The sequence below is a fragment of the Pseudomonas guariconensis genome (genome assembly GCF_900102675.1).
Taxonomy (GTDB): domain Bacteria; phylum Pseudomonadota; class Gammaproteobacteria; order Pseudomonadales; family Pseudomonadaceae; genus Aquipseudomonas; species Aquipseudomonas guariconensis.
Map to the genome: position 1 here is coordinate 56,965 of NZ_FMYX01000017.1, position 41,838 is coordinate 98,802.

Annotated in this window: 47 protein-coding genes, 4 tRNA genes and 2 pseudogenes (1 of these 53 only partly in view); 21 read left to right on the plus strand and 32 right to left on the minus strand. The window is 60.9% G+C overall.

The genetic code is table 11. The features are described 5' to 3' along the window. The 4 genes from clpP to BLS27_RS23870 all read right to left on the minus strand — a co-directional run. A protein-coding gene (gene clpP, locus BLS27_RS22310) for an ATP-dependent Clp endopeptidase proteolytic subunit ClpP (protein ID WP_043213484.1) crosses the window boundary here: on the minus strand, positions 1-392 show its 5' portion. It extends 250 nt beyond the left edge of the window; only the first 392 of its 642 coding nucleotides appear in the window; the start codon lies at positions 390-392; its stop codon lies off the left edge, out of view. 92 nt (positions 393-484) lie between these two features. After that, complete coding sequence (gene tig, locus BLS27_RS22315) at positions 485-1,798, minus strand: trigger factor (protein ID WP_070573986.1); 1,314 nt, start codon at positions 1,796-1,798, stop codon at positions 485-487. 249 nt (positions 1,799-2,047) lie between these two features. Further along, positions 2,048-2,347: a DUF6388 family protein gene (locus BLS27_RS22320; RefSeq protein ID WP_043213478.1), complete on the minus strand. Its 300-nt coding sequence runs from the start codon at positions 2,345-2,347 to the stop codon at positions 2,048-2,050. Between the two features lie 190 nt (positions 2,348-2,537). Next, positions 2,538-2,641: transfer RNA gene (locus BLS27_RS23870), tRNA-Leu, on the minus strand. Positions 2,642-2,833: 192 nt separating this feature from the next. Between BLS27_RS23870 and BLS27_RS22325 the strand changes: the two genes are divergently transcribed. Beyond that, positions 2,834-3,166 carry a hypothetical protein gene (locus BLS27_RS22325; protein WP_090346870.1) on the plus strand — a complete coding sequence of 111 codons (333 nt, stop codon included), beginning with the start codon at positions 2,834-2,836 and terminating at the stop codon, positions 3,164-3,166. A gap of 5 nt (positions 3,167-3,171) precedes the next feature. Here BLS27_RS22325 and BLS27_RS22330 read toward each other — a convergent pair whose 3' ends face one another. The 22 genes and pseudogenes from BLS27_RS22330 to BLS27_RS22430 all read right to left on the minus strand — a co-directional run bounded on the left by BLS27_RS22330 (position 3,172) and on the right by BLS27_RS22430 (position 17,727). Continuing rightward, the gene (locus tag BLS27_RS22330) at positions 3,172-3,684 is read right to left on the minus strand and encodes a DUF2514 domain-containing protein (RefSeq protein WP_090346871.1); all 513 of its coding nucleotides are present in this window, start codon (positions 3,682-3,684) and stop codon (positions 3,172-3,174) included. Beyond that, complete coding sequence (locus tag BLS27_RS22335) at positions 3,681-4,124, minus strand: structural protein P5 (RefSeq protein ID WP_090346872.1); 444 nt, start codon at positions 4,122-4,124, stop codon at positions 3,681-3,683. Before BLS27_RS22335 ends, BLS27_RS22330 begins: the two co-directional genes overlap by 4 nt. 69 nt (positions 4,125-4,193) lie before the next feature. Beyond that, the gene (locus tag BLS27_RS22340) at positions 4,194-4,598 is read right to left on the minus strand and encodes a tail fiber assembly protein (protein ID WP_090346873.1); all 405 of its coding nucleotides are present in this window, start codon (positions 4,596-4,598) and stop codon (positions 4,194-4,196) included. Continuing rightward, positions 4,598-5,539 (minus strand): hypothetical protein, encoded by a 942-nt coding sequence (locus tag BLS27_RS22345; RefSeq protein WP_090346874.1) that lies wholly within the window; start codon positions 5,537-5,539, stop codon positions 4,598-4,600. The genes BLS27_RS22340 and BLS27_RS22345 overlap by 1 nt, the downstream gene beginning before the upstream one ends. Before the next feature lie 9 nt (positions 5,540-5,548). Continuing rightward, positions 5,549-8,764 carry a TipJ family phage tail tip protein gene (locus BLS27_RS22350; RefSeq protein ID WP_090346875.1) on the minus strand — a complete coding sequence of 1,072 codons (3,216 nt, stop codon included), beginning with the start codon at positions 8,762-8,764 and terminating at the stop codon, positions 5,549-5,551. Then, a complete protein-coding gene (locus BLS27_RS22355; protein ID WP_090346876.1) occupies positions 8,764-9,318 on the minus strand; it encodes a tail assembly protein in 555 nt (184 codons plus the stop codon). Before BLS27_RS22355 ends, BLS27_RS22350 begins: the two co-directional genes overlap by 1 nt. Beyond that, positions 9,315-10,034 carry a Mov34/MPN/PAD-1 family protein gene (locus BLS27_RS22360; RefSeq protein ID WP_090346877.1) on the minus strand — a complete coding sequence of 240 codons (720 nt, stop codon included), beginning with the start codon at positions 10,032-10,034 and terminating at the stop codon, positions 9,315-9,317. Before BLS27_RS22360 ends, BLS27_RS22355 begins: the two co-directional genes overlap by 4 nt. Further along, complete coding sequence (locus BLS27_RS22365) at positions 10,034-10,741, minus strand: phage minor tail protein L (protein WP_090346878.1); 708 nt, start codon at positions 10,739-10,741, stop codon at positions 10,034-10,036. Before BLS27_RS22365 ends, BLS27_RS22360 begins: the two co-directional genes overlap by 1 nt. Next, positions 10,738-11,085, minus strand: a complete 348-nt coding sequence (locus BLS27_RS22370; protein ID WP_090346879.1) for a phage tail protein — start codon at positions 11,083-11,085, stop codon at positions 10,738-10,740. The genes BLS27_RS22365 and BLS27_RS22370 overlap by 4 nt, the downstream gene beginning before the upstream one ends. 8 nt (positions 11,086-11,093) lie before the next feature. Beyond that, positions 11,094-12,521 (minus strand): phage tail tape measure protein, encoded by a 1,428-nt coding sequence (locus BLS27_RS22375; protein ID WP_167358131.1) that lies wholly within the window; start codon positions 12,519-12,521, stop codon positions 11,094-11,096. A 44-nt stretch (positions 12,522-12,565) separates the two neighbouring features. Beyond that, positions 12,566-13,267: pseudogene (locus BLS27_RS22380) on the minus strand (terminase large subunit domain-containing protein); the annotation flags it as partial. After that, positions 13,254-13,685 (minus strand): DUF2280 domain-containing protein, encoded by a 432-nt coding sequence (locus tag BLS27_RS22385; RefSeq protein WP_090346881.1) that lies wholly within the window; start codon positions 13,683-13,685, stop codon positions 13,254-13,256. The pseudogene BLS27_RS22380 and the gene BLS27_RS22385, both read right to left, overlap by 14 nt. Continuing rightward, positions 13,604-14,011 (minus strand): recombination protein NinB, encoded by a 408-nt coding sequence (locus BLS27_RS22390; protein ID WP_244155262.1) that lies wholly within the window; start codon positions 14,009-14,011, stop codon positions 13,604-13,606. Before BLS27_RS22390 ends, BLS27_RS22385 begins: the two co-directional genes overlap by 82 nt. After that, the gene (locus BLS27_RS22395; RefSeq protein ID WP_090346882.1) at positions 14,008-14,226 is read right to left on the minus strand and encodes a hypothetical protein; all 219 of its coding nucleotides are present in this window, start codon (positions 14,224-14,226) and stop codon (positions 14,008-14,010) included. Before BLS27_RS22395 ends, BLS27_RS22390 begins: the two co-directional genes overlap by 4 nt. Next, positions 14,226-14,387: a DUF1382 family protein gene (locus BLS27_RS23875; RefSeq protein WP_244155264.1), complete on the minus strand. Its 162-nt coding sequence runs from the start codon at positions 14,385-14,387 to the stop codon at positions 14,226-14,228. Before BLS27_RS23875 ends, BLS27_RS22395 begins: the two co-directional genes overlap by 1 nt. A 5-nt stretch (positions 14,388-14,392) precedes the next feature. Next, positions 14,393-15,154: a replication protein P gene (locus BLS27_RS22400; RefSeq protein WP_090346883.1), complete on the minus strand. Its 762-nt coding sequence runs from the start codon at positions 15,152-15,154 to the stop codon at positions 14,393-14,395. After that, entirely contained in the window at positions 15,151-15,936 is a 786-nt protein-coding gene (locus tag BLS27_RS22405; RefSeq protein WP_090346906.1) for a hypothetical protein, read from the minus strand. Before BLS27_RS22405 ends, BLS27_RS22400 begins: the two co-directional genes overlap by 4 nt. Continuing rightward, positions 15,936-16,175 (minus strand): hypothetical protein, encoded by a 240-nt coding sequence (locus tag BLS27_RS22410; RefSeq protein WP_090346884.1) that lies wholly within the window; start codon positions 16,173-16,175, stop codon positions 15,936-15,938. Before BLS27_RS22410 ends, BLS27_RS22405 begins: the two co-directional genes overlap by 1 nt. Next, positions 16,172-16,906 carry a Rha family transcriptional regulator gene (locus tag BLS27_RS22415; RefSeq protein WP_341845472.1) on the minus strand — a complete coding sequence of 245 codons (735 nt, stop codon included), beginning with the start codon at positions 16,904-16,906 and terminating at the stop codon, positions 16,172-16,174. The genes BLS27_RS22410 and BLS27_RS22415 overlap by 4 nt, the downstream gene beginning before the upstream one ends. 164 nt (positions 16,907-17,070) lie before the next feature. After that, complete coding sequence (locus BLS27_RS22420) at positions 17,071-17,250, minus strand: hypothetical protein (RefSeq protein ID WP_090346886.1); 180 nt, start codon at positions 17,248-17,250, stop codon at positions 17,071-17,073. A gap of 18 nt (positions 17,251-17,268) precedes the next feature. Continuing rightward, positions 17,269-17,457, minus strand: coding sequence for a hypothetical protein (locus BLS27_RS22425; RefSeq protein WP_090346887.1), 189 nt, complete (start codon positions 17,455-17,457; stop codon positions 17,269-17,271). Between the two features lie 33 nt (positions 17,458-17,490). Next, the gene (locus BLS27_RS22430) at positions 17,491-17,727 is read right to left on the minus strand and encodes a helix-turn-helix domain-containing protein (RefSeq protein ID WP_090346888.1); all 237 of its coding nucleotides are present in this window, start codon (positions 17,725-17,727) and stop codon (positions 17,491-17,493) included. Positions 17,728-17,840: 113 nt separating this feature from the next. Here BLS27_RS22430 and BLS27_RS22435 point away from each other — a divergent pair, with 113 nt between their 5' ends. The 4 genes from BLS27_RS22435 (at position 17,841) to BLS27_RS22450 (ending at position 20,267) form a co-directional block, all read left to right on the plus strand. Further along, positions 17,841-18,665 (plus strand): S24 family peptidase, encoded by an 825-nt coding sequence (locus BLS27_RS22435; protein ID WP_090346907.1) that lies wholly within the window; start codon positions 17,841-17,843, stop codon positions 18,663-18,665. 2 nt (positions 18,666-18,667) lie between these two features. Then, on the plus strand, positions 18,668-18,895 hold the full coding sequence (locus BLS27_RS22440) for a hypothetical protein (RefSeq protein WP_090346889.1): 228 nt from the start codon (positions 18,668-18,670) through the stop codon (positions 18,893-18,895). 96 nt (positions 18,896-18,991) lie between these two features. After that, on the plus strand, positions 18,992-19,507 hold the full coding sequence (locus tag BLS27_RS22445; protein ID WP_090346890.1) for a DUF6978 family protein: 516 nt from the start codon (positions 18,992-18,994) through the stop codon (positions 19,505-19,507). Further along, a complete protein-coding gene (locus BLS27_RS22450) occupies positions 19,500-20,267 on the plus strand; it encodes a DUF1828 domain-containing protein (RefSeq protein WP_090346891.1) in 768 nt (255 codons plus the stop codon). Before BLS27_RS22445 ends, BLS27_RS22450 begins: the two co-directional genes overlap by 8 nt. Before the next feature lie 29 nt (positions 20,268-20,296). On the opposite strand, the gene BLS27_RS22455 is transcribed toward BLS27_RS22450, so the two are convergent. Next, complete coding sequence (locus BLS27_RS22455) at positions 20,297-21,235, minus strand: sensor domain-containing diguanylate cyclase (protein WP_090346892.1); 939 nt, start codon at positions 21,233-21,235, stop codon at positions 20,297-20,299. Positions 21,236-21,630: 395 nt separating this feature from the next. Here BLS27_RS22455 and BLS27_RS22460 point away from each other — a divergent pair, with 395 nt between their 5' ends. Continuing rightward, positions 21,631-22,302, plus strand: a complete 672-nt coding sequence (locus BLS27_RS22460; RefSeq protein ID WP_090346893.1) for a hypothetical protein — start codon at positions 21,631-21,633, stop codon at positions 22,300-22,302. A gap of 35 nt (positions 22,303-22,337) precedes the next feature. On the opposite strand, the gene BLS27_RS22465 is transcribed toward BLS27_RS22460, so the two are convergent. Beyond that, positions 22,338-22,667, minus strand: coding sequence for a DUF1654 domain-containing protein (locus tag BLS27_RS22465; protein ID WP_090346894.1), 330 nt, complete (start codon positions 22,665-22,667; stop codon positions 22,338-22,340). 398 nt (positions 22,668-23,065) lie between these two features. On the opposite strand from BLS27_RS22465, the gene BLS27_RS23710 reads away from it, so the two are divergent. The 7 genes and pseudogenes from BLS27_RS23710 to BLS27_RS22500 all read left to right on the plus strand — a co-directional run bounded on the left by BLS27_RS23710 (position 23,066) and on the right by BLS27_RS22500 (position 28,323). Beyond that, complete coding sequence (locus tag BLS27_RS23710; RefSeq protein ID WP_139205770.1) at positions 23,066-23,878, plus strand: hypothetical protein; 813 nt, start codon at positions 23,066-23,068, stop codon at positions 23,876-23,878. Positions 23,879-24,089: 211 nt separating this feature from the next. Next, entirely contained in the window at positions 24,090-24,416 is a 327-nt protein-coding gene (locus BLS27_RS22470) for a hypothetical protein (protein ID WP_090346895.1), read from the plus strand. Further along, on the plus strand, positions 24,413-24,646 hold the full coding sequence (locus BLS27_RS24340; protein WP_090346896.1) for a DUF551 domain-containing protein: 234 nt from the start codon (positions 24,413-24,415) through the stop codon (positions 24,644-24,646). The genes BLS27_RS22470 and BLS27_RS24340 overlap by 4 nt, the downstream gene beginning before the upstream one ends. A gap of 75 nt (positions 24,647-24,721) precedes the next feature. After that, a pseudogene (locus BLS27_RS22480) lies at positions 24,722-25,660 on the plus strand (RNA-directed DNA polymerase); the annotation flags it as partial. Between the two features lie 8 nt (positions 25,661-25,668). Beyond that, entirely contained in the window at positions 25,669-26,688 is a 1,020-nt protein-coding gene (locus tag BLS27_RS22485; protein WP_090346898.1) for a hypothetical protein, read from the plus strand. A gap of 334 nt (positions 26,689-27,022) precedes the next feature. Then, complete coding sequence (locus tag BLS27_RS24345; RefSeq protein ID WP_090346900.1) at positions 27,023-27,340, plus strand: helix-turn-helix domain-containing protein; 318 nt, start codon at positions 27,023-27,025, stop codon at positions 27,338-27,340. Continuing rightward, positions 27,232-28,323 (plus strand): tyrosine-type recombinase/integrase, encoded by a 1,092-nt coding sequence (locus BLS27_RS22500; protein ID WP_090346901.1) that lies wholly within the window; start codon positions 27,232-27,234, stop codon positions 28,321-28,323. Before BLS27_RS24345 ends, BLS27_RS22500 begins: the two co-directional genes overlap by 109 nt. Positions 28,324-28,332: 9 nt before the next feature. On the opposite strand, the gene BLS27_RS22505 is transcribed toward BLS27_RS22500, so the two are convergent. From BLS27_RS22505 to BLS27_RS22515, 3 genes are all read right to left on the minus strand, one after another. Continuing rightward, positions 28,333-28,417: transfer RNA gene (locus tag BLS27_RS22505), tRNA-Leu, on the minus strand. 56 nt (positions 28,418-28,473) lie between these two features. Continuing rightward, a tRNA-His gene (locus BLS27_RS22510) sits at positions 28,474-28,549 on the minus strand. 51 nt (positions 28,550-28,600) lie between these two features. Further along, positions 28,601-28,677: transfer RNA gene (locus tag BLS27_RS22515), tRNA-Arg, on the minus strand. Between the two features lie 288 nt (positions 28,678-28,965). Between BLS27_RS22515 and folD the strand changes: the two genes are divergently transcribed. From folD to BLS27_RS22545, 6 genes are all read left to right on the plus strand, one after another. Then, a complete protein-coding gene (gene folD, locus BLS27_RS22520; RefSeq protein WP_043213476.1) occupies positions 28,966-29,820 on the plus strand; it encodes a bifunctional methylenetetrahydrofolate dehydrogenase/methenyltetrahydrofolate cyclohydrolase FolD in 855 nt (284 codons plus the stop codon). A 136-nt stretch (positions 29,821-29,956) separates the two neighbouring features. After that, positions 29,957-34,747: an NEL-type E3 ubiquitin ligase domain-containing protein gene (locus BLS27_RS22525; RefSeq protein WP_090346902.1), complete on the plus strand. Its 4,791-nt coding sequence runs from the start codon at positions 29,957-29,959 to the stop codon at positions 34,745-34,747. Between the two features lie 239 nt (positions 34,748-34,986). Beyond that, positions 34,987-36,300: a C4-dicarboxylate transporter DctA gene (locus BLS27_RS22530; RefSeq protein ID WP_043213472.1), complete on the plus strand. Its 1,314-nt coding sequence runs from the start codon at positions 34,987-34,989 to the stop codon at positions 36,298-36,300. Positions 36,301-36,362: 62 nt separating this feature from the next. Further along, positions 36,363-37,067 carry a FadR/GntR family transcriptional regulator gene (locus BLS27_RS22535; RefSeq protein WP_070573979.1) on the plus strand — a complete coding sequence of 235 codons (705 nt, stop codon included), beginning with the start codon at positions 36,363-36,365 and terminating at the stop codon, positions 37,065-37,067. Positions 37,068-37,081: 14 nt separating this feature from the next. Further along, the gene (locus tag BLS27_RS22540; RefSeq protein ID WP_090346903.1) at positions 37,082-37,771 is read left to right on the plus strand and encodes a GntR family transcriptional regulator; all 690 of its coding nucleotides are present in this window, start codon (positions 37,082-37,084) and stop codon (positions 37,769-37,771) included. A gap of 208 nt (positions 37,772-37,979) precedes the next feature. Then, on the plus strand, positions 37,980-39,044 hold the full coding sequence (locus tag BLS27_RS22545; RefSeq protein ID WP_090346904.1) for a hypothetical protein: 1,065 nt from the start codon (positions 37,980-37,982) through the stop codon (positions 39,042-39,044). Positions 39,045-39,057: 13 nt separating this feature from the next. Here the strand turns inward: BLS27_RS22545 and BLS27_RS22550 are convergent, their stop codons facing one another. Continuing rightward, on the minus strand, positions 39,058-39,486 hold the full coding sequence (locus BLS27_RS22550) for a PACE efflux transporter (protein WP_043213463.1): 429 nt from the start codon (positions 39,484-39,486) through the stop codon (positions 39,058-39,060). Positions 39,487-39,587: 101 nt separating this feature from the next. Between BLS27_RS22550 and BLS27_RS22555 the strand changes: the two genes are divergently transcribed. Both BLS27_RS22555 and BLS27_RS22560 read left to right on the plus strand, forming a co-directional pair. Then, complete coding sequence (locus tag BLS27_RS22555) at positions 39,588-40,466, plus strand: LysR family transcriptional regulator (protein WP_043213461.1); 879 nt, start codon at positions 39,588-39,590, stop codon at positions 40,464-40,466. A 148-nt stretch (positions 40,467-40,614) separates the two neighbouring features. Continuing rightward, positions 40,615-41,838, plus strand: a 1,224-nt coding sequence (locus BLS27_RS22560) for a methyl-accepting chemotaxis protein (protein WP_139205771.1), incomplete at its 3' end; no start/stop codon positions are given.

The following is a 41,838-nucleotide window of genomic DNA, read 5'->3' on the forward strand; positions in this document are numbered from 1 at the left end:
AGGCAGTGACGCTTGCCTGCAGCGCCGGCCGCCAGCAGGAATGCGCCCATGCTGCAGGCCTGACCGATGCAGATGGTCGAGACGTCCGGCTTGATGAACTGCATGGTGTCGTAGATCGACATGCCGGCGGTGACCGAACCACCCGGCGAGTTGATGTACAGATGGATATCCTTGTCCGGGTTTTCCGCTTCAAGGAACAGCAGTTGTGCCACCACCAGGTTGGCCATGTAGTCCTCTACGGGACCAACCAGGAAAATCACACGCTCCTTCAATAGGCGCGAGTAGATGTCGTAGGCGCGCTCGCCACGGGCGGACTGCTCGATAACCATCGGGACCAGACCGCCCGCGGCCTGGATGTCGGAGCTCTGTTGAATATAAGAATTGCGGGACATGTCCTGCACTCACTCCCAAATAGTCATGGCTTGAATACGCACAAGCCAGCTCGAAGGCTGGCTTGTGGGGGTTTCCTACGAGAGAAGACCTATCACTCAGCGGCGGCAGGAGCCTGTGCTGGCTTGACAGCTTCTTCGTACGAGACCGACTTGTCGGTCACAGTCGCTTTCTGCAGGACAGTATCTACAACTTGTTCTTCCAGCACAACCGAACGGACTTCGTTCAGTTGCTGGTCGTTCTTGTAGTACCAGGAGATGACCTGCTCCGGCTCTTGGTAGGCCGAGGCCATTTCCTCGATCATTTCGCGGACCTTGGCGTCGTCCGGCTTCAGCTCGAACTGCTTGACCACCTCAGCAACGATCAGACCCAAGACCACACGGCGCTTGGCTTGCTCTTCGAACAGCTCGGCCGGCAGTTGCTCTGGCTTGATGTTGCCGCCGAACTGCTGAACAGCCTGCACGCGCAGACGGTTGACTTCGTTCTCCAGCAGAGCCTTCGGCACTTCGATCGGGTTGGCGGCCAGCAGACCGTCCATGACCTGGTTCTTGACCTTGGCCTTGATTGCCTGACGCAGCTCACGCTCCATGTTCTTGCGAACTTCGGCGCGGAAGCCTTCCAGGGTCGATTCCTTGATGCCGAACTGGGCGAAGAAGGCTTCGTTCAGCTCAGGCAGCTGAGGTGCCGAAACGCTGTTGACGGTGATGGTGAACTCGGCAGCCTTGCCGGCCAGGTCCAGGTTCTGGTAGTCCTCAGGGAAGGTCACGTTGACAACGCGTTCTTCGCCCGCTTTTGCGCCAACCAGACCGTCTTCGAAGCCTGGGATCATGCGGCCGGAGCCCAGCACCAGCTGGGTGCCCTTGGCCGAACCACCCGCGAAAGCTTCGCCGTCGATCTTGCCAACGAAATCGATATTGACCTGATCGTCGTTCTGGGCGGCACGTTCAACGGCCTCGAAACGTACGTTCTGCTTGCGCAGCACTTCCAGCATGTTGTCCAGGTCCGCGTCAGCGACTTCGGCGCTCAGGCGCTCGACCTTGATCGACTCCAGGCCGCTAACGGTGAACTCTGGGAAGACTTCGAAGATGGCGACGAATTCCAGGTCCTTGCCTTTCTCGAAGGACTTGGGCTCGACAGCAGGAGCACCAGCCGGGTTCAGCTTCTGCTCGACGATGGCTTCGTAGAAGGAAGCCTGGACCAGGTCACCGAACGCTTCCTGACGGGCATCGGCCTCGAAACGCTGACGAATGACGCTCATCGGCACCTTGCCTGGGCGGAAGCCGGCGACCTTGGCGCGCTTGGCAGTCTGCTGCAGACGCTTGTTGACTTCGTTCTCGACGCGCTCGGCCGGAACGGCGATGGTCATGCGGCGCTCGAGAGCGGAAGTGTTTTCAACAGAAACTTGCATGGATATTCCTCGTTGCACAGACGTTAGCCGGCGATAGCCCGACTCCAGAATCAAGGGCAAGCATTCTAGTGACTCGCGCATCAGAAGTCACCCCACCCCAGATGACGGAGAACCACACCGGTCAATTTCATTGAAGGCCCCGCACGGCGCGCCGCCGAAGCCCCCGCGTATCGCTTGCACGCAACGGCGGTTGCACGTCGCTTGCGCTGTAAAAACTTGTCAAACAATGCAGCTATATAAAGGCAGAGCTCAGTCGGAGTCGATCTCGTTGAACTGGCAATACTCTTCCCAGCTCATCCCTAGCGCCTCGGCCACCTCACGGTGCACCTCCAAGCGCATGACTTGCAGCTCCTCGGGGCTTTGAGCGATCAATTGCAATGCCAGCTCCCAAGGCTCGACACCCTGCTCTTGCGCAGCATCCTCGAACGCCCACTGGATCTGCTGGGCCTGTTCATGCGCACCAAGCTCGCGGATCTCCTCGAGCAATTGCGGATTGGCCTCAGCGAAACGCTGCAGTGCCAATGCCTGGCGAGCTTCTTTTGCAATCATGCGACAGCTCCTATATCGGGCCCGCTTGCCCTATTTCAACCGGCTGAAATCTAACAATTTTTGCCCGAGCAGCACCAGTACCACACGCCGGGCACTGATGCTTGAAGAAACTGCAGACAATAAAAAAGCCGCTCCAGGCGGCTTCTTTATGGGTTTAGCGCGACTCAACGAAAGGCGGCAAAACCAAGGATGGTGCGGACGAAGAGACTCGAACTCTTACAGCTTGCGCCGCTGGAACCTAAATCATGCCGGTTTGGTATTAGACCATAGAAATCAATAGGTTGCGACGCCCGCACTCGTTGCCACCATCCAAAATGTCCCACTCTGTGTCACATCACTCCGCGTGTGCAGCACAATCCCGTCACACAGCGTCACGGCGTTCTGCCAGAACAAAAACCACCTTCTACAGAAACACCTCGTCGACTGGGCCTTGCCGAAAAATAAATTTTTCATACTGTATGCACATCCAGTACTGCGAGAAGCCCCATGGACATCGACACAACCGGGTTCGAGCTCGGCATGCCCACTCGAGAGGAAATTCTTGAGCACCAATCCCACATGCTTTGCAATGAAAACGACCAGCTCAGGCGCGAGCTGGCTAAGGCCAAGCGCAATATCGCAAAGCTGGTGGAAATCAACCAGGGGCTGCAGGAGCAGATCGCTGCCGAGTTCCGCCGTGCGAACGGCGCCTACGTCGAGTATGTGCACCTCATGAATATGGCGAGGTGTCGGTACGGCATAGACCTGACCAGGGATGGCTACGACCTTGACCCACGGAAGAATCTAAGTAAGAAGGAGCTGAAGGAGGCCGAGGAGTGAAATGGCTATCGAGATACAGGCCTTCTGACCATAGCGTCATACTCCGCCTCGCACTGCTGGCCAGCTATTCGGGATCGGTCATACGCTTTCGCCAGCTCTCCCGCTCGAGCATCAGCCCGTGTGAGCAGGTCGGAGAGCACCATGGCGGCGCGGGTGGCTGCCTGGCCTCGGGCGATAGCGGAGGTATCCGCGGCGGGGCAACGGACGGTGGCGGCGAAATTGGCTGCGTCGTGCTGCAGCCGCTGGCCAGCAGCATCGGCGCCAGCAGCACCAGCATCAGCCACCTGGTGTTCTTCTCTTGCATGGGCTCTCGCCTCCTCCTGCGCATGGGCGCGTCGTTGTTCTTCCTCCCTCGCGCTGCGCTCGCCCAATACCTCGGCCAGGCGGTCGCCGCTGTCGCGCTGCGCCGATGCTGTGGCAGCCTCAGCGCGTTCGACAGATCGGCCGTGCTGGTAGGTGCCCCAGTAGGACGCCACCACCAGCAGGAGCGCCAGCGCACGCAAGCCCCAGCCGTTCACGCCAGAGCCCTCCGCACGCCCTCGTCGATCACCTGGGACTTGTACGGGTTGCCGCCGTTCTCATGGATGATGATGCTCTCGACGAACACCCGCAGCGTGGCCGGGTCCTTGATGTTGATCGGGTCAGTGGTGCGCACGCCCAGGCGCTTGGCCACGGCCAACGCGTAGGCATCGGTGTCGTTCTCGTTCGACGGTGCCCAGCGGTTGATGGTCTCTAGCACCGTGTCGATGCCCTTCCCGCCCACGCCTGGCATGCCATCCTTGCCGCGGTAGGCAATGAGCAGTTTGCCCAGGGCGCGGATGCCGTTCTCGGGAGAGTCGAAGCGAGCGAAGCGCGGCTTGCTGGCTCCAAGCTCCAGACCCAGCTGGCCCACCCAGTCGTTGCGCGGGTTGAAATCGATGTTCCCGGGATTGTTGTTGCGGACGCCGCGTGCGGTCATAGTTTTCTCCAGGCAAAAAAATACCGCCATCAGGCGGTTGTCTTCGTGGGCAAGCTGTCGTTCAGTCGATCAGGCCGGTGGCACGGGCCAATCGACCGTCTCGGGATACCCCTCTTGCGTCTCGACGCGATTCAATGCGAGCCGGTATCGCTTCCAGGCCATGAGTGCAGCCTCCTCTGCTGCTGTCGCCTCGCCCAGGTCGGCAGCATCTTGCAGCGGCGCAATCCGCAACGTTGCAAACGACAGCAAGCCGTCACGCTGCGCTTTGACCTGCGCCTCGATCTCCTCTGGCGTTTTTTCTGGCTCCGGTTCTGGCTCAGGCTCAGGAGGTGGAGCCACCTTGAAGCCGCCGTCGATGGTCACCACCAGCCCTTCGCACATGCCGTCGATGGCTTCCAGATACTGTGCCTCGGTGATTTCGACGAACCCTTCGGCAAAGTCACGCCGAACCTCGCCATTCGCTGCATAGGGCATTACTTGATCCTCATGTAATAGGTGGCGCCGATGTTCTTGGGTCGGGTCTCGTTGCCCGTGCCCGCATCACCGGTCTGGAGGTTTGTGTTGTTTGCGGAACCGATGCCTACTCCGCCCGATGCCACGCCCACGGAGGAGGTCGCGGTACGCCCGACGTGGGAGTGCGTGACCATCTGATCGAATTCAAGCGTGCCCGCTGAGCCGGCACGAATGAACCGGCGCTCGGTGTTGATCAGGCTGATCGTCCGCCCGTTGATGGGGCTGCCGGACAGGTTGATCACTGCGGTGGCCAGCACCAGCGGCGCCGAGCCCGACACGCTCTCTGAGGTCAGGATGCCCGTGTTGTAGTCATCGGCCGCTGTCAGCTTCACATACCGATAGCTTTTGTCCTTCGGCGGCTCAACCACCCCGGTAAGGTGGGTGAACAAGGGGATGGGCACGCCAATTGGCTGGTAAGCCCACAGCTCGCCCAGGTCATCCGGGGCAGAACTGATGGACCGCCAGGTGTCGCCGAGATAGCCCTCGAACTGCCCGGTAGTGCTGTTGTAGCGGATCATGCCGTTGACGGCGGTAGAGGGTCGCTGAGCCGGCGTGCCACCCGGAAGGATGGCCGCACCGGTTGTCGTGGCTGCGTCCTTCTGCACGGTTGCGCCAAGCGCCTCGTCCAGGCCATCCACCTCCTCAGTCGGGATCTTGAACAGTTCGGAGGTGGTTGGGTTCAGGCTGCGCAGGACCAGATCGGCCTGGCCATCGTGGAGCACGACGTCCCACTGCTCGGTGGTGACCTCCTTGAGCCACAGCATGCCGGCCTGCACATAGGGTGGGCGCGAGATGCCGCGGTGCAATGAGTTCAGCGCATCGCGAAAATTGTTCAGGTCAATCGCGAGCTGCGACCCGCTCTTTGCGTTGGGGTCCATTGCACCCCAATCGAATTGGCTCATAGGTACTCCTTAGATCCGCCGGCCATAGCCCTTGGCGAGATAGTCAAATGTGCGCGCAACCCCGTTGCCGGCACTGTCGAAGAACCGGACGTCGAAGCCGCTGTCGTCGATGTTGGTGACCAGTTTGCGATCCCCCACGCTCAGGCCCTGCGCATCCACGGCCAGGGCAGGACGCACCATGAAGGCGGGGGCAAAGCTGATCCGCACCCCTCCGGCCGGGCACAGCAAGTCATTGGCACCGGCAACGCGGTCAGGCATGTCAATGACGATGCGCATCTGGCTGACGCTCGGGGTCACCGCCGGCGCATAGCTGCGCAGATGCAGGCGGAAGCGGAACGCCCGCGCCGTGTGCTCGCCAATGGTCAGCGGGGCCCAGGGGGTCCAATCCGTCGGCGCCGCTGGCTGCGGAGTACTGCTTTGCGAAACCTCCAGCGTCAGCCCCCATTGGCCGGGATCGACATCGGATAGCCGGTCGATCGACGCCAGGGTGACCCAGCTCGCCATGGTGCCAAGGATGTCAAAGCCAAAGGCCAGAACTTCGCTGGTGAGGCGCGCGGTGTAGACGTGGCCCATGTCGACGATTTCGTCGGCGTAGTACCAGCCCTCCTCCTTGAGTCCCGACGTGCCATAGGCCATGGTCACGACCTCGGCTAGCGTTGCCCAGTCTGAGAGTGTGTCCTGGCTGTCCAGCTGCAATTGCCCGAGCGACACGCTGACATCCATCCGCTCGCCCGGCCAGGCCGGGCCCTCCTCCACCACCTCGACGGCGTTGTAGCTGTCCAGGTCGGCGATTTCCGAGGTACCCGATACAGCATTCAGGCTATAGACATCACTGGTGTCTACTGCGCGCACCAGGTAGGTACCGCGGCGAGCCGGCAGGGTTGCCGTGTTGACCCCCGCCGAAACGCGATCGATCACCACCTGGGCGCTGGCCCAGGTCGCCCCAGCCAAAGCCGGGCTGTAGCGAACCTCATAATGGTCAAGGTCAAGGTCAGGAACCGGTGGCCACCACAGTGTCAGCTGTCCGGCGTTGACCGTCAGCCGCAGGTCGGCGATATCGGCAGGAGGCCGCAGCAGGCCCTGCAGCGACACGGTCAGGCTGGCCCAGGGCGAGCGCAGGCCGGTGATAGCCATCGAGCGGACGCGGATCTTGTACTCGCCCGGGTTGGTGTCCTGCATTTCCGCCGTCACGCCGGACTGCATGCTCAGCGGACCGTAGTCGCTTTCGCCGGGGCGCCAGACCTGAAACTCATACAGCGTGATCCGGGGATCGCTGGGCGGAGTGACCGAAATTGACGCGCCCGATCTCACCGCCACGCCGGCACGGTACAGGTACTCGTCAACCGCGAGGTTGATCGGCGCCGGCAGCGGTCCGGTTGGGATCAGCGAGGTATCCCGCTCAGGCAGGTTCAGGTTCAGCTCGACGCGGGCGTATTTGTCAGGGTCGTGCTCGACTGCCGTCACCTGGTACTGGGCGCCCTCCTTCTCCGATACGCCGACAACCCGGAACAGCTCAGGCTCAACGGAAAGATTCGACAGCACCCACATCGCCGCTACCACGGGGACGGCGCTCAGTGGCTCGATCAGCGTGACGACGTTTCCAGTGAAGGCCTGCACCTGGCGTCTTTCGATCACGCCGGTTGGCAGCATCACATCAATGAACCAGTCAAACCCAACGATCTCGTCGGGCACTTTGTCGAGCTGCAGTTCCGACAGCCCCGGAACCCGAACACGCCCACTCAAGCGTGCGCCAGCCTGTGAGGGATCTGACACGGCAATGATGTCGCCTGGGCGCAGGTCGGCATGGTCGACGCCCGCGGTGTAGCTGATGGTTTCGGTTTCGGCGCGCTCGCTGTAAAGCAGCCAGCGGCCGAGCCGGTGCGCCTGGCCGCGTGACGTACAACCGAACGCCGTCACATCCAGCTGCCGCCATCCAAACTCCCGGATGGCGGCAGCGTCTTCCACGACCTCGACTTGCTTCTTGTAGCCGTCCTGAGGGTCGTTCCAACTCACCAGCGCAGCCGAATGGCGCTCCCGCAGGCCGGTACCGACCCGCTCGAACTCACCGTTGATGACGTTGGCCGGTGACACCAGCTTGACCGGATCGTTTGGCATGTCCGCCACGGCCACCGCCGAATTGCTGCCCCAGTACGTCATGCCACGAAATGCACTGGCCAACTGATTCAGGGCGTTGATCGCCTCAACCTGCTCGGCCAGCACGGTGTTGACGGTGAAGCGCGGCTCCATCTTGCCGTAGCCGTTGGGCACCAATTCGTCGCAGTATTGGGCGATCTGGTAGAGCGACCACTTGTCGACGCTTTCCAGGCCAGCCCCGTAACGGGGATGGGTTGCAAGGTCCAGGTAGATCCAGGCGGGGTTGTCCGTCCAGGCCAGCTTGTAGGTGCCATCCCAAAGCCCGGTGTACGCCCGCGTGACCGGGTTGTAGTTCGTAGGCACACGAATGATGCGGCCTTTCACGTCATAGGCACGAGACGGGATTTCGGAACCGAACTGGCGCGCGTCGACCGTAAGGCCGATCAAGGCGCTGTCCGGGTACATCATCCGAGCCTCGATGATTTCGGTGTAACTGGCCCAATAGGTATCGTTCTGGACCGTGGCGGTGCCGTCTGGCGTCTGCCGGGTCACGCGGACTGTCCAGGGCCCTACGCCATCCAGGTAGATGCGCTGCTGCTTCTCGTAGGGCGAATTGGTCTTGCCACTGAAAATGATCATCGCCGAACTGACCCAGGGGCCATTGCTCGGTCTTACCTCGACCAGCAGTTGCGCGTATGAACCGTTGATATCGCCGGTCTTGGGATCCTGACTGGATAACGCAGGCGCGCGGACCTTGATACGGATCGAGTTCGCTTGAAGGTTCGTGATGGCCCGCACCAGAGGCATGCCCGCCTTGATCTGGGTCGATACATCGACCTCGCTCTCGACGACAGAAAAGCCAGGAATCGGCGCCTGTATGGCCTCGCCGGTTCGGGTGGTCACCGTCACCCCGGAGAAGTTGAAACTGCCGTCTGCGGCCTGCAGCGGGGTATCGTCGAGAAACACCGACTTGAGCCCATTCACCAAGCCAACGATCGGCCCCTCTCCCAACAGGTCGATAATCCGTGCCGTTGCAGCGGATCGCAGCGTGTTCGGCGCCTCGACTGGCGTCCTCGACGAGCCGCCACCACCGCCCTTGCCGCCACCTTTGGCGCCGTGGATGTTGTCCATTACACCTCCTCGGCGGTCAGCCCAGCGCTGACCACAATAGAGCCGGTCCTGACCCGGCCATAGATCACCGGTACCGGCAGGCCCTGGGTGCTGGTGTTGGTGGGCCCGTCGAACAGGAACGACGGGCGTTCATCTGCTGACTCGCGTCCGGCGTAGTCGTTGCTCTTCGGGGTTTGACTGAACAAGCTTGTGACCCCGCCCGTGGTCTTGTTGAAACCCTTCTTGACCATGCCGTAGTTGCCGGTCATCACGCCCCAGACGACCATAGAGATGCCGGAAACGATGTTCATCACGCCGCCGGCGCCCTCGATTGCCGGCAGGATATGGACCTCATCAGCGGCGCCCAGGGCAACCACCAGACCTTCCTCGGCCAAGGACTCGCCCTGCTCGAGCGGGCCGCGCAGTACATGCCAGTGGCCGGCCTCCAGCGCTTCGCGGAAGCCCGGCAGTTGCACCAGCAGCGCACGCACTGCTTCGGCCGGATCGCGCACGTCCAAACGAAAAGGGCCCCCGAATTGGGAGCCCAGTGCGCCGTGCAGATGGATGGTCTTCATCGTGACTCATGCCTCAACCAAAGGATGATGTGCGGCAGCCAGCGGCCGATCGGCTCGCGCCGGGACAGCTGGGCGGCGTCTACGGGGTCACTCCCGCTTGGGTGGTGCAGCGCGAGACCGTGCTCGAGTAGCACCCCGCCGTGGTTCGGTACCGGTGAGCGCAGTTGAGCAATCCACATGTCGCCCGGCAGAGCCTCGGCTTGCTCGATGCGGCGGAAGCCCGCGGGCGCGATGCCATCTCGGTACAAGTCGCCGCCGTTCAGCCACCACTCCCAGTCCCGCGGGAACTCGATCAGGTCGATGCCCAGCTCCAGGCGATAGTAGTCGCGGATCAGTGCGTAGCAGTCGGTGACGCCGTGGCGAAACCCACGCCCCACCAACGGGGTGCGCTCGACCTGATCGCCGAACCAGACAGGCTCGGTGGCCCGCTCGCCATCCGTGGCCACGATGCCCCACGGCACACCGCTGGCCGCCTGCCCACGCATGTCTGCGGCGCTCGGGCAGGCCGGATAGTCGGGGTGGCTATGCACCACCGCCAGCAGGCCACGCGCCACGGCAGCCGCCATCGTGCGCTTGTCGACCTGGAACGTCTTGGTGGGCTCGGCGGCGATGTTCTTCACCCGCCGGCACTCGCCCGGGGTGATCAGCCAGACCGCTTCCTGTGGGTAGCTGGCAATGGCCTCGCGCTGTAGCTGTTCCGTGTACTTCTCGAACATCACCGATACCTCGCCACACCTGGGAACCCGTAAAACGGGAGATTGCCGTAGATGCCAAAACGCAGCTTGCAGTCGGAGAGCCGCTTACCGCACCGGTCAGCCCCGCGATCCGCGCTTGCGCCGCTCTCCGTCCACTCGCCAGTACCGGCATAAGGACAGGTCACCCCTTCGTAGCGATACTGGGTGCCATCCCACCACCGGTACCGGTGCGTGCAGGTGTCGCGCAGGACCTGGCGGGCCGGGATCATCCGGCCCTCCTGGTCCATCTGCACCGACAGCTCGAACTGAATCTGCGTGCGGTTCTGCCGGGCCTTGCGCTCGATCACGTAGTAGTCGATCGGGAACAAGGCGTCGGGGTCAGGATCACTGCCATCATCCAGGTGCTTGCGGTAGGTGCGCTTGCGCCGCACCGGGGCGCCCACCAGGTCGTTGGCTGACATCACCAGCGACAGGAAAGCCAGGTCCTGGGCTGCCAGCAAAAGAGTCGGGCGCGGCAGAGTGCCCTGCCCGTTCCACTCGAAGCCCTCGGCCTGGATTGGGAACGGCAGGTACTGCACGCCACCGAAGCGGATCGGCTGACCGTCCACCGCCGCCGTGGCGAAGTGCATGACCTCACCGCCGTACTGGGTCGCGTCGATCTCGAACATCTGCACGATCGCATCCTGCTCCAGGCGCTGCATGTCCGTCGCGATGATCTCGGGCGTCATGGGTTCAGGTCCTCGATGAAGGTGGCAGTCAGGGTGTAGAGCCGGTAGGCGATGTGATTGACGACTGGGGGCTCGGCGCAGATAACCCGCAGATCACCTTCGCCTGGGATCGTGCACTGAAATGCCTCAACCCCGCGGCGCGCGCTCAAGAAGTTACGGAGCGTGTCTTTCTGGCCAGCCTTCAGCGCGGTCCAGGTCAAATTCCAAGTGCGCCGAAACGGCTGCAGCCCGGCGACTCGACGAAGCTCGTAACCGTCACCGAACCCCGTCACATCACGCGCAAACGTGCCCGACGCCGTCAGACCGTAATCTGGCGGTCGGCCAATGTTGGGTAGCGTTTCCATTGAGTTTCCTACGCGAGCATGCCACCTGGGCGCTGCTGTTCTTGGATTATCTGCATGATCAGGTCGCGAACACCCTCGCCGGCCAACTGGCCCTGACGGCGCGCCTCGGCCTCGCTCATGCCTGGCTGCCCCTGCACGGAGACCTGGATCGGGATGTTGAGGTCGCCGCGGCCGCGCTGGTCGGAGTCGCGATTGGATGCTGCCAGGTACCGCTTCAGGTCGCTGTTCGTCCGGCTATCCACGACCCGTTCACCCTTATCGAGCAGCCATGTGCCTTCGCGCGGGATGTAGTCCATACCGTCGTGCGCCATACCGGCGACCGAGTTGATCATGGTCATGAAGCTGCCCGCCTGCCCCATGCTGGACGCCGCAGCAGCAGGAGCAGCGAGAGGCCCTACCAGTGGAATGGCAGCCGTCGAGGTGAAGGCGTTCAAGCCCGCCATGATCACCTGCGACGTACCCCATTGGATCAGCATGCGCAGAGCGGTCTCCGCAAACGTCGCCGTGAGGTCTGAAAACGAGAGCTTGCCGGTCTTCACGAAGTCAACGAGCGCGTCGTTCATGCCCGAGAAGGCTGTGGTGAAGGCCTGACGAGACTGACCGGCGAAGTCGTTGGCGTTCTCGTAGTAGGTCAAGAACGCCCCCTGCGCCCCCAGGGTCCAGTCGCGCTGGGCATCATCAACATCCTGGTAGTACCGATCCTGCATGGCCAGCCTGTCGCTCAATGCCTGGCGGAGGGCAGCAGTCTCTTTGTCGTACAGACTCTGACTGATGCGCCCTTCGTTGTGCTGCTGCTCGAGGTTGTCCAGCTGCTGCTGGTACTGCTGCTCGATGTTGAGACGTTCTTGCATGCGCTGGCGCGAAACGTCGCCCATGCCCATGCCGGCTAGATTGCTTTCCAACACCGCCGAGGCCCGCTGCAGTTGACTGTTCAAGTTGGCTTGGAACGCCGACAGCTTCTGCGCTTCCTCGGTGGCCACCTTGCGCAGCTGCATCTCGCGCTCAAGGGCTGCGTTCTTCTTCAACTGAGCAGTGATCAGATCCTGGCTGGCCAGCAGCGACCGTTGATCGGCAGTCAGCACCTGCTTGCCCTTGATATCGGCCAGTTGCTGTTCCCAGCGCACCAGGGCCTGACCAGCCTCGCCCAGCTTCTGCATCTCTCCAACCTGGGCGCCGATAAGGCCATTCTGCTGCTGGAGCACTGAGTACTGCTGGCGGGCCTGATCGAGAGCCTTGGTTCCGGCGTCTTCGCGGTAGGCGGGTCCCTTGCGTTCGGGGTTATCCTTAAACTGCTCACGAGCAGCGTCGCGCAGCTGGTTCAGCTCGGCCTCGGTGTACACACGCCCGCCGTCGCCAAGTGCCGACTTCCTGGCCAGCTCGTCGATCTCTTTGAGCCGCTTGGCCAGCTTTTCCTGGTTGCTCGCCGTCGTGCGCAACTGGCTGGGCTTGTAGGTGCCCAGCGTGTACTGCAGGCGGTCACGTAGGCGTGGTAGATCGACCCGGAGTTCAGGTTGACGAACTGGCCGTTCAGGTACGCCAGGATCAACTGGGCTGGATACGACTCCATCAGCGACGGGATGTAGTCAGGCGGCAGGTTCAGCTCGTTGTCGAACGTGCTGGCCTGCACCAGGCCGTACATGCCTTGCAGGGCTGGCTTCTCGCGCAGCTGCTTCACGAACTGCTGATAAACGAACTTGAACCCCTCGGGGGTTGTCGTCACATCCACGCCGTTCTTCAGCCCAGGCACGTTGTAGCGCATCCGGGCAATGATCTTGCGCCAGGCGTGCTCGGCCTTGAGCGCGGGCAGAACATCGAGCTCATCGACCAGGGCGTGCCCGATCTTGAATCCGACGATGGTCTGCGGCTTCTCCATCGAGCGGCAAATGGTCGTGCTGCGGTACTGGCCACCGCTGTAGAACTCGACCTCCTTGTCGCTCTCCTTCGTCTTGACCTTCAGGCCCCAGTCGAAGGCGACTTCCTCGATGGTAGGGAAGAAGATGTCGCGGATCTGCGGGTAAGTCGGCGCGAAGTAGCCGGAGTCGATCCGGGGCCACTCCCACACGTGCTTGCACAGCGCCGCGCAGCCCACCCAGGTCTTGCCAGAGCCGAACCCGGCCACGAACCCGCGGAACTTGTTCTCCATACGGAGGAAGCTGGCCTGGGGCACGTTAAGTGACGGCATCAGGCTTCCTCGCATCCACCACATCGACCTGCACCCGAGTAGGTGACACGTTGTCGTGGGGATTCTCGTTCTTGGTCTGGCGGTTCACGTAGACATCGCCGACCTCTTTGGCCGCCTGCTCCAGCAGCTGGGCAGTCAGGGCCATGTTCTTCATGTTCTCGGCCTTCTCGGCCATCCGCCCAAGCACACGAAGCCGGAATGCCCGGTTGGCAATGGGGATTTCGGATGTCTCCTCGCGGAACCGCTTACGGGTGTCCTCGAATAGCGTTCGCCATTTGGCCGCCAGGTTCGCTCCAGCACGCTTGGTTGGGTCGTGCTGCTCGACCTGCTGGCGGGTCACATCGATGTCGAATTCTTGCTTGACGGCTTGTGAGACCTGGGTAGGCGTGTCAAGCCATCCGGCCCGAACATCGCGCACGGCCCCATCAGGCGCAGCTTCACCTCGTAGTCCAGGTGGATGAACGACTCGGCCCAGCCGGTGCGGAACTCCTCGCAGCCGGCACGCATGATCGGAACACCGAAATGCAGCTTGCAGTACCGGCGCACGTCCTCGATTTCGCCCATCTCGGTGCTCTTGGCGATCCGGTCGTACATCGCCCACCACAGGGCGTTCTGGTCCAGGGTGCGGTCCTTTCCCGGGCGCATGGTGACCACGACGAACTTCTTGTCGCGGAACAGGCGGGTGAGCATTGTCACGGCCTCGGAGAGCTTGGCTTGGCTGTTGACGCTGATCTTCTCCGTCATGCCGCCACCTCCTGCAGTTGCTTCTCTGCGGCGCGCAACCTGGCGGTGAGCTGGCTGATTTCGTCCAGAAGGCCCAGCGCGACCTCCTCCACCGTCGTTTCGCCGAGGAACTCGTCCAGTGCATCCGTGTGGCGCTCGAGGGCATCACTGCCGGCGCGCCAGGAGGCGACTACCGACCACAGGAGGGGTTGGAGCTTTTGCTTGTCGATGGCCATCAGTGCTTCTCCTCGGCAGCTTCCATCTCGTCGAGCTTCTTCATGACCTGGGCGAGCAACTGCGCGTGCTCTTCCTCGGTCTCGCAGATCACCGGAACAAACAGGACGGCATGCTTCGCGAACGTCTGCGCCAGGATCAGTGCGGCGCGGATCTTCTTCATCGGACTCACACCCCCTCCCCGGCCGGCTGCCCGGCGCGCTTGATGTTCAACTTGGCCAGCAGGTGTGCACGGCACGCGGCGGCGCTGGTTGGGATCTGCTGGACTTCCAGCAAGCGGACTTGGCGCTGGCTTGCGTGCTCGTCGGCCAGCTGGGCGGCGCTCTTCTGGCTGTCATGGCCAATGCCGGTGGCAATTTCGCCCAGGGGCTCGCCAGCGACCAGCATGCGAATGGTGATGTCGTAGGCCCGGGCGAAAACCTTCTCAGCCCGCTCCACCTCCATCGACCCCAGGTTTTGCGATTCGCATTGCAGGGCCGCGTGACGCACTGCTGCGTGCGACCAGGTACGGGAACCTGCCCTGCTGGGGTGGAAGTTCTCCAGCGCCTCAGCCAGGGCCCGAGCAAGCGGCGGGATGCCCATCTCTTCAGGCGTCGGCTGGCACAGCTTGATGAACTTGCCGCTGCTCGGGGCGAAGTCGGTACCCAGCACCCGGCACTTCTGGATGCCGAATCGGATCTGCTCGAGCGTGCTGATGCCCGCGGCGACGAAGGACTTGATCCAGCTGCGTTTGGCAGCCTTCAGGGCCTCGTCATCCGGCCAGGCCTGCTTCCACGCCGGGAAGATAGCCTGCAGCTCCTTGAACAGGGCGTTGACCACTTCGGTGGTGCCTGGGTCCAGCTGCTTGGCCGGGGCCTGAGCCTCGGCTGGCAGGTTGCGGGCCGTGGACATGATCTGCGTGGCGCTCTTCGGAGCGACTGACTTGCTCATAACACCCCCAAGTCATCAGCCCAGCTGGTGTCGTCGAAGTCAGGTCCGTTGCCCTGGCGGCGAGGCGGGAACTGGTGGACGTTGCCCGCTGATGGCAGCTCGTCATCCCAGCGCTTGCCATTGAGCCAGGTTGCCGGGTGCGGGATGAACTGACCGCCATCCTTGGTCCAGTCAGCGGATACGCTCCAAGCCGCCAGTGCGGTGGCCATGCGGTTGAACAGGGCTGCGTCGACTTTGAGCTTGGCCCAGGCCTTCTCGGCATTGGCCTTGCCAACCTTGCGCGGGTACAGCTTCCAGAACTTCGCGAACAGCTCGGCCGGCGACTCGCTCGACGAAGTGAGGGAATCAGGAATCAGGTTAAGGGAATCAAGAGAGAGGGAATCAGCAGGGAAAGAACCATGCTTGTCTGGTGCTTGTCCGGTGCTAGCACCATAGTCGCCCTGAACAGGTGGTTTCTCGCCCTCTGCAGGTATGGTGCTCGCAGCTTCCTTTACGTGAGGGTTCTGGTGTTTTGACCAGTTCACCACCTGAATCGCTTTTACGCCGCAGGCCTCGTAACGACGGATGAAGCCCTTCTCAGCCAAGGAATCGAGCATTCCCTCGATGTCGACGTTGTCAGCCGGGAACAGCGCCATCTTCAGGCGTTTCGGGCGATCTTCAAGCCGCCCCTCACGGTCAGCCTCGGTCCACATGCCGATGAACAACAGACGAGCAGCGAAGCCCAGGTCTGCAAGGTCTTCGTTCGAGAAGAACCCTGGTTTGATGTTTCTTGAGCGGGCCATCATTGGGCCTCCAGCTTGGTGATCAGGTTTCTGGCTGCCTGTGCTGCAGTTTCGAGAGCCTCATGGCGCGGCGGGACACCATCCTCAATGAGCAGGACGAGGTCTTTCGCGGCCTCCAGCAGCTCGGCATACGAGAAATAGTCACCAATGCCAGCCGCAGTGACGCGCCCGCCCAGCAGGGGCATGCCGAGTCGGATAGGAGTGGCTGGGGTCTCTACAACAAGAGTCACGATTTTCATGGGCGCACCTTCCCGACCATCTCGGCCAGTTCAGGGAAGCGGTCCACGTACCAGTGAGGCTGCGTTTCGCGGGGAGATTGAGGGCTGGTCAGGTTCTTGCCGTATCGCAAACCCTTGTCGGTGATGGACCAGAACGTGACTGTCTCCTGCTTAGAGTTTTTGCGCTGCATGATCTTGAGCAGGCCCGCCTGCTGCAGAGCCTTGTTGAAGGCCGCTGGAGACATGCGGATGCCGTGGTCTTTCAGCAGGGCGGTAGCGGACTTGGTGGCCATGGATGAGCCGCCCGCAGCATCCGTGGCCTCATCGATGGCGTAGCCAGGCAGGAACTTGGCATCCAGGCCGTTGTTCTGGGCGATCTTGGCCAACATCAGCATCTTGCTGGAGTTTGCCGGCTTCAGCAGGCGGTCAAAGCACTCCAGGATGGCCAGTTCGCCGATAACCTTGGAATTGTTCGCCGGCAACGGCGCGGCCGCAGCGAAGGATCGCTCAAGCTCTTGCCAGCGATCTACCAGCTTGGATGTGAACTCCGGCGAAAGCTGTGCAACGATGGCGTAGCTGTCACGCTCGCAGACGTTGTAGATCCGGGTTGCCCTAGCCCTGCCCAATTTATCGCGGGACCATTCATCCTCAGATTGAGGATGGACCAGTCCGCTGGCCGCCAGGTCTTCAATGGTGCGTTTCACGTTGTCGTGACGCTTCCCGGTGACGCTAGCGATCTCGCGGGAAGACATCGTGCGCGCCACAGAATCGTGGTTAGCATTTTGTGGCGCGGCCCTGCTCAGGGCCTGTACATGTAGGTCGGAGCTGTGCATAATCAGCCTCACAGAAGTAGTTGAAGAAACCGCCCCGCCAGGCGGTTTTTTTATGCCCGCGATTCGGGCTTATCAGGGCCTGGTCAGGCCCTTCGGTGGAATGGCGTTACCGCCCCCCGTGGGTTACGGGGCTTGGTTCGGCTGGCCAGTTCTCGACGGATGAGCTCTGCTGCAAGCGCCTCAGGGGTCATCCCCCGACGCGCAGCCTCTCGCTCCAGCTGCTCCATCAATCCCTGGTCCAGGCCGACCTGTTCAATAGGCATGGGCCCTCCTCCGGGCCTTCAGGCCACTTCGTGTTCACCGGTAGTCTCCGAAGACAGGGCGGCCAATTGCGCCTCAAGCAGCTCACGGCACAGCACGGCACGCTGAGTGCGGTGGAAGGTGGCCAGCGCCTGGATCAGGTTGAATGTGTCCTCATCGACCCGGACCTTGATCTCACGGTCATGCAGGTGCTTGGGGTTGGCGTACATGCGGGAAAGGCTCCTTGCTGCTGTTGAAGATGGTTAGGCGGCGCCCTTAAGCGCTTTTCGAGCAAACGTGATGAGATCTGGGCGCAAGCCGGCGATGGTGATTTCTCCACCAGATGCGTCTTGCAGTCGTTCGGCGAGATCAGCGGAGGCCTTCCGGTGACCACCTGCGAGCTGCCACAGATGACCAACGGATGTCTTCGCGGCGGCAGCAACTGCCTGGCGCCGCTCATTTGTGGCCCCGCTCAACCAATCACGGAGGTGATCATTCATGAGGGTTCTCCTTACACATATGGCGAAATTTAGCTCATGGCTAATGTTCAAGCAAGGAGAATTTAGCTTTGGGCACATTTAGCAGCCAGCTAAACACTGGCATTCTTCGCGTCATGGATATCTACGAGATTCGCAAGCACAATCTGGTCAAGCTGATCGGCAACCAGAGAAAAGGCTCCTGCGCTGAGCGCTGGGGAATGGCGCCTGCGCACCTGAGCCAAATCCTTTCGAACAAGACGGCAAAGAACCTGGGGGATGATGTCGCGCGGCGAATCGAAGAGGTTGAGGGATTGCCCCGAGGCTGGTTCGACTCGATCCCTGCTGGTGAAGGCGCACAACCGCAAACGGAGGCCGTGGACAGCAAGCTATCGGCTGCCGACCTGGTCAAGCAGATGCTGGCCAAGAGCGGGAAGGGAATTTCTGAGGAAACTCGCCAGCGTTTGCTTGCAGCGGCTGAGGAGCCGGCTGCCTCAAGCGTGATTACAGCTGACTTTTCCCGGCCAGGTCTTGTCGGGGATGAGGTGCGGATCGCCCACTACGATATCCGCGGGGCCATGGGCGGCGGACAGGTGGCTCCCGACTACCCCGAGATGCTTCAAGACATCCGAGTCAGCCCGAAACACTTGCGCGAACTCGGTGTGGAATTCGCGGAGCACTACCACCTCAAGATGGTCACCGGCTGGGGCCAGTCCATGGCGCCCACCATTAAGAATCGTGACCCACTGATCGTCGATGTGAGCATCCGCGAATTCGTCGGCGATGGGATCTACCTGTTCTCCTGGGGCGACCATTTGTACATCAAGCGGCTACAGATTGCGGACGAAGATCACTTCGAGATGATCTCGGACAATCCGAAGCACAAAGACCGGATGATCCGGCGGGAAGAAACCTATATCCAGGCCCGGGTCCTGCTGGTCTGGAACGCACATCTGGTATAGCCATGCCCCTCACCAAGCCCAACCAGCAGCTGCGCCGCGACTTAAAGGACGCAGCGTTCGCCCTGGAAAGCGCCGCGCTGGAGATCTTCCACAAGGCCCAGGGTGGCGAAGAGGCCCAGTTCTTGGAGGCGATGAAGCGTGTCGGGGAGCTGCATGAGCTAGCCGATCGGTTGGTTGGATATGGGGGTGAGGTGAAGGCGGGGCGGATTGAGCGGGGCGCAAAGGCATAGTGCCTGGCGGCAACCTATCGCAGGGAATGTCCTGCAGAGAGCACTTCGGATTCAGTTACGTAGAGGATTGCCCAGCGGGCTAAAGGAGTTTCCGTTGTGATTGCGGCGCTTACAGATCAAAGGATTGAGCAGCTTCTGACCTGCGAAAAAACCATTACAAACCCAGGTGCCCGCTGGAAGGATTTCCCGGGCTGTAAGCAAAAAAACTATGATGTCACCTCAGATGACGGGGCTCAGTTCGAGATCTACCTAAGGCAGAACAAAAAAATCGCACACAGTTTCTCGTGCGGGATTCTGCTGCGCCTTCCCAGCGGCGAAAGCATAACGCTCGCTCGCTACAACGGCAGTTGCCACCCTCACTCAAACCCTCTCGAAGGCGGTGAAAAGGTTGATTTCACGCCTCATATTCATCGCGCAACAGAAAGATACATCCGCGCCGGAAGAAAGCCCGAGCACTACGCGGTCGCCACAGACGCCTATTCCGATCTGGAAGGAGCGTTCGATAACCTTCTGATAGACTGCAATGTATCTGGCCTTGGCCGACCATCCACTCGTCATCCAGACGTAGGTGCTTGGCAGCAAACCACATTAGGCTTCTTCGACGATGAGTGAACTGGCAGAAATCCGAAAGTCCTTATGCTCCGCTTTTTGCGAAGACGTCGCTGTGCGCGAGTGTGGCGATATGATTGCTGTCGCCCTTCCCATGGTTGCAAGGGATGGCGACCAGTTCACCGCTTACCTATCCCGGATTACCGGTGGCTGGAGAATTTCCGACTCAGGCACGACAATGATGCGCTTGAGCTATGAGAACGATATCTCCAAGTTCTACGCTGGATCGCGGGGCAAGCTGTACCAAAGCATTCTTGCTGAGTCAGGCCTCTCCGAGGTAGATGGTGAAATCTACTTGGAGGTTCCTGCTGACAAGCTGATCAGGGGTCTATTCGATATCACTCAGGGCCTGTCTCGCGTAGAAGATATGGCTCTGTGGTCATGGTCTAGGGTCGGCTCTACATTTTATGACGACCTGCGCGAGGCCATTAAGTCTACCCTGCCGGAAGGGTCTTACGAGGAAGGATACATCCCAGAAATTCCTGACGGCCCTGCATACATGGTCGACTACAAGATTCGTACACAGGGGCGCCCAGTGTATCTTTTCGGCGTTAACGGAAAAGACAAGGCTCGGGTAACCACCATCACTCTCCTACACCTCAAGCAGGTTGGTGAACCGTTCACTTCGATAATTGTGTGCAGTGACTTCACCGGGCTCCCTAAACAAGACAGCGTCCGCCTGCTCAAAGCGGCCAATGACTTCGTACCAGACATAACGGACCTAGAAACATTCCGCGAAAAGGTCCGACATCATGTCGGATAAGAGCAATCAGCCCGCCTCGGCGGGCTTTTTCATGCCTCCAGCAGATCCGCCGCTTTCTTCTGACGCTTCTGCTCGTACATCTCGTTGTCCGCAATGGTCAAAGCAGCTGCTATGCGAGTGGTTCTGGTTGTGACGGCAAGGCCATAGGATGCCTTGATACCTTCAGCGTCAAGCGCCGCCGCTAGTCGGCTGCAGAGCGCCTGACCAGCGGCCAAGTCACAACCGACACCGATTATCGCAAACTCATCGCCTCCCAACCTGGCGACCACATCCTCAGACCTGGACGCTGCCTGTAATGCTGACGCAGCGCGCTTTATCAAAGAATCACCGGCTGCGTGCCCCTGGAGGTCATTGACGGCTTTCAGCTCATCCAAATCAACAACTATAACGACAGATGGTTGTCGGTAACGCTGATAGCGCGCTTCTTCCTTGGCAAGCAGTTGCTCCCAACCGCCCCGGTTGTACAGCCCGGTCAGTGCATCGGTAAGGGCCTGGGCTTGGAATCGCTCCGCCCGCCTCTCTTCCTCGTCGACCCTCAGTTCCATCTGCAAAATGGTGCTGAGCATCTCACCAAGCAACTCAATCAGCTCTTGGTGTTCGGATATATCGTCCGGCTTGGCTGAGGGATCAATCCCGCACAAGGTCCCGAACAAACTCCCGTCTGAGGTTCTAAGAGGCACACCGATATAGGATCCGATCGGGATTTTTTGACCGATTCGGGCAGAGGCGTAAACTGGGACCTGGCTAGCGTCAGCTGCTATGTTCGGCCCCAGCCCTTTGACCATTTCGCTACAGAAGGAGTCGTCCCAGTTGAAGACATCGCCTGCGACAACGCCATATCCTCTGTCGTCACTATGCAAAACAGTCCAGTCATTACCATCTGTGCGGGTAACCATGCATAACTGAAAGCCAAGCTTTTTGCGTAGAAAACTGAGCGCTCTGATAGACGCGCTTTCAAAATTATCCATTACAGACCTCAAGGGCGCACAAAGCGGTTTGCAGCGGGAGCAAGAGCATCCTTGCGATGGCGGATTATAGAGGTAAAGCACCAGCCCAGAAGGTTCTTTTCATGCCTTCACGCTTTTTTCACGCCTTACCCTGCACAGTGAAGGCTCATTCGATTCCCTACGTTAGCCCGCGCTCCCCTTGCGGGCTTTTTTATGGCTAGGAATCCACCACCATCCGTCCTACAATCCGACCAAGCTGAAGGATCAGCGCCCGTCGCAGAGAGCCCGCCATTGAGCGGGCTTTTTGTTGGCGGAGTTTGATGGCCCTCCGCCCAAGGTGTCGCTTGCGACCTAAAGCTTAAAGCCGGCTGGCCGAAACAGCCGATAGCATTTAGCCACACTCAAGGAAATGAGTAATGAAGACCCCGCTCCTCCTACTCCTTGCGATCGGTCTCACCGGTTGCGCGAGCACAAAGATCGATGTTCGCAACGAGGCCGAGGCCGCCAAATTCAATCCAACCGACACCGCTCGCATCCGCCTGTTCACTGGCGATAGCATTCGTGGGGGATTCGCTGTCGGACATAGCTGTGAATCTTTCTTCAACAAGGCCAATGAGGACGCGTCCAAAGCGTCAATCGGCTGGAAAGACGCCCATGTCGACACCCCCGGCCTTTATCCTTGGCGCGAGTCTGATTCCCGCAATTTTGTAATTGGCATTCCACCGTCCAAAGCATCCCGCAGGATCAACGACACCACGCAGCAGTACGATGAGCACGTAGTTCCGGCCAATAAGCCCATTATCATCGATCTCTACTACTGGAACAGCGCTGCCTCTTGCAGAGCCAAGCCTGTCACTTTCACCCCGGAGCCTGGGCGCGACTACGAATTCAATGTGGAGATGTACAAAATCAGCACCTTCAGTGCCGGTTGCGTTATCAAAGCCCGCAGACTTGAGGTCATCGACGGAGCCACCATGGAGCTGCCGATGCTCCCCAACTTCTGTGTCTTCGGTCCCACTGGTGGTCGCACGGTGAGCCTGCAAGATCAACTGAAGCAGACGCTCAAAAACGCTGAAGCGAGCAAGTAAAGTAAGCCCGCCATGAGCGGGCTTTTTTGTGTCCCTCAGAAAGGCGGATCCTCGTCGCCAGCCTCAGCTTCCTCGCAACCCTCCTCCCGCTCAATGACCTGGTCGCTTTCGTCCGGTTTCTCCCATTGCAGGATCACCGATCCGTCATCGCAGAAGGTCATGTCCAGGCCGTCTGTTTCGGATAGCAGTTCCATGATCGCGTCCCAATCCTGATCGCTGTCCGTGTCCAGACGGTGGATCAGCACCCTCCTACCAAGCTGCGCCAGCGGCGAATTGATCATCGCCGATACCCGCAGCCCCAGGCGCTCCAGGCTTGTGAGTTCTTCGTGTGCTCCGCTCTGCCGATCCTCAAGTACTGCCGCCATTTTCCTACCTCCAATACTGTATATCCGTACAGGCTAATAGGGATCATAGCTCAGTGCTAAGCGAAGCGTAAAGGTACTACTCCTAGCAAAACGGTTCGGCCCGCACTTTGTCGTCCGGCGAAAATAATTTAGCTATGAGCTATTGACGATATTTTAGCTTGGGGCTAAATTTCACATCACCGGGCGGCGCTACACAGCCCCTCGGGAGGCCCTCAGGCCTCACCGCTCTTTACACAACCAGACGTGACCACCTCGACGCACCCAGGCCATTACCTGGGTCGGGACAAGCTAAGTCGTCGACCATGCAGCCTCTGGATAGCTGCCGTGCTTCCACATGCAAGCACGCGAAACCACGCACCCAAACTGGCAATGCATCGAACACGAAATGTGCGGCGCCGGTGAGAGACGACTCGGTAGCGGTGAGTGGTGGAGAAAAAGCGATTTCACTGGCTGGCCTTGGCGACAGGGCCAGACGGGAAATCAACCAGGCAGCAAAGACCTATCTACAATCTCGAAAAAGGCTTTCTCACCTGAATGGCAGGAACGTCACCATGCGAGCACCTCTCTTGTTTTTGCTAGTAATGACATCTACCGCTTACGCTGGGCAATGTGATTGTCAGAAGATCGTTGGTCAGTGCACTGGGGCTATCGACTTCATCAAGAGCTATGGGTCGAAACCGAGCTTTGGCGCTGAAATCGAGGTTCACAGCTCGGAAAAGGTATGCTCGAAGGTCGAGTACTACGTGGCCGGCACACCTCATCAAACACTACTGGTGAACAAGAACAAAGAAGCTGAAAGCCTCTTCGGAACCAGCCCCATCACTCAAAAGTCTGTGACCTATCGAGGGTGCTACGTCTGCAGTCAAACCGATAAAGATGCAAATGGCAAGACAGCAGGAGGGGCTGGCCCAAAGGATGATTTCTCTGGTACTTGGACTGGATCTGGAAGAAATAGCTTCGGATTTTCACAGGACATGACTGTGACTGTGAGCCCCGCCGGCGGTAATCAGTACCAAATTTCGCAGAGCCATACTGCTGGTGGCACCGTTACCAACGGCAGTGGTAGTGGGACCGCCACCGGAAAGGTGCTTTCGTACTCAGTGGATGGGGGTACCATTAGCTGCTCTCTAACGTTAACTAGTGCGACCTCTGTCGTGAAAAAATGTAGCGGGTGGCTTACATCAAACGAAGCAACCCTCACTAAACACTGAGCTTCCACCCTCCAAATCTCCAAATCAATTCCAACTCTTGGGTCTGGTACTAAGCCAGACCCTCAGGCCCTCAGTTGGCCAGCCTACCCGCCCGCTTAATTGACCCATCATCAAAAACCATCGACCGCATTGGCAGGCGCCAGGCCACCTTTCACGGTGGGTTTGGTCACCTTCGCCTGGCTCCTGGCCAATGCGGCCATAAGGACAACCCATGTACCAGCCACCAGAACCATCTGGCGTAGGCCGCTGCCTGCGCTGCGCAAGCTGCATCGAAGAATCCGAGCAGGTCGGCGGAATTTGCTACGAGTGCCAGCCTGCCACGCAGGGCGAGCAGCCAGCGTTTCCAGTCCAGGCCAGCGACTACGGCGGCCACGGCACCTGCTTTGGCCTGACCATTCGCGATTACTTCGCGGCCCACGCACCTTGTGTGCCTGATGACTTTGGCTGGGCTGCCGGCGAAACCGATCTTGTCCAGCGCATGACGCGCTGGCGTTACGCCTACGCCGACTCAATGCTCGCCGCCCGGGTGAAGCCATGAGCGGCTGGATCAAGTGCAGCGACAGGCTGCCGGAGATAGGGGCCAGGGTTCTTGCTTGGAGCGAACAATACGGTGCCCGCGAGTCGCTTTACCGCGAGCACGGCAAAGGCTCGATTGCGCATGCCCACGGATATCCGCCGTACTTCTCGTGGGAAGAGCCGCAGAGCCGCTGGTCTTCGAACTGGAAGCCAACGCACTGGCAGCCCCTCCCTTCCCCACCCACCGAGTAACACACCACCTGGAGGCGACCATGCGCCGGGAGCACGAGCTTTACGCCGACAGCGCCCAGGCGCGCGAGACAGACAGGCCGCTCCATATGCTTTGTGGTCACCCGACCAAAAGCCCGCGAGGTGTGGGCCTCCTCCTTCCGCGACCGCATCGTGCACCACCTGCTGTACAACCGCATCGGTCCCGGCATCGAGCGAACCTTTATAGCGGACAGCTGCGCCTGTATCCCAGGGCGCGGTACGTTGTACGCCGCCAAGCGTCTTGAGTCGAAGATCCGCAGCCAGACGCAGAACTGGTCGCGCTCCGGCTTCTACCTCAAGTGCGACTTGGCCAACTTCTTCGTGTCGATCGACAAGCGCGTGCTTGGGCGCCAGCTTGTCGAGCGAATCTGGGAACCCTGGTGGCAGCAGCTGGCACTCCAGATCCTCATGCACGATCCGCGAGAGAATCACGATCTGCGCAGTCACCCGAAGCTGTTCAACCGGGTGCCGCAGCACAAGCGCCTGGTCGTGCAACCGGCTTACCTGGGCCTGCCCATCGGCAATCTGTCCTCGCAGTTCTTCGCCAACGTCTACCTCGACGCCATGGACCAGTTCTGTAAGCACGCGCTGAAGGCCAAGCACTACATCCGCTACGTCGACGATTTCGTGCTGCTGCACGAGTCGCCGCAGCAACTGAACGAATGGCTGTGGCGAATAGAGAAGTTCCTTCCCTGCCTGGGCGTCCGGCTCAACCCGTCGAAGACGATCCTACAACCGATCGACCGCGGCGTTGATTTCGTCGGGCATGTGATCAAGCCCTGGCGGCGCACCACTCGCAAGAAGTCGCTGGCCCAAGCCATGAAGCGAACGGCTGCCGCGCCAGCAGAGAACCTGTACGAGACGGCAAATAGCTATTTCGGCCTGCTTGGCCAAGCCAGTCATAGCCAGAAAGACCGCGCCGCACTGGCCAACTTGGTACTGAGGCGTGGGCATGTGGTCAATGGCGCGCTGACTCAAACATATCCCAAACGTTGAGGTATCCCATGCCCACAGAAAACCGATCCAGCAACACAGAGATGGTCAGCGTGCCAAGAAAGCTGCTGGAGACAATCCGCAGCTTCCACTGGACTCAGCAAGATTCGACCGACCTTGCACGAGCTAAAGCGCGGGCGGATTTGATTGAGATCCTGGCCAAGCCAGCCGAGCAGCACCAGGGCGAGCCGGTGGGCACGCTCCTGATCGACGAGTACTTCGATGGGCGCGAGGTTGGCGACGTGGACGTTCAGCTCGACACAAAGGTGTGCGAACAGCTTGCCGATAAGTATCCCGGCCAGTCGCTTCCGCTCTACATCTGCCCAGTGCCAGCAGATCCTGGCGAGGTTGAGCGTCTGCGCGAATGCCTGCGAACGGAGGTAGATGCCGGCGACAGCTGGAAGCGGGAGGCTCAAGAGCTGCGCGCCCAGCTGGAAGCCGAGAAGCAACAGCATGCCCAGGTTCTGGAGCTGGCCACGCGCCGCTGGTACGCGATTGCCAAGAAGGACGCCAAGCTGGCCGAGCGGGATGCGCTGCTTGGCCCTATTGCAGGCTGGACCGCCGAAACCCGCGCAGCTGTGCTCGAGGCATTCCAAGACGAGCTGAATGAGAGCGCTAGTTACCCGTGGTACGACGCTGCAATAGCCGACTTGATGAAGCTTATCGAGGCCCTATCCGCCAGCGCAGAGCCGAGCGCGCCGGTTGAGCGCGATGACGAATACGACTATCGCACCGACTTGGCAGCATACTTCGGCCTCTCCTACGCCAGTTGGCTGACCCTGCCTCGCGTGCTGATGGAGGCTATGCCTAAGTCCTGGCAGGCGGCCATGGCTACCCTGCTGCACCAGTACGATGACGCCTACCCAAACCAGCCTGACTTGGGAACCACTGTGCGCGTAACCGAGAACGGCAAGATCGTGCGCGCCCCTGAGTGGCTGGAGAACTACCGACACCCAGACCACGCCATGCTCAGTAAGCTACGCAGCGAGCCCGTCAAACCCTGCGCCACCCTGGAGCGCAAGCCCTCCTAACACCGGAGTACATCTGTACTCCTTTCGCTGTAACCCCTCTCCCCTCTATTCACTGCCGCGATATGGCGGCCAGGAGTCGTGCGCGCATGGATTCCAAAGACCTTACCCAGGAACTCCTCAAGAAGGTCGTCACGTACGACCCTGAGACCGGCTATTTCCACCTGATCAAGTACCGCGGGCGAAGGTCGTGCTCCTTCTCCCCAGATGGCTACGTCAGGGTATCGGTGTACCGCCAAAAGCGGTTCGCGCATCGCCTGGCGTTTCTCTACATGACCGGCAAGTGGCCGCCAAGGCGGCCAGGGTCGGGCAGAGCTTTGTGGCCTGAGGACGCCCCATGACCCTACGGCTCATATCAGTCACCCAAGCCGCCGAGATGCTGGGCATAGGCCGATCAACAGCCTATCGCCTGGCCAAGGACGGAAAGATCCCATGCGTTCGGGGCTTCGGCCCCCTGCGCGTTCACTATCAAAAGCTCGTCGAGATGATCGAGGCCGGTATCCCTGATACCCTCGCCGCCGCGGGCGTCGTATCCGAGGAGAGGATATGCCGTACAAAAGAGGAAAAGTTTGGTGGATCAGCTACACCGCGTCAGACGGAACGTATGTTAGACGCTCTGCTGGCACCGAGGACTATGCAGCAGCCAAGGCTTTAGAGCAGGAGCAGCGTAGCCAGGCGTGGCGGGAAAAGGAGATGGGATTCGACCGTCAACGGACGTTCGAGGAGGTAATGGTGGAGTATCTGGGCCATGCCGCCCAGGTGCAAAGAAGCTTCGACACTACCCAGCATCGAGTGAAGGCTCTGCGCGAGTTCTTCGCCGGCAGGATCATGAACGACCTTTCCGGTAAAGACATCCGGGAATACTCGGGCCTGCGCACCAAGGCAGGGAAATCGGCTGCCACTATAAATAGAGAGCTGGCCGCACTGTCGGCCGCTATCAACTGGTGCTCAACCGAGCTGGAATGGAAGCTGCCGAACCCGGTAAAGGGCCGAACGCTTCGGGAGGCAGAAAGCCGGGTTCGCTGGATCACGCGGGGAGAGGTCGAATCGCTGTGCCGGGCTGCCAGAACGCAGCGAAACGGTGACATGCTCGAGGACTTCATCCGGCTCGCAGTGAACACCGGTTGCCGGAAGGAGGAAATGATGGGGCTGGAGTGGCGTCGAGTCGACCTGGCAAACCGATTGGTTTACCTGGAAGGCGAGCACACGAAGGCGAAGAAGCGGCGAAGCATCCCGCTCAATGAGGGGGCGCTGGCAGCGTTGAAAGGAAGGCTGGCTTTCCGTGCTGAGCACGCACCAGGGTCGCCATGGGTGTTCACCAGACGAAGTGGTGAGAAGGCGATCGATCTGTCAGAAGGATTTGAGGCGGCCTGCGAGAAGGCCAAGATCAGCGACTTCCGCATCCACGATCTGCGACACACCTGCGCGGCCTGGTTGGTGAGTGCCGGGGTGCCACTGATCGAGGTAAGGGATTTGCTGGGTCATTCGACGGTGCAAATGACTGAGAAGTATGCGCACCTCGCACCGGCCAGGGTGCGAGATGCAGTCAGTGTGCTCGACAAGCCAATGTCACAATCTCGCTACACTGAAAATCCAGCGGGTTCAGGAGGTACACCCCTAAAGCTTGTAACCGCTTGATTTATAAGATGGTGCGGACGAAGAGACTCGAACTCTTACAGCTTGCGCCGCTGGAACCTAAATCCAGTGTGTCTACCAATTTCACCACGTCCGCGTGGAGCACTTAAAGCAAAGGCGCCAGATTATACAATCAAGGCGCCTTCGAGAATATGGGGTGGACGATGGGAATCGAACCCACGACAACTGGAATCACAATCCAGCGCTCTACCAACTGAGCTACGCCCACCATATTGCGGTATTGCGTCAAAACATCACTTGCTGTGCCAAAGCTGCCTAATGGCGCACCCGGCAGGACTCGAACCTGCGACCATCCGCTTAGAAGGCGGATGCTCTATCCAGCTGAGCTACGGGCGCATATTCAATCTGCTTTCTGTTACGATTGCAAATCAACTTTCAGCCGTACCGAACAAGCTAGCAAATCCGCTCATTCTGCCTGACCTTGCTAACCAGTGCTAGGCTCTGCCCGACAAGTGCGACGAATGTTATAGACGAGCCGGAAGGTCGTCAACACTTTTTTCAAAAAAATTTAGTTTATTTAAGGGGTTAGGGGATTTGGCCGACCACCCGCCTTTGCCCTCGGGCCGTGTCGTGCGAGAATGCGCCCTCTTTTATGTTCCCTTCTCGATGGTTAATCACGCGTCTATGACTGCACACCTAATCGATGGCAAGGCGATCGCCGCCAACCTGCGCCAGCAGATCGCTCAACGTGTCGTGGAGCGTCGCCAGCAGGGCCTGCGTACCCCAGGCCTGGCGGTGATCCTGGTCGGTACCGACCCTGCTTCCCAAGTCTATGTTTCGCACAAGCGCAAGGACTGCGAAGAGGTCGGCTTCATTTCCCAGGCTTTCGACCTGCCCAGCGAGACTTCGCAGCAAGCCCTGACCGACCTGATCGACCGCCTCAACGACGATCCGGCCGTCGACGGCATTCTCCTGCAATTGCCACTTCCGGAGCATCTGGATGCCTCGCTGCTGCTCGAACGCATCCGCCCAGATAAAGACGTCGACGGTTTCCACCCCTACAACATCGGCCGCCTGGCCCAGCGCATTCCGCTTCTGCGCCCCTGCACGCCAAAAGGCATCATGACCCTGCTGCAAAGCACCGGTCAGGACCTGTACGGCATGAACGCTGTAATCGTCGGCGCCTCCAATATCGTCGGTCGCCCGATGGCCATGGAGTTGCTGCTGGCCGGCTGCACCGTCACCGTCTGCCACCGCTTCACCCAAGACCTGCCTGGCCACGTAGGCCGTGCTGACCTGGTGGTAGTCGCCGCCGGCAAACCGGGCCTGGTCAAGGGCGAATGGATCAAAGAAGGTGCGATCGTCATCGACGTCGGCATTAACCGCCAGGAAGATGGCAAGCTGGTGGGCGACGTGGTCTTCGAGACCGCCCTGCCCCGCGCCGGCTGGATCACGCCTGTACCGGGCGGCGTAGGCCCGATGACTCGTGCCTGCCTGCTGGAAAACACGCTTTACGCGGCAGAAGAACTGCACAAGTAGTTCGCCCTCTGCACCAACGGCACCTCTCGAGGTGCCGTTTTTCTTTCCGGGCACGACCGGTCCGCGGTACTTATCTAACCCTTGCGCTTCCTCGCATCGCCCTAGGCTCGCCGCTTCTGATATCAGAGGTACCGCCATGAGCCTATCGCACTTCAGCTTCATAGACGCCCGCCTGCCAGGCTGGCTGAAATCAGCTACCCCAGCCCAACGCCAACGACTTGAACAACAGATACGCCAGAGCCATCAGGCCACCCGCGCGCTGGATCGGGCACTGAAACAGGTGCAGCCCATCGACGACTTCTGCCGTCCGTTGCTCGACGATGCCATGTCCCACTGGTACCCCGACCGAGAGCTGCCCGCGCCTGACCAAGGGTGGCTCTGGAACAACGCCGAAAAGCGCGACATGTCGTGGCTCGAAGCGGCCCTGCAGAACTTCGACAGCGACACATCAGTGACGCTGTATCTTTCCAAGAACGCCCCCGGCCCGATGGCCGTGGACAGCACATTGTTCGTGAAAGGCGCCCGGAACCTGGACCTGGGACAACGCTACCGCAATCATCTGGCCGAACATGTCGATACCCCAGTGTTTCGCAGCCTGGTACTTCAGCAGGATCGCACAGCCTTCGAAGCCGATACGACAATGGCCGAGCTGCAAAAGCATCTCGATAGCCGAGGCCGGATGCTGGCAGATGCCGCGCTGGCCGGCGAATCGTTCCTGCTTCACAGCGATGGCAAACCCTGGCCACTGGAGTGCGGGTACCTGGAGCTGTGCGGGACGCCTTTGTATGGCCCCTTACTGATCCGCCAGCAGCCCATCGCGGGTGTAGAACCGTGTCTATTGTATTTGCCTGGCCACCCACGCCAGCCACTGCGTCAATATGGCTCGCTGCGAGCAGCAGGCAAGGCGCTGACTCGACTGCTGCGCAAAGACAACGAGCGGCGCTTCTTCATGCGTTATGTCGCCCATGCCGAGCAACCTGGATTGGCGACCCAACTACGCCAGACCTTGTTTCCGCGATATCCCTACAAAGATCTGCAAACGGTCACGCCGGTACTTGAAGAGGGTCACTCCTTCAACTGGCTCAAGCGCCTGTTCCCCGCTCCGCGCGACCTATGGCAGCCGACATTAGACAAGAACGCCCGCTTGCCGCTTGCGTTCAAGCAATGGCCTGACGAATGTTTCAGCGCCCGCGCACGGACCCGGGTCGAGCTCATGCTACGCAACGCCGCCGACATCGCCGTGCCGGTCGCCCAGCGAGACGCCGCAGCCCAACTGGCCCGCATCGAAGGTTGGCTAGGGGTCGGTTTGTCGGTACTGAACATGGCCGTTTTTTTTGTTCCCGGGCTCGCCGAGGTCATGCTAGTGATTGGCGGCGCGCAACTGGTCGATGAGTTTCTCGAAGGCGTACATGCGGCAAACGAGTCAGATGCCGATGCGGCCATCGGTCATCTGTTCTCGGTCGTGGAGAACCTTCTTCAGGTAGCGGCGCTTGGCGCTGCCGGGCAGTTCATCGAGCCCCAAGGCACCCTGCACGCTTGGTCCCGCATCGGCCATGGCGATCAGCAACGTCTTTGGCATGGCAATCTGGAGCCGTTTGCACGTACTTCCCCTCCACAATTGCCGCCCAACCTTGACCCCTACCTCTTCCAAGGCCGTCATTGGATCACGCTGGACGGCCGGCACTACCCGGTCGAGGCCACTCCAGAGGGCGGTTGGCGACTGTGCGCAGCCAAGGGACATCGCCATCAACCTTCACTGCTGGGCAATGGCGAAGGGACCTGGCTGCTGGACCACGAGCGACCTTTGGCTTGGGACGACGACACACTGTTGCGCCGACTCGGCCCGGCCATCGACAGCCTGGACACCTCGACACTCCGAAAGGCCCTACGCTGCAGTGGCTATGAAACGGCCGACTTACGCCAGACCTTGGTCGAGCACCGCCCGCTGCCTGCGTTGCTGCTGGAGAGTCTGGAAGCCTTCGGCGCCGCTATCGAGCCGAGACCAGCTGTCTTTACCCAGGAGGATGCGCTCCTCGCCCAGGACTTTCCTTCACTGAGCCCAACACTGCGTCGGGAAATCCTGGCCCAGGCCCAGACCCGTGACTTGAGCCAGATGCAGCGCACTGGCCGGATACCGCTCAATGTGTCCGAAACCGCTCGCCTTTACCTGCGGGCCTCACGCATCAACCGCGCGCTGGTGGCCTTTCATCAGGCCAGCGACAGCCTCGAAGATCGCGATGCATTGGTGTTCGGTGCGCTGCAACGGCTTTGCGGATGGTCTGGCCAAGTACATCTCGAGCTGCGCGAAGGTCGTCTGGGTGGTTCACTGCTGGAGACGGCAGGTGCAGCACAAGCTCCACTCAAGATCCTCGTACGCCGCGCCGATGGCTATGAGCCGTTCGACAAGGACGGCCAGAGCCTGGCCAACCGAGACAACCTGTTCCGAGCGATCCTCCAGGCCCTCCCCGACAGCGAACGCGACAATCTGGGCCTGCAGATCCATGAGTCGGAGACTTTGCGCGACCGACTTTTCGATCTGGCGACCGCAGACCGGGAGCAGGCCGCCCGTGACCTTGGCATGCAGCCTGTCCGCCCCTGGTACCGCCTGCCCACACGACTGCCGGGCAGCCCTCGCCTTGGCTATGCCTTGAGTGGTCGTGGCCGGGGCTGGTTGACCGCTGATGAGCAGTTCGATCAATTGTTCCCTTCCAACCTGGACAATGATCGGGAAACACTACGCGCCCGGCTGCGTGAACAGACCGGTCACGACCCCATCGCCTTCAACCGTCTGATGCAGAATCTGCGTGACCAATACCGACAACTGGATAGCACCTTGCAAGGCTGGGTTCATGACACCGACGGCATCGCCGCCGATGAAGCCCAGGAACGCAGGACTGCGCGCCAAGCCACGGCCGAACGCATCCGCCGGGCGTGGCGACGAGAAAACAACGACGCCAATGGGAGCCTCGACGAGGTCATCCTGAGCATCGATGCAGAGTACCTGGGCGCCTTGCCATCCCTGCCGGTACAACTGCCACAGGTTCGCCAGCTGAACGTAACCGGCTTGTGGCGGGGCGGTACCGACAGCCTGGGCGCATTCCTTGCCGCCTTTCCCCAGGTTCGCGAACTGGAGCTCAGCGAAAACGGTTTGTACACGCTGCCAGAGCAATTGGGCGGGCTGACGGACGTCCAGTTGCTGGACCTTTCGGAGAACAACCTCGACCTGTCCATTGACGCCAATCTGTCCATCCTGGGCCGACTGACCAAGCTTCGCGCCCTGAACTTGAGCAGCGCTATTGGAGACCTACCGGTAGCCGCGCTGGAGCAGCTTGCGCAACTGCCCAACCTGATGGGGCTGCAGGCCGAAATGAACGAGCTGTTCCTCGGCGCCGAGCACTTCCAGGCACTGCAACGCTGGCCCGCACTGGTCGAACTGAGCCTTGGCCACAACGACATCACCCTGGATAACGCAAGCCGTGCAGCCTTGGCGCAGTTGAGCCGGTTGCGCATCTTGTTCCTGCAGGAAAATCCCTTGGATCTTGCGCCAGACATCACCGGCTGGACGCATCTGGAACGGTTGGACCTGGAGCAGACCGGCATTGCTGAATGGCCAGCCGGCATCGAAGCGTTGCTCGGGCAGCGACCGCTGACCCTGCGCGCCGTGGACCTGAGCAACAATCAGTTGCACGACGCACCTGATCTTCGCGATAGCGCATTCGCTGTTGCGGTCAGGGCAGGTGAAGCCGAGATGTACCATGCCTTCCAGAACAATCCCTTCAGTGAGCAGGCCCTGCAACGACTCAACGATGCCGGTCTGCCAACCGCTGCGCGGGTCGATCATTTGGATTGGCTTGCCGCAGTGCCGCAAGCCGTCGGCGATCATGTCGCGGCCACATTGCAGGAGCCTGAGTGGCGACCGCTGTATGAGCTCTTTCGACGTGTCGAAGACACCCGGGACTATCAAGCCAGCCCGAACGCCATGCGTCGACGCATGCACGTCATCGTCGAGCGGCTATCTGCACGCGAAGGCGACAATCTCTGGGGCCAGGCCCAAGTCCATGAACGCATCATCGACCTGATCAACGAAGCCGCTCACGGCTGCGTCGACCAGGCCAGTCTGCTGTTCCAGCAAGTCGAGACGCAGGTCCTGGTATGGCAGCAGTCGCTCAACGCCGCCCCAGGGGATGCCAGCGACAAGGTGGCCATTTCCATTTGCCGCTCACTGCTGCGCCAACAGCTGCTGGACGAGCGCATCAGTGATCTCTATGACGCACGGGTTGCCAGGCGCAAGGCGCTCATTGCGGGACGCTCCGCCGACGAGACGCCCCTGCACGCTGCAGACGATATCAGTGACACGCAATTGCGCGAACCCACCTTTCTACTCGACGAACTGGAAATGGCACTGCATGCCAGGATGCGATTGCGCGAGCGCCTGGAACTCCCTCCACAACCCGGCGAGATCAGTTTCGACTACCTTGCACAGCTGAGCCCGGCCACGCTGGACCAACTCGCTCAGATGATCACGACCCAAGCGGATATTCCTCGACTGGTCCAATGGGCCGACGAGCAACCGTTCTGGCGAGACTGGATCAAGCGCTTGCGCCAACAGGCATTCGAACATCTGGCCAACGAATGGGATGGTGCCAGCGCCTATTTCGACACGCTCAGCGAACCAGGCGAAGTCAGCACCTACACAGGTCCCCAGGTACCTCCGAGCTTCATCGATGCACTGGAGCGTGAACGCCCGGACATTGCCTGGCGGCAAAACGGCGCGGTGCAACGTATCGACTTGGTCTCCAGCCGCTATCGCGACGAAGGCGCCCTTTATAACCGCGCAGCCCAACTGCTGCTGCAAACGCGCAGGGATGCCGACACAGCATTGATTCGCCAACTTAACGAGACCCTGGCCAAGACGTATTTGGCCTGACGACACGGTGGAGTGCCGGCGCACTCCACCGCAGCCCTTCAAACCCCCGAGTTAGAGCTATGGGCACCGAAAAGCGCCAACTGGTCAGACCGGTAAGGCCAAAAAAACCTTGCAAAAGGGCTTTTTTCGCGGTTTTATGATCCCGCACTGACCATACCGGTAAGACCACAATAATTAAGTCCTGCGCTCTTTCGCCGTCGCCGGCACCGAAGCAAGGACACCGATCAGAGATCCCTCCCATGCTCAAATGGTGCTCGCGTTCGATCTTCCTCCAAGTCGTGCTAGGCCTCGCCCTTGGCATCGCTTGTGGCCTCAGCTTCCCCGAAGTGTCCCTGCAGCTAAAACCCTTGGGTGACGGCTTCATCAAACTGATCAAGATGCTCATCGGTCTGATCGTCTTCTGCGTGGTGGTCAGCGGCATCTCCGGCGCGGGCGATCTCAAGAAGGTCGGGCGCATTGGCTTGAAGTCAGTGATCTACTTCGAAGTGCTCACCACCATCGCCTTGGTGATCGGGTTGGTGTTCGCCTTCACCAGCGGTATCGGCAGCGGCGCCAACATCCATCTTGAACAGTTGTCCAGCGCCGACGCCGCCAGCCTGGCCGAACGCAGCCAGCACATCCACGGCGCCACGGCCTTCTTCATGGATTTGATCCCGACCTCGGTGATCGGCGCCTTCGCGGACAACAACATCCTTCAAGTCTTGCTGTTCTCGGTACTGTTCGGCAGCGCACTGAATCTGGTGGGCGAATCCGCCTCCGGCATATCGCGGCTGATCAACGAACTCAGCCATGTGGTGTTCCGCATCATGGGCATGATCGTGCGCCTGGCACCGCTGGGCGTGTTCGGCGCCATCGCCTTCACCACCAGCAAGTACGGTCTGGAGTCGCTGCAGCACTTGGGCGGCTTGGTCGCGCTGTTCTACCTCACCTGTGCGGGCTTCGTGCTGATCATCCTCGGCACCGTAATGCGCCTGTCGGGCCTGAAGCTGCTGCCGTTCATCAAATACCTGCGTGAAGAGCTGACCATCGTGCTGGGCACCGCCTCCTCCGACGCCGTGCTGCCGCAGATCATGCGCAAGCTCGAACACTTGGGTATCGGCAGCTCCACTGTGGGTCTGGTGATCCCTACCGGGTATTCCTTCAACCTCGATGGTTTTTCCATCTACCTGACCCTGGCAATCGTGTTCATCGCCAACGCCACGGGCACGCCGCTGGCCATGACCGACCTGCTGACCATTCTGCTGGTATCGCTGGTGACGTCAAAAGGCGCACACGGCATCCCAGGCTCAGCCTTGGTGATCCTCGCAGCCACCCTCACCGCGGTACCGGCCATTCCTGTGGTGGGCTTGGTGCTGGTGCTGGCGGTGGACTGGTTCATGGGCATTGGCCGGGCATTGACCAACCTGATCGGCAACTGCGTCGCTACCGTGGCCATCGCCCGCTGGGAGCGAGACATCGACCTGGAGCGTGCCAACAACGTGCTGGCCGGTAAGCCGGGCTTCGCCCCGACCCCGCGCAAGCAACCCCCTCATGCACACCAGCAGGAATTTTGAAAACCGCAGCGGCCGGCACTGAGCCGGCCGCCAGGAGACATGATGCAACTAGGGAGCGAACCGTGATCAGCTCATCAACCGTCGTCAACTCAGTGGTGGAGAAACTCCGCCAGGCCCTGGCCAGCGGTCAGTGGCGCACTGGCGAAATGTTACCCGGCCAGCGCGAGCTGGCCGAACAGCTGGGCATCAGCCGTCCCAGCCTGCGCGAAGCCGTGACTGTGCTGGAAACCCTTGGCCTGGTGCGCTCGATGCCAGGCAAAGGCGTGCTGGTACTCGATGCCGAGGCCGCCGGGCAAGAGCCGGCCAGCGATACCGTGGCAGCCGCAAGCCTGGCCGATGTGCTGGAGCTGCGCTACACCCTCGAGCCGTTCATCGTCGGTCTGGTCGCCCAGTCAGCCAACAGCCAGGACATCGGCCAACTGCGCCTGACCCTGATGGATATGCGCGAGGCATTGGAAGCCGGCGACAGCGAAGCCGGTGTCAACGCCTACATCGCCTTCCACGAGGCGTTGTTCGGCCTGACTACCAACCCGATCTTCCAGAGCGTGGTGCAGCAGACCGGCAATGCGCTCAAGCAGAGCACAGAAATGCTGCGCAACTCTCCGGAGCACCTGGCCGCACGACTGACTGAAAATGAAGCGGTGGTACGCGCCATCCGTGACAAGAACAGCGCCCAGGCCAGTGCCCAGATGCGCCGGCATATCCTCGAAGAAGGCCAGCGCATGGGCATCGAGCTGAACATTCCCGACGAACACCCGGGTCAATGACCCAAGGAGCGACCATGACTGCCTGCGCCCACGCCGCCCCTCGCCTGCCAGCCCTGCTCGCCAACGGAGAAACCCGTCTTTCGGCCGAGCAGATCTATCCACGTCTGTTCGATGCCATCCTCGAGCAGCGCCTGCCGCCCGGCAGCGCCCTCCCCGAGCAGGCACTGGGCAATGCCTTCGGCGTTAGCCGCACGGTGATCCGCCGGGTGCTCGGGCGCCTGTCCGACCAGCAGGTGGTGGTGCAGCGCCCCAGCCATACCGCCCACCTGGCCACCCCCGATCCCCAGCAGGCGCGCCAGGTCCTCAGCGCCCGGCGTCTGGCCGAAACCACGCTGATCAGCCTGGCCACCCAACGCGCCCGGCCCACGCAGATCCGCCAATTACGTCAACTGGTCGAGCGCGAGCGCCTGCACCATGAACGCGGCGAGCGCTGCACGGCGATCCGCCTGGGCGGCGAATTCCACCTCAAGCTTGCGCAAATGGCCGCCAACGCACCGCTGGCGCGCTTTCTCAACGGCCTGGTGCCCATGACCTCGCTGATCATCGCCCGCTATGAGTCGCCCTGCTGCGAGCACTGCGCCTGGCAGGAGCACGCCGCGATCATCGATGCCGTGGAAAACGGCGATATCGATGCCGCCCTGGCCCTGATGAATGAACACCTGGACCATCTGGAAGCCAAGCTTGACCTGGGCGCCCCAACCTGACACCAGCCCTTCTTCTCCCGGCCGCTCGTACAGCGCGAGTGGCGATCGCTGTGGGAGCGGGCTCACCCGCGGATGCGGTAGAGGCCGCCTCGCGGGTAGACCCGCTCCCATCATTGCAGGGCTGCACGATGGACTGCACAGCGGCCCCTGGTTGCCCCTGCCTATACTTCGGTAACAAACCCGCCTTTGCCCCAGGAAGGCCAGCCGCGTGAACACGCGTACCCTGCTCCTGCTGTCGTGCCTACTGCTGACCTTCGCCGGGTGCGCGGTCAAGCGCCCCCCTGCCCCGCCCCCGCCTGTGACCATGACGCCGGCCCTGTGGCAACGGATCGACCAGGAATTGATCGAAGCCTCGGTGGCCGCTACCGGCTCGGCCAATGACTATGCAAGGCGTTCGATGCGGGTCTGGAAAGACCAAGTGCAACGACGCACCGAAAGCGATTTCATCCCTTGGTTCACCGGCTACTGGACGCAGCAATGGCTGACGCTCAAAGTCGCCTGGTACAAGATGAACAGCGGCAATGGTGCCGAGCCGCCCGAACGGCGCCTGGCGATGTACCTGCAGGAGCAATACCACAAGCGGGTGATAGAACCGGTCGCCGAACAGATCAACCCCGAGGGGATCCGCGACCGCGCCAGCGAGTTGTACCTGCAGCTGTTCGGCCAGCAACTGCCGACCATCATCCAGCGCTACAACGCGCCGCCCGACCAGGTCAGCCAGCGGCTCAACCGCATCAAGATCATCGCCCTGGGACCACCGGCTGCCCGCGATGCCACCCTCTATCAACTGCTCAGGACCCAATCCTTGGCTCAGCAACCTGCCTGGCAGGCGCTGCGCCAGCACTTGCACCAACAAGCGGCCAAAGCGCCTGGGCAAACCGAGGCCGGGTTGTCTTCGGTGGCCAACCGGGCCAGCGAGAAACTCGGCGCCACCCTGGCGCCACGAGGTATCGCCAGTGCCGTCGCCGCGGCCGTGGGCAAGGCTGCCGGGACCTTGATTTCCCTGGCGGCGGCCGGCTACGGCATGGTCACCCACGACCAGGAACACCCGCAGATGGTCGAACAACTGCGGGTGATATTGAATGTGGCGCTGAACGAGGAATGGCACGATTTGATGGAGAATCGCCAGAGTGGTGCGATGTCGGGCGTGTACTACCTGTCCGGCCAAGTCGAGGACAGCCTGCTGGCCAGCGCCCCGAAGCCGCAAGAACAACAACTGCAGCAAGCGCCGGTGCAAGAGCAGGAGCCCCTGCTGATTCGATTGCCGCCCTGACGCAATCGCTCGCTCAAGCAGTCGCCATCGCCGAGGTCGGTAACCCGAATACCCGATCGAAGGCCCAGTTGTAGGCAAAGGTGTAGCACGGAATGAGGATGATGAAGGCCAGGTCCACCAAGAAGGCCTCGAGCAAAGTCATGTCCAGCCACCAAGCGATGAGCGGGATCAGGTACACGATCAGCGTCAACTGGAAACCGACGGCATGGGCGATGCGCCGTGCCACACTGCGGCCGCGTTTGGCCTGGCGGCTTTCCCACCACTCGAACAGGGTATTGAAAATCAGGTTCCAGATCATCGCGATGGTGGTGATCATCACCGCCAACGGCCCGGTGTGGCTGGCCTGGGTACCGGAAAGGTACGCCAGCCCCAGGGTTGACATGCACAGGCCGATCAGTTCATAGAAGGTCACATAGACCAGTTTTCGTTTGAATCCTTGCACGGTTTTCTACCCCTGGTGAATCACGAAGTGGCCAAAGGATGAATCAATCGACTTGACAGTAAAAGTCGGCAGCTTTCAGATTTACTGACAGGAGGCTGCCTATGAATTTTTCCAGCGACAACATCCAGCTGTTTCTCGCCGTGCTCGATCGCGGCTCCTTCTCGGCCGCCGCCCGAGCTTTGCAGCGCGTCCCATCGGCGGTGAGCATGGCCATCGGCAATCTTGAGGCGGAGCTGGGCTACCCCTTGTTCGAGCGGGGTGCCCGCGAAGCACGTCCCACCGCGCAGGCCCGTGCCCTGGAGCCCCATGCGCGGTTGATCGCCGAGCAGTTGGGGTTGTTGCAAGCCCATGCGCTGGAATTGTCCCAAGGGCTGGAAAGCCGCCTGGCCATCGCCGTGGTGCCGAACATCGACCAGCGCCGATTGCTCACCGCCATCGCCACCTTGAGCGAGCGCTATCCCCTGCTGGACATCGAACTGCTTGCCGCTCCCCAAGAAGAAGCGTTGCACCTGCTCGATAGCGGCCGGGTCAGCCTGTGCATGGCCTTCGCCGGATTGCAGGTCGACCCTCGCCGCAGCTTCCAGCACGTTGCGGTGGAGCCTTTGGTCGCCTCCTTGGCCCCGCACCATCCGGCGTTGCGCAGTGGGCGCATCCACAATCTGGAGGACCTGTTCGATGTGCGCCAGATATTGGTGTGCAGCCGCGATCTGCCGTTGTCCGACCCGCGCTCGCTGATCAGTGCAACCCATTGGCGCTGTAACAGCCTCGACCTGGCCATGCAGATCGTCGAAGCCGGCCTTGGCTGGGGGGACTTTCCATTGGCCCGCGCCGCCCCGCTGTTCGCAGCCGGCCGGTTGGTGCGCCTGGATTTTCGCAACACCCAGAACGCCCTGGAACTGCCAGTGCGGGTGTTCTGGCTCAAGCAACAGCCCCTAGGCCAGGCGGCGCGCATTCTGGTGGAGCTTTTGGCGACACGCTGAGTGCGGCCATGTTCTGCGCGATTCGTCGGCTCTACGACGTATGGTTCATCAATTTTTGTAGGAACCGGCCGATACCGAGGTGACAGGTACCGCCCATCGCGCCAAAAGCGTGCGGCGTCCTCCCTTCATTGGTCCAAGGTCTCGAAACATGAACCTGAAATTCCGCCACAAGATCCTGCTCAGCGCCTGCGCCGTGGTCGTCCTGGCATTTGCCCTGTTCACCCTCTACAACGACTACCTGCAACGCAACATCATCCGCCAGAACATCGAGTCGTCTGTTCGCCAGGCCGGCGCGCAGACTGCCAGCAGCGTGCAGAACTGGATGTCCGGACGCATCCTGGTACTTGAGAACCTCGCCCAGGACATCGCCCAGCAGGGCGCCGGCGAAACACTGCCCGGCCTGGTCGACCAGCCTTCCTACACCAATAACTTCCAGTTCACCTACTTCGGTCAGAACAATGGCGTGTTCACCCAGCGTCCGGACGCCAAGATGCCCGACGGCTACGACCCGCGCCAACGGCCTTGGTATAGCGCCGCGGTGGCCGCCAACCAGACCATGCTGACCCCGCCCTACCAGGCGTCCGTCGGTGGTCTGGTGGTCACCATCGCGATGCCGGTCAAGGCCAAGAGCACCGGCGAGCTGCTGGGTGTGGTCGGCGGTGACCTGAGCCTCAACACCCTGGTGGACATCATCAACGCCGTGGACTTCGGCGGCATCGGCCACGCCTTCCTCGCCGATCGCAACGGCCAGGTCATCGTCAGCCCCGACAAGGACCAGTTGATGAAGAACCTCAAGGACATCTACCCCGATGCCGCCTTGAAGGTCGAGCCAGGCATGCAGGACGTCACCCTCAACGGCCAGGATCGGATCATCTCCTTCGCTCCGGTCGAAGGCCTGCCTTCGGCGCAGTGGTACATCGGTCTGTCCATCGACAAAGACAAAGCCTACGCCGCACTGAGCCAGTTCCGTACCTCGGCGATCATCGCCATGCTCATCGCCGTGGCTGCCATCGCCGGCCTGCTGGGCCTGCTCATCCCGGTGCTGATGCGTCCGCTGACCACCATGGGCCGCGCCATGCAGGACATCGCCGAAGGCGAAGGCGACCTGACCCGCCGCCTGGCGGTGCAGCACAAGGACGAGTTCGGCGAGCTGGCCACGTCGTTCAACCGCTTCGTCGAGCGCATCCACGCCTCGATCAGCGAGGTGTCCTCGGCCACCCGCCTGGTGCATGACCTGTCGGAGAAGGTGGTTCACGCCTCCAATGCTTCGATCATCGGCTCCGAGGAGCAGAGCATGCGCACCAACAGCGTCGCCGCGGCGATCAACCAGCTGGGCGCAGCCACCCAGGAAATCGCCCGCAATGCCGCCGAC

Excerpts from the sequence above, each read along its gene's own strand:
- tig (WP_070573986.1), bottom strand. The coding sequence starts at position 1,798 with ATGCAAGTTTCTGTTGAAAACACTTCCGCTCTCGAGCGCCGCATGACC.
- BLS27_RS22320 (WP_043213478.1), bottom strand. The coding sequence starts at position 2,347 with ATGATTGCAAAAGAAGCTCGCCAGGCATTGGCACTGCAGCGTTTCGCT.
- BLS27_RS22325 (WP_090346870.1), top strand. The coding sequence starts at position 2,834 with ATGGACATCGACACAACCGGGTTCGAGCTCGGCATGCCCACTCGAGAG.
- BLS27_RS22335 (WP_090346872.1), bottom strand. The coding sequence starts at position 4,124 with ATGACCGCACGCGGCGTCCGCAACAACAATCCCGGGAACATCGATTTC.
- BLS27_RS22340 (WP_090346873.1), bottom strand. The coding sequence starts at position 4,598 with ATGCCCTATGCAGCGAATGGCGAGGTTCGGCGTGACTTTGCCGAAGGG.
- BLS27_RS22345 (WP_090346874.1), bottom strand. The coding sequence starts at position 5,539 with ATGAGCCAATTCGATTGGGGTGCAATGGACCCCAACGCAAAGAGCGGG.
- BLS27_RS22350 (WP_090346875.1), bottom strand. The coding sequence starts at position 8,764 with ATGGACAACATCCACGGCGCCAAAGGTGGCGGCAAGGGCGGTGGTGGC.
- BLS27_RS22355 (WP_090346876.1), bottom strand. The coding sequence starts at position 9,318 with ATGAAGACCATCCATCTGCACGGCGCACTGGGCTCCCAATTCGGGGGC.
- BLS27_RS22360 (WP_090346877.1), bottom strand. The coding sequence starts at position 10,034 with ATGTTCGAGAAGTACACGGAACAGCTACAGCGCGAGGCCATTGCCAGC.
- BLS27_RS22365 (WP_090346878.1), bottom strand. The coding sequence starts at position 10,741 with ATGACGCCCGAGATCATCGCGACGGACATGCAGCGCCTGGAGCAGGAT.
- BLS27_RS22370 (WP_090346879.1), bottom strand. The coding sequence starts at position 11,085 with ATGGAAACGCTACCCAACATTGGCCGACCGCCAGATTACGGTCTGACG.
- BLS27_RS22390 (WP_244155262.1), bottom strand. The coding sequence starts at position 14,011 with ATGACGGAGAAGATCAGCGTCAACAGCCAAGCCAAGCTCTCCGAGGCC.
- BLS27_RS22395 (WP_090346882.1), bottom strand. The coding sequence starts at position 14,226 with ATGGCCATCGACAAGCAAAAGCTCCAACCCCTCCTGTGGTCGGTAGTC.
- BLS27_RS23875 (WP_244155264.1), bottom strand. The coding sequence starts at position 14,387 with ATGAAGAAGATCCGCGCCGCACTGATCCTGGCGCAGACGTTCGCGAAG.
- BLS27_RS22400 (WP_090346883.1), bottom strand. The coding sequence starts at position 15,154 with ATGAGCAAGTCAGTCGCTCCGAAGAGCGCCACGCAGATCATGTCCACG.
- BLS27_RS22405 (WP_090346906.1), bottom strand. The coding sequence starts at position 15,936 with ATGGCCCGCTCAAGAAACATCAAACCAGGGTTCTTCTCGAACGAAGAC.
- BLS27_RS22410 (WP_090346884.1), bottom strand. The coding sequence starts at position 16,175 with ATGAAAATCGTGACTCTTGTTGTAGAGACCCCAGCCACTCCTATCCGA.
- BLS27_RS22415 (WP_341845472.1), bottom strand. The coding sequence starts at position 16,906 with ATGTCTTCCCGCGAGATCGCTAGCGTCACCGGGAAGCGTCACGACAAC.
- BLS27_RS22420 (WP_090346886.1), bottom strand. The coding sequence starts at position 17,250 with ATGCCTATTGAACAGGTCGGCCTGGACCAGGGATTGATGGAGCAGCTG.
- BLS27_RS22425 (WP_090346887.1), bottom strand. The coding sequence starts at position 17,457 with ATGTACGCCAACCCCAAGCACCTGCATGACCGTGAGATCAAGGTCCGG.
- BLS27_RS22430 (WP_090346888.1), bottom strand. The coding sequence starts at position 17,727 with ATGAATGATCACCTCCGTGATTGGTTGAGCGGGGCCACAAATGAGCGG.
- BLS27_RS22435 (WP_090346907.1), top strand. The coding sequence starts at position 17,841 with ATGGATATCTACGAGATTCGCAAGCACAATCTGGTCAAGCTGATCGGC.
- BLS27_RS22440 (WP_090346889.1), top strand. The coding sequence starts at position 18,668 with ATGCCCCTCACCAAGCCCAACCAGCAGCTGCGCCGCGACTTAAAGGAC.
- BLS27_RS22450 (WP_090346891.1), top strand. The coding sequence starts at position 19,500 with ATGAGTGAACTGGCAGAAATCCGAAAGTCCTTATGCTCCGCTTTTTGC.
- BLS27_RS22455 (WP_090346892.1), bottom strand. The coding sequence starts at position 21,235 with ATGGATAATTTTGAAAGCGCGTCTATCAGAGCGCTCAGTTTTCTACGC.
- BLS27_RS22460 (WP_090346893.1), top strand. The coding sequence starts at position 21,631 with ATGAAGACCCCGCTCCTCCTACTCCTTGCGATCGGTCTCACCGGTTGC.
- BLS27_RS22465 (WP_090346894.1), bottom strand. The coding sequence starts at position 22,667 with ATGGCGGCAGTACTTGAGGATCGGCAGAGCGGAGCACACGAAGAACTC.
- BLS27_RS22470 (WP_090346895.1), top strand. The coding sequence starts at position 24,090 with ATGTACCAGCCACCAGAACCATCTGGCGTAGGCCGCTGCCTGCGCTGC.
- BLS27_RS24340 (WP_090346896.1), top strand. The coding sequence starts at position 24,413 with ATGAGCGGCTGGATCAAGTGCAGCGACAGGCTGCCGGAGATAGGGGCC.
- BLS27_RS22485 (WP_090346898.1), top strand. The coding sequence starts at position 25,669 with ATGCCCACAGAAAACCGATCCAGCAACACAGAGATGGTCAGCGTGCCA.
- BLS27_RS24345 (WP_090346900.1), top strand. The coding sequence starts at position 27,023 with ATGACCCTACGGCTCATATCAGTCACCCAAGCCGCCGAGATGCTGGGC.
- BLS27_RS22500 (WP_090346901.1), top strand. The coding sequence starts at position 27,232 with ATGCCGTACAAAAGAGGAAAAGTTTGGTGGATCAGCTACACCGCGTCA.
- folD (WP_043213476.1), top strand. The coding sequence starts at position 28,966 with ATGACTGCACACCTAATCGATGGCAAGGCGATCGCCGCCAACCTGCGC.
- BLS27_RS22525 (WP_090346902.1), top strand. The coding sequence starts at position 29,957 with ATGAGCCTATCGCACTTCAGCTTCATAGACGCCCGCCTGCCAGGCTGG.
- BLS27_RS22530 (WP_043213472.1), top strand. The coding sequence starts at position 34,987 with ATGCTCAAATGGTGCTCGCGTTCGATCTTCCTCCAAGTCGTGCTAGGC.
- BLS27_RS22540 (WP_090346903.1), top strand. The coding sequence starts at position 37,082 with ATGACTGCCTGCGCCCACGCCGCCCCTCGCCTGCCAGCCCTGCTCGCC.
- BLS27_RS22555 (WP_043213461.1), top strand. The coding sequence starts at position 39,588 with ATGAATTTTTCCAGCGACAACATCCAGCTGTTTCTCGCCGTGCTCGAT.